We start from the raw sequence: 51,444 nt of genomic DNA, 5'->3' as shown, positions 1-51,444 counted from the left end.
TTGCCCCGAGGAGGCTCGCCGCTCGCCCGCGGAAAGCGAAGCCAATTCCACTTTAATATAGATAGCTATATACAAAATATTAATATAAATATTCATCTATTTTGCCTTTTTCAGTGCCATCTTGTAAAAGTAAGGTTATTTTTCTATATGAAATAAAGTTGCATACAGGAAACACTCTGCATACAATGAACAAAACGTCTAAATAAGAGAGGTATGCGGATGGATGGAAGTGTTTTATATGCACTGGGGTTAACTTTATTTGCTGGATTAGCAACAGGTGTTGGAAGCCTTATCGCATTCTTTACTTCGAGGACAAACACAAAGTTTTTATCATTTGCACTAGGGTTTTCAGCAGGTGTCATGATTTATGTGTCACTTGTGGAGATTTTCGTAAAGGCTAAGCTTGCACTTGTAAATGAATTAGGGACGAGGCAAGGTTACTTATTAACAGTAATAGGATTCTTCGGTGGGATGCTGCTAATTGCATTGATTGATAAACTTATTCCGAAGCAAGGAAATCCTCATGAAGTGAAGATGGTAGAAGATTTGCAAAAGGGTCCATCAAATGACGATTATGCAAAACTGATGAAAATGGGAATCTTCACAGCATTAGCAATTGGTATTCACAATTTTCCAGAGGGGATTGCAACATTTGTTTCAGCTTTAAATGATCCAAATCTTGGTTTAGCTATTGCTATTGCTGTAGCTATTCATAATATTCCAGAAGGGATTGCTGTATCTGTACCGATTTTCTTTGCAACAGGTAACCGCAAGAAAGCATTTAAACTATCATTCTTATCTGGTTTGGCAGAACCAGTTGGAGCTTTTGTAGCATATCTACTTTTAATGCCATTTTTGAATGATGTAATGTTTGGGATGATTTTCGCTGGAGTTGCTGGGATTATGGTCTTTATTTCATTGGATGAATTATTACCAGCTGCACGAAAATATGATGAAGCACATTCATCTATTTATGGTGTTGTTTTAGGCATGATTGTGATGGCCATAAGTTTAGTATTATTGACATAAAGAAAAAATGAAAATAAGAAAGGGAACTACATCAGTTATTTATTTCACCAATGTAGTTCCCTTTTTGTTTAACATATAATTATTTGTTTGATGCCACTGTAAAGCGTTCGTTTACGTGTTTTGGGTTTTCGATTTCATCTAGTACTGCGATTGCGAAGTCAGCATATGATACGTAGCTTTCACCTTGTTCATTTACTAATAAGTGATCTTTTCCTTCGATATACTTACCTGTGCGTGGGCCTTCAGGATCGAAGAATGCTGATGGGCTTAAGAATGTCCAAGTAATAGTAGAAGCTTGTAAATCTGCTAAGTTTTGAGCTTGGTTAGATGCAGTTGCTTTAAACATATCAGGGAAATCAGGTGTTTCGATCACACGTACCGTTTTTTCAGGATCTACAAATAGGCTACCTGCGCCACCAACCACAAATAATTTAGTGTTTTTGGCATCTTTGAAGATTTCAATTAAATGACGGCCTGCTTCTACGTGAAGAGTTTCTTGACCGATTGGTGCTCCAAAAGCATTTACCACAACATCGAATCCATTAATATCTGCTGTTGTTAAGTCAAATACATCTTTTTCTAATGTTACTACTGATTGATCTTGTATTTTTGAAGCGTTACGAACGATTGCTGTCACTTCATGACCACGTGATACTGCTTCTGATATAATTCTGCTACCTGTTTTACCTGTTGCGCCGATAATTCCAATTTTCATTATAAATTCCTCCTAAAATGGGTGTTTGTCAAATGTAACAAATCTAGTTACAGGTTGGGCGAGAAAATAGACCGTCCCTTATGGAAAGAGATGATCTAAAACGTCTTGTAATGTCTCTTCTTCTAATTTACTTTCCATTGCTTGCTGTACGGAACAGAATACATCATCTAATGTTGATTGTATTTGTTTACCAACTGCACAATTAGGATTTGGTTTGTCATGAATGGCAAATAAATCTTCGGGTGCTTGTACAGCACGATAGATATCTAATAATGTAATGTCCTTTGGAGATACCATAAGATCATAACCTGATATTCCCGCATGTGAAGCGATTAAACCCGCTTTTTTCAACTGACTACAAATACGTCGAATCACAACTGGATTTGTATTGACACTACTAGCGATAAAATCTGATGTTAATGTATGTGTATCTTTTGTCGAAGCAATCAATGAAAGTATGTGAATAGCGACAGAGAACCGACTGTTTACCATGGGCTCACCACCTGTTTGTAACTATCATAGTTACAACTGGACGGAATGTCAAATAAAATGTTCGTGAGTTTCCATCTAGACAGAAAAAAACGAGCACCATTTTATGATGGCACTCGGTAAATAAATTATTCAACAAGTTCTGAGATTGTTACTTGTACACCCTTTGTATCGACGTGTACAGCTTTAATATCATAGCTTGGGAATAATGGCTTCATTCTCGCAACAAAGCTTTCTACACGGTCTTTAGAAATAAGTGAGATGAGAGTAGGGCCAGCACCACTAATAGCAGTACCATAAGCTCCCGCGTCTTTAGCTATTTGTCGGATTTCATGATAGTTTGGAATTAAATTTGCGCGGAAAGGCTCGTGGAACAAATCATGTTCCATAAATTCACCTGCACGTTTGTAATCTTTTAATATTAACGCAGCAGTTAGCATATTAGCGTTTGCACTTGCATGAACTGCATAAGCTTTATCATAATTTGCAGGTAACACTTTACGAGCTTCTTCCGTTTTCAATTTTACATTTGGAATAAAAACAGCAAATGCTGCGTCAATATCTTGTACGTTAATTAATTCAAGTTGTCCATTTGGTAATGTTGCGCCAATTGTTAGACCACCACATACAGAAGCAGATGCATTATCTGGGTGTCCTTCCATTTTAGAAGCTAAACGACAACGTTCATCAATCGTTAGGTTTAAGTCGCATATTTGATTTGTAATTTCAATACCAGCTACAATTGCAGAAGCACTACTACCAAGTCCACGAGCTAAAGGCAATTCACTCCACATATCAACTTTACAAGGAGGTAAACTAACGTTATAGCGTTCTGCAGTTTCATTTGCTACTTTATAAATTAAATGATCTTCTACTGTGAATTTTTCTGGAAGGTGAACTGAATGATGAACAAATTCCCATCGGTCATGGATTGTAACATCTAAATTAAGATATAGACCTAAAGCTAATCCTATTGAATCGAATCCTGGTCCGAGGTTAGCTGTACTACCAGGGACAGAAATTGACCATTTTCTACTCATACTAATCCCTCAATATATTTGCGAATTTCTTCTTCGTCATTTGGTAATGAAACCATGTCAACAACGGAAGCTTTCACAGCTGTATCTGGATCTTTTAATCCATTACCTGTTAATACGGCAACTACACGACTACCTTTTGGAATAGAACCATTTGCAACTGATTGGAAGACTCCTGCAACTGAAGCAGCAGATCCTGGTTCAGCAAAAACGCCTTCTTTAGAAGCAATTTGGCGATATGCATTTAAAATCTCTTCATCTGTAACTGATCCAATTTTACCTTCAGATTCATCACGCGCAGCTTCCGCTAACTTCCAACTTGCTGGATTACCGATACGAATAGCAGTTGCAATTGTTTCAGGATGTGCTATTGGTTCACCTTTTACGATTGCAGCAGCACCTTCAGCTTCGAAGCCAAACATCTTTGGTAATTTTGTTCCTTTTTTCTCATGGTATTCTTTGAAACCTTTCCAGTAAGCACTAATGTTACCGGCATTACCAACGGGAATAGCTAGAATATCAGGTGCATCACCTAACTGATCGCAAACTTCAAATGCAGCCGTTTTTTGTCCTTCTAATCGATATGGGTTTACAGAGTTAACCAATGTAACGGCCGTTGTTTCACTAATATCTCGCACAACTTGTAATGCTTCGTCAAAGTTACCGTCGATTTCAATGATTTTCGCACCGTACATGTAAGCTTGAGCAAGTTTACCAGCTGCAACTTTTCCTTTTGGAATTACAATAATTGCTTGGATACCTGCGCGAGCAGCATATGCAGCAGCAGCGGCAGAAGTGTTACCAGTTGAAGCGCAAATGACACATTTACTACCTTCCTCGATTGCCTTTGCTACAGCCATTACCATTCCACGGTCTTTAAAGGAGCCAGTTGGATTTAATCCTTCAAATTTCACATGCAAATCAATTCCTAGCTCTTTTGATAATGTATCTAAATGAATAAGAGGTGTATTACCTTCATGTAATGTTAAAGCAGGTGTTTTGTCTGTTACAGGTAAAAATTCTTTATAGTGATCTAAAAGGCCCTTCCACATATGTAACATTCTCCTTTTTATAAATCTTTTTATGTTCATTCTAAAAATACAATTGTTTTTCTATAAGAGACATTTTAACGCATTTTAGGTCTTGTTTTCAATAGCTTCTATATAAATTTTCGAAACTATTTGAATTTATTTTACATCTTGTCACAAAATATATTTCTGTGTATAGTTATATTTACAAGTTAGTTTACAAGTGTAAAGACACATGGAGGCGTGTATAGTTATGAGACAAGTAGTAAATGTACAGTCGGTTTCACGCAATAAATTACTAGGTGTAGCAGGTATCGGTTGGCTATTTGATGCACTTGATGTTGGGATTCTATCATTTATTATTGCAGCACTTGCAAAAGATTGGAATTTAACAACTGAACAGATGGGGTGGATCGGGAGTGTAAACTCAATTGGTATGGCAGTAGGTGCCTTAGTATTTGGTATTTTTGCTGACCGGATTGGTCGAAAGTCTGTATTTATTTGGACATTAGTTATTTTTTCAGTAGCAAGTGGATTGTCCGCTTTTTCATCTACTTTAACTATTTTTATGGTATTACGCTTTTTCGTCGGAATGGGTCTTGGTGGGGAATTACCAGTTGCCTCGACATTAGTTTCTGAAAATGTAGAAGCCCATGAAAGAGGAAGAGTTGTCGTATTATTAGAAAGCTTCTGGGCTGTAGGATGGTTATTAGCAGCACTTATTTCGTACTTTGTAATTCCACAATATGGTTGGCGCGTAGCACTTATCTTAACAGCAATTCCAGCGATTTATGCAGTATACTTACGGTTACATTTACCTGACTCACAACAATTTACAGCGAATAAGAATCCATCAAGAAGTGTATTACAGAATCTAAAAGATGTTTGGTCAAAACCTTATGTGAAACCAACGCTTATGTTATGGATTGTTTGGTTCACAGTTGTATTTTCTTATTATGGAATGTTTTTATGGTTACCAAGCGTCATGGTTTTGAAAGGTTTTAGTCTAATTAAAAGTTTCGAATATGTTCTAGTCATGACGTTAGCACAGTTACCAGGGTATTTCACTGCTGCATGGCTGATTGAAAAGGTAGGGAGAAAATTCGTATTAGCTACCTATTTATTTGGTACAGCTATTAGTGCTCTTATATTCGGTTTAACAGATGTAACATGGATTCTAATAGTTTCCGGAATGTTATTATCATTCTTTAACTTAGGAGCATGGGGCGCACTCTATGCCTATACTCCTGAACAATATCCAACTGTTATAAGAGGCACTGGGGTAGGGATGGCAGCTTCGGTTGGCCGATTAGGCGGAATTTTTGGGCCATTACTTGTTGGATCATTAATGGCAAAAGAAGTTTCTATTGGGTGGATTTTCTCTATTTTTTGTGTAGCAATTATAATTGGAATCGTAGCAATACTATCCTTAGGAAAAGAAACAAAACAAGAAATCTTACAATGATGTTCGGATCGATGTTATTAATCTTAGGACAGAAAATCAAATAATAACTAAATATAGAATTCAAAAGACCGGCAAATACAAAATGCCAGTCTCCAGATTATCGGCGAAAGGTATCGAGATGACGTTCTCTCGATACCTTTTGTTATTTTTAATATATAAACAGACATATTCAGTTAGAATCGGTTCAATCCACGAAACTCAGCTCTCAATCCACAGAAAATCATGTTTTATCCACGAAATAAGAATTCCTATCCACAAAAATATGGAATGTATCCACGAAACAGACAATTTAAGTCATCAATCTGGCTTTAAAATTCGAAATTCTACGAGTTTGTACAGTCTCTTTTTGTCTAATACACAGGGTAATTCTTGTACTAGATATTTGTACTTTGTGAATTCAATAACTTAAAATGTGATGTTTTTTATAACTTTTATGAATAGACAAGATTAGAACACTAGCAAATCGGGAAATACTTAGGCTTAAGAGTAAGTGTTTTCAAAGTAACTCGAGTAGAAATGATTATTTCTACTATTTAAGAGGGAGGGTTCTTAAAATGAGCAACAAAGACAATAAAGATATTTCAAGACGTGACTTCCTGAAAACAACCGGTATTGCTACAGGAACATTAATCGGTGGAGGTTTAATCGGTGGATTGATTGGCTATAACACGAACAAAACAGCTGTGCCAACCAAACCTTCAAACATCGGCCCACACAATACCACGAACAAAACAGCTGAAACGAGCGAAGGTAAAATGTTCTTTACTACAGATAAAGATTTTAACATTGTAGCTACTGCAACTGAACGTATCTTCCCTAAAGACGATTTGGGACCAGGTGCTATCGATTTAGGTGTGCCTTATTTTATCGACCGTCAATTAGCAGGACAATATGGTAGTAACTCAAAAGAATATATGCAAGGACCTTTCAGTGTAGGTTTACCTACACAAGGTTATCAAACTCGTTTAACCCGTGCAGATATCTTCAGACAAGGTATTGAAAAATTGGATACTGAGGCTCAAAAACGTTACAACAAAAGCTTCACAGATATTTCAGATAAAGAACGCGATGTGATTTTAACCGCTTTCCAAAAAGATGAAGTTAAAATGCAAGGTGTTACTGCAAGCTTCTTCTTTAACTTACTTCGTTCAGCAACGTTAGAAGGTGCATATTCTGATCCACTGTATGGTGGTAATAGAAACATGGAAGGCTGGAAAATGAAAGGTTTTCCTGGTCACCAAATGTCTTATATTAACGTGATTGAAAAGCCAGGATTCCAAAAAATTGAACCTAGATCACTAGGGATGCATTAATTTAGGAGGTTGTAACAATGGCTAAAACTATGCCAAAAGTTGATGTTGTAACTGTCGGTGTTGGTTGGACAGGCGGTATTGTTGCTGCTGAATGTACAAAAGCTGGCATGAAAGTTGTAGGACTTGAAAGAGGTAAATCACGTGGGACTGTAAATTTTGCCAACGTGCATGATGAATACCGTTATGCAATTCGTTATGATTTAATGCAAGATTTATCAAAAGAAACGGTTACTTTCCGTAACAATCGTAAACAACAAGCATTACCTATGCGCCAATTAGGTTCATTCTTACTGGGCGAAGGTCTTGGTGGTGCTGGCACTCACTGGAATGGACAAACATTCCGTTTCATGCCATATGACTTTGAGGTCAAGACCATGACGGATAAAAAATATGGCAAGAATTTCTTAGGAGCAGGTTACCAATACCAAGACTGGGGGCTGAACTATGATCAGATGGAGCCATACTTCGATAAATTCGAAAAAACTGCAGGAATTAGTGGTGAAGAGAACCCTCTAGGACCAAAACGTTCAGATAAATATCCAAACGGACCTATGAAAAAAACACCATTGCTTCAAAAGTTCGAAAAAGCATCAAAAAAATTAGGCTACCATCCATACATGATACCTTCAGCAAACTTGTCTGCACCATACAAAAACCCATACGGTGAAACAATTAATGCTTGCCAATACTGTGGCTTCTGTGAACGTTTCGGTTGTGAATATGGTGCAAAATCTTCTCCAGAAGTAGCAGTTATTCCAGCTGCTTTGAAAACCGGAAAATTTGAAGTGCGTTTTGACTCGAATGTTGTTGAGGTTCTAACGAAAGGTGGTAAAGCAACAGGTGTTAGATATATAGATACAGTTACAGGCGAAGAATTTATCCAACCTGCAGATGTTGTTGTACTAACTTCATACATGATGAACAATGCAAAGTTATTAATGCTATCCAAAATTGGTACAATGTATGATCCTGCCACCGGTAGAGGTACACTTGGACGTAACTATTGCTATCAAATTATGCCGGGAGCAACAGGATTCTTTGATGAACAATTCAATGTATTTATGGGAGCAGGATCACTAGGTGAATGTTTAGATGACTTTAATGGTGATAACTTCGATCACTCTAAACTAGGATTTATCCACGGTGCTAATATTGCGTTAACGCAATTAGGTCTCCGTCCTATTGGGAATAACCCAACACATATCGATACACCAACATGGGGAGCGGCATTCAAAAAAGATTCTATTACGAACTATACACGTTCATTAAGTGTTGCAGGTCAAGGTGCTTCGATTCCTTACAAAGAAAACTTCTTGACTTTAGACAATAGATACAAGGATGTCTACGGTGTTCCATTATTACAAGTAAACTATGATTTCACTGATCAAGATAAAAAACTACACAAATTCATTTCTGCAAAATGTGGAGATATCCTAAAAGAAATGGGTTCTAAAAAAGTTGAAGTTCGTGGAGAACTTACAAACTACAACATTGTACCTTACCAATCTACTCACAATACGGGTGGTACTGTCATGAGTAAAACACCAGATGAAGGCGTTGTTAATAACTATCTACAACATTGGGATTGCGAAAATCTATTTGCAGTTGGTGCTGGTGCATTTGCTCATAACTCTGGTTTTAACCCAACTGATACAGTAGGTGCTTTAGCATTTCGTTGTGCTGAAGGTATTATTAAATACTCTAAAAAAGGTGGTTCATTAGTTTAATAACAGTATAGTTATTAAACCAATGAACCGAAAAAGGAGGATTGAGCCATGGGGTTTAATGCAATTGGCGTTCCAGGGTTAATCGTTATCTTAATAATTGTATTAATCGTTTTTGGTCCAAGGAAATTGCCTGAAATTGGAGCTGCAGTAGGTAAAACTTTTTCAGAATTTAAAAAGTCAACTCGGGGTTTGATAGAAGATGATGATGATACGAAAAAGGAAAAATCAACTTCTGATAAAAAGGAAATTTAACTAGAGGGTGTTCGTATGGATCCGTATGAAGAAAATGCAAAAAAAGTACTCAGCCCTTTGGATAAAATTAGTGATGATAATATAGAAGAAATAGAGAAAGAACAAACAGTGGATGAGACTTCTCATGAAACAGAAGTCTCTGAGGCTGAATCTACTTTTCTTGCAAATATTGAACAAGAGGAAGAAGTAATCGATGATCATCCTTTAGCTAATGTAAGTAAGGCATTTGTTGAACATTTAGCTGACCTAAGAAAACAATTAATTAAAGGTATAGCTATTTTTATTGTATTTTTCATCATTGTACTGTCTACTGTGAATAAATGGCTTCCATATGTAACAAGAGGACATAAATTGGTCATTTTAGGCCCACTTGAAGTGATTAAATTCTATATGTCAATCTCTACTACATTAGCACTGGGTCTATCCTTACCCTTCTTAATGCATTTTGTATGGACTTTTATTAAACCAGGATTGAAGGAAAATGAAAAAGGATTTCTAGGATTATATTCTCCAGTAATGCTTGTTTTATTTATAATGGGTATAGCATTTGGTTATTTTGTTCTACACCCGCTAAGTTACGATTTTCTTGTTGGAATAGGTGAATCAAACTTTAACGTAATGATTTCAGCTAGTCAGTATATGAGTTTTCTTATTTTGACTACTGTACCTGTAGGTTTGATGTTTGAATTACCGATTATAGCGATGTTTTTATCGACAATAGGAATTCTGACTTCGGAGACGATCAAAAAGACCAGAAGATGGGCGTATGTTATTATGGGTGTTCTTTCTGCATTAATTACACCTTCTCCAGACTTTTTCAGCCAAATCATTCTACTTATTCCAATGATATTATTATATGAAATCAGTATTTTATTAGTAAAAAAAATCGAACATAAACAAGTTGCGAAAATGGAAGAGGGGAGTTCTAACTCATAGTTTTAGTCATTTCACTTCTATCCGGCTTGTCCAATGATGAACCTTCGATAAATGGTTTGAGTTTAGGCTCATTCATTTGAAATTAGCAGTTGGATGAGCCTTTTACATTGGTTAAATTTTAGAGACCACATATAAAGAATTTGCATAATTGCAATTCTCGAATATGTGGTCTTTTTATAGTTGCAATAAATTATAAAACGAGAAATTTTGGTACGATGATTGTTTATTTTGTATACTTACCTCATTGGTGAAATAATTATATAAATGAATCAATTTCGTAACTCCATTTTCACTGTGATGTGGAATTAGCTTCGCTTTCCGCGGGCGAACTGACAAGCCTCCTCGCTTGTGCTCCTGCATCGCTTCGCTAGCTTCGTCGCAGAGAAAATCTCGCTGTGGGGTCTCGTCTGGCTCGCATTCCCGCAGGAGTCTTCGCTAATTCCACATCAACAGAGATAGCAATACCAGATTTTTATTATAAATTTTCATCTTTTTTACTAGGAATTTGAATGAATTTCAAGGAGTCGCCGTCTTTCGCTCCACACTGAATAAAACTGGATATCAATAAATGTTATATTTTTTATGGATTTTGTATTATGAAATTGATTTAAACAGGGGGAATATCATGTCTGAAAAGTATATTATGGCTTTAGATCAAGGTACGACTAGTTCTCGTGCAATTTTATTTGATGAGTTAGGTAACATCTTCCATACTGCACAAAAAGAATTTCCACAATATTTCCCACAAGCAGGTTGGGTAGAACATAATCCGGAAGAAATTTGGAGTTCTATTCTATCGGTTATTGCTAGTGTACTGTCTGAAAAGAATGTAAGCGCTGACCAAGTTAAAGGTATTGGTATTACAAATCAAAGAGAAACAACCGTTGTATGGGATAAAAATACTGGAGTACCCGTATACAATGCAATTGTATGGCAATCACGCCAAACTGCAGAAATATGTGAAGAATTAAAAGGGAAAGGATATAGCGATTTATTTCGTAAAAAAACGGGTCTTTTAATCGACGCATACTTCTCGGGTACAAAAGTAAAATGGATATTAGATCATGTTGAAGGAGCCCGTGCTAAGGCTGAAAACGGCGATCTATTATTTGGTACTATTGATACTTGGCTAATTTGGAAGTTAACAGGTGGTAAAGTACATGTTACGGATTATTCCAATGCGTCACGAACATTAATGTATAATATCCATGAATTAAAGTGGGATGAGGAATTATTAAATATTCTAGGAGTACCTTCTTCTATGCTACCAGAAGTTCGTCCTTCATCTGAAATCTATGGAACAACAAGTACCACTCATTTCTTCGGACAAGAGGCTCCAATCGCTGGTGTAGCAGGGGATCAACAAGCAGCACTATTTGGCCAAGCATGCTTTGAAAAAGGGATGGTTAAGAACACTTATGGGACTGGTTGCTTCATGTTGATGAACACTGGCGAGCAAGCGGTTATATCTGAAAATGGTTTATTAACTACTATTGCTTGGGGTATTGATGGTAAAGTAAATTACGCATTAGAAGGTAGTATTTTCGTAGCAGGTTCAGCTATTCAATGGTTACGAGACGGTTTACGCATGTTCCGAACGGCTGCAGAAAGTGAACGTTATGCAGAAAAGGTCGATTCTACTGAAGGAGTGTATGTAGTCCCTGCATTTGTTGGTTTAGGCACTCCATACTGGGATAGTGATGTTAGAGGAGCAGTATTTGGCTTAACTCGTGGAACTCAAAAAGAACATTTTATCCGTGCAACCGTAGAATCTCTTGCATATCAAACAAAAGATGTATTAGATGCAATGGAAGTAGACTCGGGTCTCTCTTTAAAAACTTTGCGTGTAGATGGTGGAGTTGTTGCGAATAACTTCTTAATGCAGTTCCAATCTGATTTATTGAATGTTCCTGTAGAGCGTCCATCTATTAGCGAAACAACAGCTCTAGGGGCTGCATATCTCGCAGGAATTGCAGTTGGATTCTGGGAAAACACAGAAACTATTAAAAAACACTGGAATTTAAACAAACAATTTAATCCAAAAATGAATGAACAAAGACGCCAAGAATTATACACTGGTTGGCAAAAAGCCATTCGTGCTGCACAAGCGTTTAAATAGTAAAATTTTGAGAACTTAGTTGAATAGAAAAGCTTGCTACTACTATAAAGTGGCAAGCTTTTTTTGATATTATTTATGGAAATATTTTGCTAGTATGTTTTATACGGATATATTGAACCTAACGTTAAATAAAGTTTATCAAGAGATAGGCTAACACCAAAAGGCTTTAGTTTTATATATCGGGTTTAGAAGTGCTGATATGTATAGAAGTTGCCCAAATGAACTTTACTTTGTAACTTCTTTGCTAGTATGTCTTTTTTTCGGGTAGCGGATATTTGATTGCATTTTTTACTAATTTATCTTTGACTGCTTTTTCTAAATCCACGTGCATACAATCAGCCATCTGAATAAGATATATTAAGACATCTGCCATTTCATCGACAATCGCTTGTTTATCTTTCGCAATGGATTCTTCAGCGTTTGTCCATTGAAAACATTCCAGCAGTTCATTTGCTTCAAGTGAGATGGAAATGGCTAAATTTTTTACATCATGGTTGTCGGCCCAGCCACGATCATTACGGAACTTTAAAACTTCTTTCGTTATTTCTTGCATATTGTAACCCACTTTCGATAAAGAATATAATAAGTTCATTATATAGAAATTTGTCGAAATAGAAAGTTGCTACTAAATGTTTAAAAGGACGGGATTATAGATGAAAACACAATTGAAGGATATAGAGCCGAGGCTAAAAGAGATATTCGACTATTTACATGCTAATCCGGAGATTGCTTGGCAAGAATATAATACGACAACTTATATCACCAATCTTTTAAAGCAAGAAGGCTATGAGGTGCGTACCTTTTCAAATAGCACAGGATTATATGTGGAAATTGGTCACGGTAAGCCAGTTATTGGTTTACGTACAGATATGGATGCATTATTGCAAGAAGTGGATGGGGAAATGCGGGCGCACCATTCTTGTGGACATGATGGGCACATGACGATGATTATAGGTGTGCTCTTATTGATTAAAAAACTTAAAACACAATTTAAAGGTACTTTACGAGTATTATTCCAACCTGCTGAAGAAAAAGGTGAGGGTGCCCTATCTTTTGTAGAAAAAGGTCTTATAGATGATATCGACTATTTGTTTGGTGTTCATTTAAGACCGATTCAAGAGTTAGAAGATGGAACTTTTTCACCAGCGATACACCATGGTGCATCGATGATGATTGCTGCAGAAATTTATGGAGTAGAGGCTCATGCTGCTAGACCACATTTAGGGAAAAATGCGATTGAAATTGGAAGCAGCTTAGTTGAAGCGTTAAAATCAATTCATATTGATACGATGATTCCTTATTCTGTAAAGGTTACAAGATTTCATTCTGGTGGAGAATCAGGGAATATTATTCCGGGGAAAGCTTTTATTAATTTAGATGTAAGAGCACAAACGAACGAAGGTATGAAAGAACTTGTTGATGATATTCATCGGATAGTAGCAGCAATTAGTAAATTGTATGATGCAAGTATTGTATTGAAGGTTTTGACGGATATTGTAGCAGCAAAAGTGAATGAGGAAGCACAGGAAATTTTAGAACATGCAATTATTCAATCTGTTGGGCATGAAAAAATAAGACCACCTCTTTTCTCACCAGGTGGAGAGGACTTCCACTTTTATACTTTAGAACGCCCCAATGTTAAAGCCACGATGTTAGGTGTTGGTTGTAACTTAAAACCTGGGTTGCATCATCCTAAAATGACATTTAATAGACAACAATTAATTACAGGAGTAGAGATTTTAACACGAACTGTTTTATGTGCATTTGAATATGCCAAATTGAAGGAACCCAAATAACACAATGAAGATTAGGAGAGTGGTGACGTTGAAGATTGATCATGTGACCATTCGACAACTAAAAATGCGTATGAAATCGCCATTTGTAACAAGCTTTGGTTCGGTGCAGGATAAACAATTTTTAATTGTAGAAGTAAAAGATGAAAACGGATTAACAGGCTATGGAGAAGGAGTAGCTTTTGAAGTACCTTGGTATACAGAAGAAACGATGAAAACAAGCTGGCATATTTTAGAAGATTTTCTCGTGCCAATGGTACTGCATAAGGAAATAGGACATCCGTCTGAAATAAGCCAACTGTTCCGTTCGATTCGTCGAAATAATATGGCTAAGGCTGCAATTGAGACGGCAATATGGGATTTATATGCAAAACAAAATAATCTATCTTTAGCTAAAGCTTTAGGAGGAAGTCGAAATGCCATAGAAGTAGGAATCAGTATTGGTATTCAACCGACAATTTCAGACCTTTACGAGAAAATTGATTTTGCATTAAAAGAAGGCTATAAACGTATTAAGGTAAAAATAAAACCAGGATTAGATATTTCACTTATTCGTGCGATACGTAATCGATATCCTGATATTCCCTTAATGGCTGATGCTAATTCATCTTATACATTAGAGGATTATCCATTATTAAAAGAATTAGACCAATATAATTTATTGATGATAGAACAACCACTTGCAGCAGATGATATTCTAGAACATGCAAAATTACAACAGCAGATTCAAACACCCATTTGTTTGGATGAGAGTATTTGTTCATATGATGATGCTAAAACAGCTATCGAATTAGGGAGTTGCGGGGTCATTAATATAAAATATGCTCGTGTTGGGGGTTTAACCGAAGCCAAGAGAATACATGATTTGTGCAAGGAAAACAATATAAAAGTTTGGTGTGGAGGAATGCTTGAAGCTGGTGTAGGCCGAGCACATGCAATAGCATTAACAACCTTATCGAATTTTGCATTACCAGGTGATACAGCTGGCTCTAAACACTATTGGGATGAAGATATTATAGAACCCGAAGTCGAAGTAAATGATGGCTATATTCAAATTCCAAATGAACCTGGAATAGGGTATCGAATCAATTATCCTGTATTAGAACGTTATACAGTTAAGCAAAACGAATATAAGTGAATCAATTTCATAATTCAAAGATTTGATAAAAAACACGAACATTAAATGGTCCATTGTTATATGCAATATCTATTAGAGCATTGTCTATGAAGCGGAAGATGGCGACTCCTGCGGGAAAGTGAGGCAGGTGAGGCCCCGCAGTGAAGCACGGTACGGGCTTCCGAGGAGGCTCAACGCTCGCCCGCGGAAAGCGCCATCTGGAGTGGCATACTATCCGAATTATTGAGTCTTTTATTCGAAAAGCATTTATGAAATTGACTCAAGTGAATATAAAAAAGCTGATTATTCATCATGTATCAATGAATAATCAGCTTTTCTATATCTATTAAGTTAGATAAATATTTTACTCATATAAAGTTGGTCTACATAATCTGAATCGATTTTGATCGATTTATTTCTTTGTCCATCTACTGTAAAACCAAACTTTTCGTATAGAGAAATAGCATTTTTGTTTGTTTTGATAACCGATAATTCTAAACGGGTAATGTTTTTTGCGTGTGCCCATTTTTCTGCTTCATTCATTAGTGCTGTGCCAATACCTTGGTTAGCAAATTTCTTAAGTACTCCATTCATGATGGAAGCGCAATGTTTTGTTCGTGGTATTGTATTTCCTACAATCGAAATGGCACCACCAATTTCACCATTAATAATTGCAACCAAAATGATACCAGAATTTGTAGTCTTCCATTTAGTAATGAGTTTACGGAATCCTTGTACGGAAAGAGTACTATCGTCTTTTCCATGTAACATAAAATCTGATTCTGCAAATATTTGATGATATAAGTTAATTACTTCACGTGCATCGTCTAACTCAATTGGACGAATAATATATGTAGGGTGGTCGTTGGAATTTGTGTCAAACTTAGAGCTTATAAAATTTGTCGTTGGTTTTTCAAAAGTAACATTATAGCCCAATTGCACCTCTGATACATTATATCCATAATCAGTCCAAGCGACAAAATGCTTTAATGGTGGCTTTGTTTTCTTCCACCAGCTTTTGTTTAGGTAAGAGGCGTTAGGTAACGGTTGCCCCATAATAGTTTCAATTTCAGAGAAGGTCAAAGTAATCTTATCTTCTGTGCATGCTTCAAAATAAGCAGCTAGTGGTATGTATTTTTTTTCAATCTTTTTTTCCATTTGAACCCCTCTTTATTTTTGATAAATAATATATAAAAATATTAACATAGGATGAAAATGAATTGCACTGTTTTTTCATGAGATATTCACTTGACAGAAAAATCATTTCACGTCTAATTCTAAGTGTTACACAGTAACTATTCTTTTCAAATATCGCGATGATCAAATTTTACAGTCCAAGCAATAAAGTTTACTTTTCACCTATGCTTTACACTGTAAACTTCATATTGTTATCTAGACTTTTGATTATTGCGAGATACAAGGAACTATCATTCTTTTTCGTTACTAGATGTGATAAAATAAAATCGAAAATTGTAGATAAATTTTAGGAGGAATTATTATGAGTAAAGTCCTTGTTTTCGGACATAAAAACCCTGATACAGATACCATTACATCTGCATTAGTATATGCATATTTAAAACAACAAACTGGAGTAGAAGCTGAAGCTGTTCGCCTAGGTGAACCGAACAATGAAACAGCTTATGCTTTAGAAAAATTCGGCTTTGAGGCACCACGTCTTGTCGACAAAGTAGCTCCTGAAGCTGCTCAAGTAATCTTAGTTGACCACAACGAACGTCAACAATCTGCAGATGATATTACAGAAGTTCAAGTTACAGAAGTAATCGACCACCACCGCATCGCTAATTTTGAAACGGCTGATCCATTGTACTATCGTGCAGAACCAGTTGGTTGTACAGCAACAATTTTAAATAAAATGTTCAAAGAAAATGAAGTTGAAATCCCTGCAAATTATGCTGGTTTAATGCTTTCAGCTATTATTTCGGATACATTATTATTCAAATCTCCAACTTGCACAGAACAAGATGTAAAAGCTGCAAAAGAACTTGCTGAAAAAGCTAGTGTCAATGCAGAAGAATATGGACTTGCTATGTTAAAAGCAGGTGCTGATTTAAGTGATAAATCTTTAGAAGATTTACTTTCTATTGACGCAAAAGAATTTTCTATGGGCGATAATAAAGTAGTTATTGCACAAGTAAACGCTGTTGATGTAAATGATGTTCTTGATCGTCAAGCAGAACTTGAAACATTGCTAAATAAAGAAGTTGAAGAAAAAGGTTTAGATTTATTCTTCTTCGTTGTAACAGATATTCTAAATAATGACTCAGTAGCTGTACCAGTAGGTAAAGTAGCTGAAAAAGCCGCTCCAGCATTTGGTGCAACATTAGAAAATAACCGCGTTGTATTAAAAGGTGTTGTATCACGTAAAAAACAAATCGTACCAGCATTAACTGATGCATTAAAATAATTTTTGAAATACGAAAAGGCTGTCCAATTCAGATTGAGTTGGACAGCTTTTTTCATTTTTTTAAATTTAATGGTTTTACAGCTGGGCCTTCTAGTACAGATCCGTCTTTTGCAAACCGAGATCCATGACATGAACAATCCCATGTCTCATCTGCTTCATTCCATCTTGTTTTACAACCTAAGTGTGTGCATCTAGGCATTGAACTCCTTGTTACATATCCTCCAACCAAATCGATTACCGTTTGTCCACCAACTTTTAATGCTTGCAAAAGCGCATCGCCAATTTTTGTATGCTTTGGAGAATATAATTCTATACCAGAGTTAGGGCGACCTAATATCCCGTCGCTAACAATTTGCCCTGCAACTAGCGAATTGGATATACCCCATTTTCTAAAGCCTGTAGCAAGCCATATATTTGGATGACCTGAACTGATTTGTCCTACATATGGAAGTAAATCTGGCGTTTCGGGATCTTGTGCAGACCATTTGTACCGAATATCAGTAGCAGCGAAATTTCCGTATGCCTCTTTTTCAATGGCTTCGTAAAAAATATTCGTATTTGAAGACGAACCAGCGCGTTGTGATGAACCAACAAGTAGTGTGTAATAATCATCACCTATTTGAACCGTACGGACAGAACGGTTTGGTTGATCAATAGAGAGGTATTGCCCGGAATATGGTTCAGAACATTTAAAGGCAATTATATACGAGCGGTTCACTTGGAGCTTTACTAATTGCAAACCGATAATAGCCTCTAGTGGGTAATGGGAGCAAATGACTAAATCCTTACAGTAAACGGTTTGTTTGTTCTCTAATTCAACATAAGGTTTTGATAAATTAATATGTGCTACACGAGAGTTCTCATAAAACTTTGCTCCAGCCTTAGTGGCCATATCCATAATACTTTGTCCAAAAAGTACGGGATGAATTTGAGCTTGGTCTAGCATTGCTACAGAAGCCTTCATCTCATATGGTATTTCTCCTTTTTCCCCAAAAGTACCTGGTATATGCAATTGTTTATAGGCAGCCCATTCATCTTCTAGCTTTTTAATATTTTGTCCTTCTTGTGTATACAAAAAAGATGTTGCAGGTTGAATAATAGAAGAGTCTACAAGATCCAAAGCAGTAGAAATTGCCTTTTGATTAAGTTCGTAATAAAGTAAAGCAGATTCTCGTCCAAATTTTTCAATAATCGTTTGGTAAACAGGACCATGTTGTGCAGTCAATTTTCCAGTTGAATGCCCTGTTGCACCGTGTAGTAAAGAATTCCCTTCTAGTAAGACTACTTCTTTACCTGCTTTTGCTAAATGATAAGCAGTCATGATTCCACTAAGGCCACCACCGATAATACAAACATCAGTCTGTATAGATTCCTCAAGTGGCGGTTTAATATTCGTTCGTTTATTTTGCAACCAAATTGATGAAGTCATAGATAAATCTCCTACTTTTTTTTAATAGCATGTGTAATATAAAAGAAAACATACAAAGCAGAAAAATTGCAGAAAGATTAAAGTGACAGATACAATGGTTTCAAGAGGTGAATAATAATGAAAATTGAAGTATGGTCAGATTATGTTTGTCCGTTTTGCTATATTGGTAAAAGAGAATTAGAAAATGCATTAGAAAAAACAGGTTTTAAAGATCAAGTAGAGGTAGAATTTAAAAGTTATCAGCTTAATCCAGATGCACCAGCTACTTCTGAACAAAGTATTTATGAAGAGCTAGCAGAAAAATATGGTATATCACTTGAACAAGCGAAAGCACAAACGGAAGGTGTTAAAGCTCGTGCGCAAGAAGTAGGATTAGCGTATGATTTTGAACATATGAATCCAGCAAATACGTTTAAAGCACATCGCCTTGCAAAATATGCTGAATCTGTAGGTAAAGGTGCTGAAATGAGCGAACGATTAATGCGTGCATACTTTGTCGAAACGGAAGAAATCGGATTAACAAATATTTTAGTAGATTTAGCAGTAGAAGTTGGTTTAGATCGACAAGCTGTAGAAGATGTTCTAAATGATGATACATTTGCTACAGATGTAATTACTGATATCCAACAAGCATCACAATTAGGTGTTCGAGGAGTACCATTCTTTGTCATCAATAACAAATATGCTATTTCAGGAGCACAACCTGGTGAAGTGTTTGAAAATGCAGTTCGCCAAGTTGCTGAAGAAGATGGCTTACAACCTAGCTTGAAAATGATGGGGCAAGAAGGTACTGGAATTTGCTCAGATGGCAAGTGTGAGCTATAAAGTTTAGTGGAGAACATCATCATCCGTTAAATAAAGATAAAATTCAGTCGAAAGTATGAAAGCACATTCGTTGACTTAGAATGTGTTTTCTTTTAAAATTAAATTATCTCGAATTAGAGATTAATTAAATTAGACTAAAAATCCGAATGAAAAGTGAGAGATATATTTTGACAAACGTTTTAGTAGTAAAAGCAAATAACCGTCCAGCTGACCAAGCAATTTCAAGCAAAATGTACGAAACATTTATGGAAGAAATCAAAGGTTCTGACCTTAATGTTTCTGTATATGATGTGTACGAAGAAGATACTCCATACTTTGGACAAGACCTTCTTGAAGCATTTGGTAAATTACAAAGTGGTGAAGAATTATCAGATCTACAAAAACGCACACTTGCTGCGAAACAAAAAGCAATGGATGCTATTACAGCAGCTGATGTAGTTGTATTTGCATTCCCACTTTGGAACTTAACAATCCCAGCTAAATTACATACATTTATCGATTATGTATTTGCTGCAGGATTCGCATTCAAATATGATGAAAATGGTAACTTAGTAAGCTTAATGCCAGAGAAAAAAGCAATCTTTTTAAACGCTCGCGGTGGAATTTACTCAATTCCAGAAGCAGCACCAATGGAAATGGCTGTGAATTACATGCGTAACGTATTTGGTGGCATTTTCGGTATGCAAATCATCGATGAAGTAATTATCGAAGGTCACAATGCAATGTCTGATAAAGCACAAGAAATCATTGCAAATGGTCTAGAAGAAGTTAAAGCAGCAGCAAAACGCTTAAAAGAACTTACTGTTACAGCTTAATAATTAAGAAATAATTTAAATCCCGTCGCAAATTAGTGCGTCGGGATTTTTTGTCCATGTTAACTATCAGTTATCACAGTTTAATGTAAGAAGCAGATTTTATAACGTAAATTGTTGTAAGAGCGAATACAATTTAAAAAAGAGCGAATAACCCGGTCTAGAGAGCGAATACAATTAGAAAAAGAGCGAATAAATCGGCCCAGAGAGCGAATAACCTAAGCCAGAGAGCGAATTAAATCCTGTCGCAAATTAGTGTGTCGGGATTTTTTGTCCACGTTAACTATCAGTTAACACAATTTAACGGAAGAAGCGGATTTTATAACGTAAATTGTTGTAAGGGCGAATACAATTTAAAAAAGAGCGAATAAATCGGCCCAAAGAGCGAATAAATCGTTCCAAAGAGCGAATAACTCGGCCCAGAGAGCGAATAACCCAACCCAAAGAGCCAATAAAAAGCTAGATTGCAATTTAATGCAAAGAAGAAAAAAGCCCACTCCCAATAGGGAGTGGGCTAATCAGTTAGAATTATTTACGCTGGGTTAGCTTCTAATTCGATTTTGATTTTGATGTCTTCGCCAACTAGTACGCCACCAGTTTCAAGTGCTGCGTTCCATGTTAGACCGAAGTCTTTACGGTTGATTTTACCTGTTGCTTCGAAAGCTACAACTTCTACGCCCCATGGGTTTGTACCTTTACCTCCGTATTCAACATCGAAAGTAACTGGTTTAGTAACGTCTTTAACAGTGAAGTCACCTGTTAATTTGTATTCGCCAGCACCTTCAGATTTGATATCAGTTGCTACGAAAGTCATTTTAGGGAATTGTTCTACATCAAAGAAATCAGCTGATTTTAAGTGGTTATCGCGATCAGCATTGTTTGAATTGACGCTGTTTACATCGATTTCAAATTTAATAGAAGCAGTTGTTAAATCTTCTGGATTCATATCGACATCAGCTGTAAATGAATCGAAACCACCTTTTACTTTTGAAATCATCATATGTTTTACTTCGAAACCTATGTTAGAGTGTGCTGCATCAATATTAAATTTTGTCATTTTAAATTCCTCCTAAACAATGTTTGTTTTGTTGTATTTATCATAATACATTATTATCTCGAAATCAAGAGTTTTTAATTAAAGATAAAAATTTATGTGAATCAAGCATTTTTAACGGTAAAGATCATACCGTTATGATTTGGATCTTTAACAATTACTTTTCCATTAACTTCTTCAAATGAAACATGGTATTCAATTAAGTTTTGTTTCAGTTTGTTTAATTCTTCTGTTGAAGAAAGGTTTAATGAATAGTTGATTAAACCATTAGCAATACTTGGCGCTAACGGTGCACCAACACCATTCCAAACATTTGTAGCAATATGATGGTGATAGCCACCTGCTGACATGAAGAAAGCAGAATTCATAAAGTTTGTTTTTAAATCTAAACCAAGTGCTTCTAAGTAGAAGTGTGCTAAATCATCATTTAATTCAGATACGGTTAAGTGCATATGTCCTAAAATTGTACCTTGTGGAAAACCTACCCATTCACGTTCTGGATCATATAATGACATGATGCCATCAACATCAACAGGTACAGTATCCGTATCTATTCCACCGTCATCATTAATTGTCCATTCACTTCGTGGTCTGTCGCGGTAAATTTCAATACCATTTCCTTCAGGATCTGTTAAATAGAAAGCTTCTGAGTATAAGTGATCACCTGCACCACTGAATGGGGCTTTCATTTTCATTAGATTACCTACCATATAAGCAAGATCTTCACGGCTAGGTACCAAAATAGCGAAATGGTAAAGGCCAGTTGTACGTGGTGGTTTGGGTACCACGTCTTCATCAGCCGTTAATATAAGAATTGGTTCAGAGCTTCCTGCACCAAAGATGACTTCTGTTGAGGTTTCATTTAATAAATTGAAACCTAATGCTTGATAAAAACTTTTTTGAGTATCAAGTGATTGAACACGCAATTGAACATATCCTAATTGCATTTTTGGATCTAATTTAAATGTCAAATTAGTTCCTCCTTTCGAAAATTAATATTAGCAACTTACTTTTCGTAACTTACTATAAAACAGTAAATTGATTACGTCAAGTAATTAAGTTACTGAAAGTTTACTTTTTTTTAGATTGTCGGTACAATGTAGTTATCAGAGGTGAAAAATATGAAGGAAACAGAGCTATGTCCACGATTGTCAAAAGCAATGGATTTAATCGGTAAACGTTGGGTTGGACTAATATTATATGAATTATTAGAAGGACCTAAGCGTTTTAATGAAATTGAGTCAGCGCTTCCTATTAGTGGCCGTTTACTGTCAGAACGTTTGAAAGAATTAGAAAAAGAAGGACTTGTGGAACGTCAAGTTTATACAGAAGTACCAGTCCGAGTTGAATATAGCCTTACTGATATGGGGTTAAACTTAAAAGATGCAATAGATGCTATTGAAATCTGGTCTAAAAGATGGCTTTAAGTGATTTTTGCTTGTAAAAATGGCATTGTGTATTCATACTTAATAGGGGAAAAGAAAGTATGAAAGGAATGGACTTTCCATTATGAAAGAACAATGGGTCAAAGATTTATCTACATTTGTAAATCCTCAAGATGTTAAAATAGATGAACCACTAAAAAACTACACGATGACAAAACTCGGAGGCAATGCAGATGTTTTTGTCATGGCTTCTACAGAAGAAGAAGCTGCTGAAGTTGTAAAATATGCACATCTTCATAATGTGCCAATCTTTTTATTAGGAAATGGTTCGAATATGGTCATTAGAGATGGCGGTATTCGCGGGATTGTATTGAATCTTTCTAAACTAGATCAAATTAATATTGATGGCACAACAGTTTATGCACAATCAGGAGCATTAATCATTGACGTTTCAAAGGCAGCTGCAGCTAAATCACTAACTGGCCTTGAATTTTCTTGTGGTATTCCTGGATCTATCGGTGGCGCAATGGCAATGAATGCAGGAGCATATGGCGGCGAGATTAATGATGTCATTGTAAGCTGCAAAGTACTAACGCAAAGTGGCGATGTACTAGAACTTTCAAAAGAACAATTGGAACTAGGCTATCGCAAAAGTATTATTGCCCAAAATGGTTATTATGTTTTATCTTCCATTTTTGAATTGCAAAAGGGTGATCAAGCTATAATTGATGCAACTATTGCTGATTTAACTTTCAAACGCCAATCAAAACAACCTCTTGAATATCCTTCAGCAGGGAGTGTATTCAAGCGTCCACCAGGAAATTTTGCTGGTAAGCTGATTCAAGATAGTGGATTGCAAGGAAAGGGTATAGGAGACGCAGAAGTTTCTAAAAAGCACGCAGGTTTTATCATTAATAAGGGAAATGCAACTGCAACCGAATATATTAATACAATCCATATGGTACAAAAAGCTGTAAAAGAGAAATTTAATATAAATCTTGAAACAGAAGTTAAAATTGTCGGGGAAGATTTATCATCTGACAATAAATAAGAACTTAAATAGCGGATTGAATTAGCGCCTTTCGTAAGTCATATACGGAAGGCGTATTTTTACATAGGGAGTTTTTGAAGATGAAATTTATATCATGGAATGTTAACGGTATTCGTGCTTGTTTAAAAAAAGGGTTTATGGATTATTTCAATGACATGGATGCAGATTTCTTTAGTATTCAAGAAACAAAATGCCAAGCAGGACAAGTAGAACTGGATCTGCCTGGCTATTACCAGTTTTGGAATCATGCAGAGAGAAAAGGTTATTCGGGAACAGCTATTTTTACCAAACATGAACCGCTATCTGTCAAATATGGTGTTGGAGAAAATGATACGCAAGAAGAAGGACGTATTATTACATTAGAATATGCAGATTTTTATTTAGTAAACGTTTATACACCAAACTCAAAACGGGATTTAACGCGTTTAGAATACCGCGTGGTTTGGGAAGATGAGTTACGTGCATATTTAAAATTTTTAGATGGCATAAAACCGGTGATTTACTGTGGTGATTTAAACGTAGCGCATGAAGAAATCGATTTGAAAAACCCAAAATCCAATATTGGTAATTCAGGTTTTACAGCTGAAGAAAGGGGACGAATGACAAGATTATTAAATTCAGGTTTTACAGACTCTTTCCGCTATTTATATCCAGATTTAACGGATCACTACACATGGTGGTCTTATATGAACAAAGTTCGTGAACGCAATATTGGATGGCGTATCGATTATTTTATCCTTTCTAATCGTTTACAAGAAAAAATTGCAAAAGCTGAGATTCATGACAGTATTTTAGGTAGTGACCATTGCCCGATTATGCTAGAAATTCAATAAAACATAGAATAAATAAGGAACACTCGTTTAATTGAAAAGCGAGTGTTTTTATTTTGCTTTGCTTTTGGGATAAAGCGTATGTCTTCTGAATATAGAGAGATAGGAGGGATACGTATGGAGAAAAAAAGGAAGCGATTGTGGAAATGGTTTTTGAGCTCACTTGGAATTCTGGTTTTAATAGTCATTGCAGCAGCGTGGTATGTCAATTCCTATATTGATAAATCTAAACCTCAAATTGAAGGGGAAATCGTTGTAAAAGGATTAGATAATGACGTCAAAGTGACAAGAGATGAAAATGGCGTACCTCATATAGATGCAAAATCTGATGCAGATTTGTATCGTGCACAGGGCTATGTACAAGCTCAAGATCGCTTATTCCAAATGGATTTATCTAGAAGACAAGCGAGTGGTAGGTTATCAGAAGTAGTGGGGAAATCCACTCTTAAAACAGATAAATTTTTTAGAACATTCAGCCTTAGAGATGCAGCGAAAAAATCATATGATGGTTATTCAAAGGAAGCAAAACAAGTGCTTGCTTGGTATGCAGAAGGAGTGAACGATTTTATCAAACAAGCAAAAAAAGAAGGTAAATTACCTTATGAGTTTAAATTATTAGGTTATGAACCGGAGCCTTGGACAGAAATTGATTCTTTAACAATTGGAAAATATATGGCATATGATTTAGGTGGGAATTGGGATATGCTTGCCTTTAGACATTGGGCTTTAACAAACTTATCTCCTGACGAGGTTCAAGAGTTAATGATTCATTATCCTGATAATGCAAAGTCTATTATTGAGGAGAATCTTGAACATACTGTAAAGGTATCTGGACAATTTGATGCATCACTTATTCCAAATGAATTTAATGGTAGTAATAACTGGGTTGTATCTGGTGATAAAACAAAAAGTGGAAAGCCATTACTAGCTGATGATCCACATTTAGGGTTAAGTACACCTTCCATATGGTATCAAATGCATCTTACCTCTCCAACTCATAATGTAAGTGGAGTTATCTTTGCCGGTATTCCTGGAATTATATTAGGACATAATGAAGATATTGCGTGGGGTGTTACAAATGTAGGGCCGGATGTGCAAGATTTATATATAGAAATGCCAAACCCTGATAATCCAACCCAGTTTAAATATGAAAACAAATGGGAACAAGCGGAAGTAAGGAAAGAAAAGATTAAAGTAAAAGGTGAAAAAGCTGTAGATTATGAAGTACTTGTGACTAGACATGGACCGATTATTTCAAATCTAGCATTCAAAAAAGAAAAGTCAAAAGCCGTTTTTTCAATGCAGTGGACAGCTTTACAATCTACTCAAGAATTACAAGCAATTTTGAATATGGACAAAGCTACCAATTGGACTGAATTTGAAAGAGCATTAAAAGATTTTAAGGCGCCTGCACAAAATTTTGTCTTTGCATCTGCCAAAGATGGCACAATTGCTTATAAAGCAAATGGACTTATCCCGATTCGTAAAAGAGGAGAGGGACAATTCCCTGTACCAGGATATTCGGCCGATTATGGCTGGAAGGGGTACGTGGATTTTGATCGATTACCAAAAGTCGTAAATCCAGATAGTGGATATATCGCGACAGCTAATAATAAGGTAGTCGGTAGTGGATATCCCTATCATATTACGGATTTTTGGGCACAGCCATATCGATACGAGCGAATTGTCAAAATGTTAGAGGAGAAAGACGACTTCACAGTAGAAGATATGGAGAAAATGCAGTTAGATACGGAAAACTTATATGCAGAAGAATTCTTGCCTAATATGATAAACTCTGTTAAAAAGCAAGGGAAGTTAAAGGATGTTGTGAAGTTAATGGAAGATTGGGATTACCAAGATTCTATTTCTGAAGGGGCACCACTTGTGTATCACTTATGGATGATTCAAATTCAAGAGCAGCTCTTTAAAAAATCGATACCTGCAGATGTGTATCAAATGATGCCAGGTAAATATAACTTAACAGATGAAATGCTTCGCCAAGCCTATAAAGGAAAGCCGGGGGAATTTGTTGATAAGGCTGGTGGTATTGATGAGCTTGTCACAAAAGCTTTGCAAGAAACCGTGAAGAAGCTAAAAGAATCCTATGGTGAAGATATTACAAAATGGCGATGGGGAAATTATCATCAAGTTATATTCAAGCATCCACTATCCTCAGCATCTCCAATTTTAGCTTATCTACTAGATTCGAAGAAAACGCCAGTAGCAGGTTCCAAGGTAACGGTGCGGGCTGCTGCTCCTGATAAATCAGGCATTGTTAATCATGGTGCATCGTGGCGATTTGTTGCAGATTTAAGTGACTTATCGAAGGCGTATCATATCGTTGGACCGGGGCAAAGTGGGCATATAAGATCACAGTGGTATCATGATCAAGTTGCCGATTGGGTAAATGGAACATATCATGAAACCGTGATCAATGGTAAAATATCAAACGGATATGTATTAATATTGAAAGCAAAATAAATTAAAACCTGACACAATACGGTGTTTCCTCTGTTCTTGTGTTAGTTGAACAAACGGTCTTTGATGTGTAGTTGATCCACTATAGCTTCTGAAAAGAGAAGTTGAAAATAAAGAGAGGATTTCTACTACCCGTTAAAGCGGCAAAAATTGAAGGTGCGTTAAGTGTTAAAAAATATGTTAGTGGTTTTACTAGGTGGAATATTAGGCACGTTGATGCGTTATGGTGTCATTCTTAATGCAACAACCGAATGGATGCTGTGGATAGAAAATGGTTTAGGTAGTTTTGTAATGGGGATATTTAATGGTTTATTCACACGTTTTCCACAATATGCAGGTTGGAAGCTGTTTTTGACGACTGGAATGCTCGGTGGATTCACAACGTTCTCCACATTTTCAGCTAGTTGGCTTAAATTAATGCAAGAGAATGTAGTGATGGCGATTATTTATGCAATCATGATGACTGTATTATGTATTGTATTAGCTTCATTTGGTTTTTTACTAGCTGCACCTAAAAAGAAAGTAGGTGAGCAGTGATGATTTGGTTTGCACTTGCAATAGGTGGCGGATTAGGAGCTGCCGCACGTTATGGCGTTGTTTTATGGATGGAAAATAAAGAACAGCCGTATTACGTAGCAACATTTATAGTGAATAGTGTGGGCTCATTACTAATGGGGATAGCACTTCATATTGCACAAGACCAACAATTATCCACAGCTTTCTTTTCTACTGGATTTTTAGGAGCATTTACGACGTTTTCCACATTTGCATTTGATACGGTTAAGCTATTACAAGAAAAGGATTTTAGAGGGGGGTTCTTGTATCCTGTTTTAACATTGTTTGCAGGAATCATCCTTGTTACGCTAGGGTATCAAATAATATGAAAAAAGATTGGCTTAAGGCCAATCTTTTTTAATGGTCAAATTTTGCCTTTTCTACAACCCGATTTTTACGTCCTACTGTTGTTTCAGCATGTAATAGAGATTGATAAACAGATTCCTCTGTTGCTTCAATTGTAGCTTGGAAGAGATCGTTCATTAGTTTTGAGTCGTCTCTCACAAATGCTACAGCTTCACCAATCGGGGAAGTTGATTGGTGTGGAATCGTATAAGCATTTGAAAAAGCGATAATGATATCGCCACTCCCATTATGAATATGAGTACCAGTGCGTCCAAGTCCAATAGAAGCTCTTTTGGCAAGACGTCTTAACTGGCGATCGCTAAGAGGTGCATCTGTTGCAACGATAATGATAACGGAACCATCTGGTTTTTCGATAGGTGGATCTTGCTGCCAGCTTCCAAAGCGACATTCCCCTGCATTGCCGAAATTCGTAAGTGACAACACGCCTACAGTAAATTGTTCTCCATCTCGTTCAGCAATTCTTGATGATGATCCAATGCCTCCTTTTTGTTCGTAGCAAATCATTCCTTTTCCGGCCCCAACAGCTCCTTGTTCAAAAGGTGCGTTTTTCGCAGTATGTATAGCAGAAACTGCATGTTCAGGTTTTACAGCACGAAGTCTCATACTATTTAGATGACTATCATTGCACTCACCAACAACAATATTAAGTGAACTAGTTGAATCACCAATACTCGGATTTTGCTCAAGCATGTATTCTAAAGTACCCTCTAAAACTGCGGCTACACTAAAAGTATTCGTAAGCATAATAGGAGACTCCATCACACCTAATTCTTCAACTTGTACAAGTCCCACCGTTTTTCCAAAACCATTTAGCACAAAGTTTGCGGCAGGAACCTTATGTTCAAACAGATTGCCTCCGTGGGGCAAAATAGCTGTTACCCCTGTACAAATCGTATTCTCTTGGTTCAATTTCTCATATAGCGTCATATGTCCAACATGAACATTCGGAACATCTGTAATCGTATTCCACTTGCCTTTTTTCATAGAACCACCTCTTTAGCTATTTTTTCCAATATACATAATTGGTGAAGCTTTCTCAATCATTTATTATAATTAGATATACTCTACATAAATACTTATTCAAAAAACGTTGCGAATTATGAGGGGAAATATTATGTTTGCATTAGAAACGAAAATATTAGCATTCTTACTCGGGAGTTGGAAAATGTGAAACTATTAGAATGGACAATGGAAGAACAAGAGCAACTGATAGAATTTATGACAACGAACGTATGGCCATACCATGTCAATTCCCATCCTGCTAGAGATATTGTAGAAAAGGCAATTGATGAAGGTGGCTATGAATCAGATCAATCTAAAACATTTTGGCTTGTTAACGATAATGACCTACAAGTAGGAATGGTGAAAATATATGATTTGCAGGATGATATTCCATTATTTGATTTACGTATAGCCGAAAAATGGCGAGGACTAGGATTTGGTTCGACAGCTTTAAAATTAGTAAGTGAATATGTTTTTTCCTTACCAGACAATAAAATACGCTTAGAAGGTCATACTAGACAAGATAATATAGCAATGCGTAAAAGTTTTGAAAATGCTGGATTTGTCAAAGAGGCACATTTACGACAAGCTTGGTATGTTCCTAAGGAAAATGCATATTATGATGCTGTTACGTATGGAATTACACGTCAGGATTATTTTGAAGGAAAGACAACACCCGTTAGTTGGGATGATGAAGTCAAAATCGAAACTATCGATTATAAAGAAAATTGGGACTTTCCAAGTAACTTCGAGTCAGAAAGATTAATCATTCGAATGCCTTTTATGGAAGATGTAGATAGTGTTTGGGAAGCCATTGTACATTCTGCTAAAACTTTAAAGCCTTTTATGAGATGGGCACAGACTTTACCTGCAAAAGAACAAACGAAAGAAAATGTCCGTCAAGCAATTGGTGATTTTGTCACCAGAAAAGATCTAAGATTACATGTATTTCTGAAGAGTAGTGGCGAATTTGTCGGTTCTACAGGATTACATAATATCGATTGGACCATTCCAAAGTTTGAAATTGGTTATTGGTTAGACGCACGCCATGAAGGAAAAGGTTATATGACAGAAGCAGTTCAAAGAATTTCTCAATTTGCTTTTGAAGAATTAGGAGCTAAACGTCTGGAAATTCGTTGTGATAGTGATAACATTAGAAGTCGGGCAGTAGCAAGTCGGGTACAATTTGAATTAGAAGGTATATTAAAACAAGATAGTAGATCAGCTGATGGCAAAACATTACGTGATACGTGTATTTACGCAAAGATACAATAACACACCATTAATTAGTAAAATAAGGAAATTATTTTTGCTTACGTAATGAGTCCAGTGGGTAAATTTATGAATAATATATAACTGTTTTTTGCTTACTGTTACGTTTTGTAGTTTATTGTAGTAAACTAGAGAGATAGGAATTCGAAAGAGAGGGAATTGAGATGCCGACACCGAGTATGGAAGATCACATCGAACAAATTTATTTACTAATTGACCAGAAAGGTTATGCACGTGTATCGGACATCGCAGAAGCATTGTCAGTTCTTCCTTCCTCTGTTACCAAAATGGTTCAGAAACTTGATAAAGATGGTTATTTAGTATACGAACGCTATAGAGGCTTAACTTTAACGCCAAAAGGCTTAAAGTTAGGAAAACGATTAGTAGAAAGACATAGCTTATTGGAGCAGTTTTTAAAACTTATTGGTGTGGATGAAGAACGAATTTACAATGATGTAGAAGGAATCGAGCATCATTTGAGCTGGAATTCCATTGAATGCATTGCTGATCTCATACAAGTTTTAGAAGAGAATCCCGATATTATTCACAAATTGGAAGAGTTAAAAACTCATACAGGTGAATAATATATGTCATATGAAAGGAGCAGAAATATGGCAGAATTACAATCAGGTGACGTAGTAAATTTAGTAGTAAAAGAACAACAAGAATCCAAATATATTTTGACAAATGATGAAATAGATATTCCATTAAATGCTTCTGAAGTAACAGAACCGTTAAAGGTTAATGAAAAAGTAGAAGTGTTTTTGTATGCAGATCGTAGAGGGAATTTAGCTGCTACTACTGCTATTCCACATATTCGTAAAAACGAGTATGGATGGGCACGTGTACTACATGTAAAAGATCGAGAAGGTGCTTATGTGGATATTGGTACTTCAAGAGAAGTACTAGTTCCTGCTGAGGACTTACCAAAATTAAAACCACTTTGGCCAGAGCCAGGGCAACACCTTTATATCACATTACGTACAGACCGTGAAGGTGGTCTTTTTGGTCGACTTATTACAGAAGAAAAAGTATTGGAAATGTATGAAGATGCAGAACCAGAACTATTTAATCAGAACATTTTGGCTCGTCCTTATCGTGTATTACCAGTTGGGACATTCCTGCTAGGTGTAGATAAACCATATCGTATTTTCGTCCATGAATCTGAACGCGAAGCAGAACCTCGTCTAGGCTCAGATGTTAATGTACGAGTGATTGAAGTAAAAGAAGATGGTACTATTAATGCTTCGATGCTTCCACGTAAATTCGAACGATTATCAGATGATGCTGAGCAAATCTTTAAGTATCTTCAAGAAGTTGGCGGTAAAATGCCATTTGGTGATAAGTCTTCACCTGAGGAAATTAAAGAAATGTTCCGTATGAGTAAAGGTGCATTTAAGCGTGCATTAGGTACTTTGATGAAAGCGGATCGCATCGAACAAGAAGACGGTTGGACTCTAATTAAATAAGTGAACTAAAGAGCAAAAGGAGAAAGTTTTAGACACTTTCAGAAACTTTTTGCTCTTTTTGACGTATTATTATTGAGGATGTTATATGTATATTTCAAATTAATTGCAAATAATCAGCATAAACTGTACACGAATAAGTAATGAAGGGTTTAAGGAGGAAATTAATAAATGAAAAAACAAATCTTTGCTGTGGTAGCAGCTATGTGCTTAACAACAGCTGTAGTTGCACCAACAACAAGTTATGCAAGTACTAATTCATCACAATCGTCAGGTGAAGTCGTTAATGAAAAATTAGGTGTTCCAATCGTAGTCTACGGTGGAAGTCTATCTGAAAGTGAAAAAGCAAGCGTAAAAAATAGTTTAGGAGTTACAAGTAATTCTGATATTCAAGAAATCACCATTACAGGTGCAGACATTGCCAAATATATTGAAAATGGGAATTCAAGCGCACGTCTTTACTCATCAGCTAAAATAACACCAAAAGATGCTGGTTCTGGTTTAGTCATTAATATCGTGACACCTGAAAATATTACGGAAGTAACAGCTGATATGTACTCTAATGCAATGCTAACAGCAGGGATTGAAGATGCAACTGTTGAAGTTGCAGCTCCGAAAAAAGTAACAGGGCATTCAGCATTAGCAGGAATATACAAAGCATACGAAGTAACAACTGGTAAAACCCTAGATAAAAATCGTACAGATGTAGCAAACCAAGAATTATCAGTTGCTACCGATATTGCTCAAAATTCTGGAGTCGATAACGAAAAAGTTAGTCAGCTATTAACAGATATTAAAAAGCAAATTGCAGAGCAAAACCCAGCTACAAAAGCAGACGTTGAAAAAATCGTCGATGAACAACTACAAAAATTAGAAATCAATTTAAGTGAAAAAGACCGCCAACTATTAATTGATCTTATGGATAAAATTAGTAAGCTTGATATTGATTTTAGTAAATGGTCAACACAATTAGACGATTTAAGTGGTAATATCAAAGATCAATTAAACAAAATCAATGAAGATATTAAAAGTGATTCAGGTTTTTGGGCAAGTGTGAAAGACTTCTTCCAAAAAATAATTGATGGTATTAGTAGCATTTTTAGTTAATACTATATTCAAAACATGAAAGTCCTTTTATAGCTTATGCTATAAAAGGACTTTTTCATTAAAGCAGTAATATTGCAATCCAAAATAACGCATGATAATATAATTATTATATATATCTCGAATTCAAGATAATTTGAGGAGGAAATATAATGTCTTTACAATTAGATGGATTGCACCATGTTTCGGCTATATCAGCACGTATTGTAAAGAAAAGTGTCAATCAAGATGATACTTCTTCTTATCATTTGTTTTATGTAGATGCAGTAGGTACATCGGGTTCTGATATGACTTATTTTGATATTCCAATGGCTGGAAGTACACACGAAGGAGTATCTAGTATTATTAACACAGCTTTTCGCATAAAATCAGAGGAAGCACTTCATTATGAATTAGCTTTACCACCATTTTTGGAACCAAAACGTAAAATAATTGAGGCAAAATTGCGTCCACTATCATTACAAGAATAAAATGTGCTACACTATTTTAAAATATGGGGGTGTTAGTAAATGGAATTTCAATTAAGCGATAGAGATCATGAAGAATATGCTTTCGAGTATAAACAAGATGGTCAAGTATTGGCAGAAATCATTTGGACTCAGCTAGGTAACGTTATGGTAATAGACCACACTTATGTTGATGGGTCATTACGTGGTCAAGGCATTGCAAAACAATTACTAGATCGGGCTGCAGAATATGCTCGAGAAAATGAATATAAAATTGGCGCCGTATGTTCATACGTTGTCAAAGCTTTTGAAACATCACACGATTATGATGACGTAAAAGCTTAAGAGGTTATATAGAGAATAATCTAAAAAGACGCTAGGGCTATCTAAATAAGTCTTAGAATAGTGGGGAAATTTATTTTGCATACAGAAAAAGAGGCTGTCCGAAAGAAAGTTATCATTCAGGACAGCCTCTGTCTTTTTGACTAAAATGAAAAACTTGAAACTTTTCAAGAGGAGTCACGTATAGTAATCTATAACAAAAAAATAGAGGTGATTTAGTGAAAAGAACAGTTGAAATAGTTTTTGGAATTATTGGTTCATTTTTCAATATCCTTGCAATTGGATTTATGGGACTTATGATGATTGGCATGACCGAATTAAAAAATAGTGCGCAAACTCAAGATGATTTGATTGCCGAATTTGAAAATCAATTTTCAACAGATCCACAATTACAGGATATCGATATGCAAAGTTTTACTAATAGCATGAATTCAATTATACATGGCTTTGGACCTTTTGGATGGTTTACTTTAATATGCTTTATCATTAGCTTGGTGCTAGGAATCATTGCAATGGTGCAAGTTTATAGAGCGAAAGATAAAAAGGCAAATTTTGCAGGTGCTATGTTTATCGTAGCTGCTGTCTTTGCAGGTATTATATCACCAACATCTATTGTCTATTACATTGCTGCAATTATTTGCTTTGTTCGTAAACCAATAGAAGAGATTTCTGACACAACATATATTGAGCAAGCAGAATAATAATACAAAAGGAGATCCCACTAAAGCCGGCTATCATGAGCTTTTAGGGAACTCTTTTTTTCTGAAATAAAGCGTAGATGCATGACCCGATGCTCATACCGAAAAGCTTGAGCTGAAAGCACACTGGAACGTAGTAAGGATACTAAAAAATGTTTAAATACAAATATTAATAGTCTGGTTTTAAATACAAACATTTCAACACATTAATTTTTCCATATTCAGATTTGGCTGTTCCGCTACAGACAGGCGCTTTCCGCGGGCAAGCAGGAGTCGCCTGTCTTTCGCTCAATTAGGAACTATTCATTCGTATATGGCATTAATCTTGGAATATCTAGACTTTCCAAGGGTTTGGCTTCAATCTCCTCGTTGAAGTCTGGCACGCTTGCCTAGTAGCTTCGACTTAGAGCTACGTTGAAGGCACTTAAAAAGTAAAAATAGATGAAAATTTATAATAAAAATCTTGTATAGCTATCTTTGTTGATGTGGAATTAGCGAAGACTCCTGCGGGAAAGCGAGACAGGTGAGACCCCGCAGTGAAGCGAGGAGGCTCGTCAGTTCGCCCGCGGAAAGCGAAGCTAATTCCACATCATGCAGAAACCAGGTTAATAAAATGGATTTACGATATTGATTCTATTACATAAACATGAGTATTAAATTTTTCAATATCATCAAGGTTATGAGGTGGCTCATCGATGTTTTATTCGATGTCAAATAGTATTTGTGGAATAATGGAGCTTGAGGAGTGATGCAAAGTGGTATGGAAAGAACAACGATTTGAAGAATTAACAACAGATGAATTATATAAAATTATTCAACTAAGAATTAATGTATTTGTAGTTGAACAAGAAGCTTATTATGAAGATTTAGACGATCATGATCAAAATAGCATTCACATTACATATGAGGAAGAGGGCAAACTAATTGCATACGCAAGAGCTGTACCTCCAAATGAAAAATATGAAAACATGGCATCATTTGGTCGAGTTATAATTTTGCCAGAAGCTCGTGGTACTGGACTAGCACAAGAATTATTAAAAAGAGTCATTGCTGTAACCAAAAGAGAATGGCCAGAATATGATTTATTTATTCAAGCACAAGCATATCTCCAAAACTTTTATGGTAAATTTGGATTTAAGGCAGTTTCTGAGCCGTATGAGTTTGAATGCTTGCCACATATCGATATGATATGTAAAAGTGACAAATTATTATAATATCTCACGAAAATGTGTATTTTCTAAAAAATGGGGTATAGTTATTTTAGAACGATAAATGGGAGGGAATGATGGATATGGCAAAAGGCAAATCTTTATTAATCGCAGGAATTGCTGCAGGAGCATATGCATATTTTCGTAAAAAAGAAAACCGTGATAAAGCAGTAGAGGCATTTAACTGTACGAAGAACAAACTAAATGAGTTTATAGACAATCTTTCAGATTCATCCGTTGAAGTAGCTGGAGATGCTATTAATACGACAAATGCTGATGGCTATACAAATGAGCATAAAACTTATGATGATGATGATACCAAAATGATTTATGAAGGCTCAGCAACAGCAATTCATTATGAAAACGAAGAACAACATGAACATTTGAATGGTGTAAAGCCTCCTCAATAAGGTAGTTGTAATTTATAAGAGTAATTAAAAGGCTCAGCTTAAGATGCTGAGCCTTTTTGTATATATTATTTTTAAACGAGACGTGTTTTACTCTTAGTTTTCCTCAGGAGCAAGCATTGTACCATATTTAGCTAAATTAGTATGGAATGATAATGCTTTTTCTAATACGTGAGGAGTATGTCCACCACGTTCTTTTGCTTCTTCTAAATATGCACTTAGAGCAGGTTTAAATTTTGGGTGTACACAGTTTTCAATAATAAGTTCTGCACGTTCACGAGGCGCTAAACCACGTAAGTCTGCAAGACCTTGTTCTGTTACAACGACGTCAACATCATGTTCTGAGTGATCAACGTGTGATACGAATGGAACTACTGATGAAATTTTACCATCTTTAGCTTCTGATTTTGTAATGAAAATGGAAATGCGTGCGGCACGAGCGAAGTCACCTGAACCACCAATACCATTCATCATTTTTGTACCTGATACGTGAGTAGAGTTTACGTTTCCGTAAATATCGAACTCAAGAGCTGTATTCATCGCGATTAAGCCCATACGACGAACTAATTCTGGGTGGTTCGAAATTTCTTGTGGACGTAATACAAGTTTGTCTTTGTATTTGTCTAAGTTACCGTATACAGATTCCATTTTTTCAGCTGTTAATGAAGTTGCACAGCCTGAAGCAAATTTAACTTTGCCAGCATCGATTAAGTCGAATACTGCATCTTGAAGTACTTCAGAATATACTTCTAAATCTTTGAATTCAGAGTTTGCCATACCACCTAGTACAGCATTAGCTACAGAACCAACACCTGATTGAAGTGGAGCTAATGTTTCAGTTAGTCGACCTTCTTTAATTTCATTACGGAAGAATTCAAGAATGTGGTCTGCGATTTGTTGAGTTTCTGGATCAATTGGTGTGATTGTAGTTGGTGAATCTGGTTGTTCTGTAATTACAACTGCAGCCACTTTATCTAAATCTAAAGGAATACCGATTGTACCGATACGGTCTGAAGCGTGGATTAATGGAATTGGACCACGTTCTCCTTGTGCTACTGGTACATAAATATCGTGAATACCTTCTAATTGTGGGTAAGAAGCTAAGTTTAATTCGATAATGACTTTATCAGCATTTTGAATATAAATAGGTGAGTTACCCACAGAAGTTGTAGGGATTAACATACCATCTTCTGTTATAGCTACTGCTTCAACAACAGCAACGTCAATTTTATTAATAGCTTTTTGACGAAGATATTCAGCAGTTACTGATAAATGTTGGTCAACAAATAGCATATCTGCTTTGTTAATATGACCACGCATTGTACGATCTAGTTGGAATGGTAAACGTTTGTTAACGATACCGGCATCAGACATTAAAGCATCAATATCTGAACCTAAAGAAGCACCTGTGAACACATTTACTTTAAAGTCTTCTGATTTTGCACGTTCTACTAATGCCATAGGAATAGCTTTCGCATCACCAGCACGAGTAAATCCACTTAGTCCTAGTGTCATTCCATCTTTAATGATTAGTGCAGCTTCATCGGCTGTCATTACTTTTTTCGCAAGTTCTGAATTACGAAGTCTTTCTTCTATTTTTACTGTCACGGAAATCTCTCCTTCTATTTAACGAAAAATTTCATATCAATTTTGTAAAAAGATTCTACTTGAAGTGAAAGTTATTTGAATAATTATATATCCATTTTTAATATTATCACCGAATTGTCACATTTTGTTTACAAGCGCATGAAAGGGTTTAAAAATCGAACCAGAGAGAAATTTGTCGAGTGAAAGAGAAAAGGAGTTGTCCCAAAATAGTTTTGGTCAACTCCTTTATTATATCTTTGTAAATTTCCTAGAAACCTAAAGAACGGCGGAAATAACTTGCATAGCGTTGGCTAACAGGAATTCGTGTACCGTCTTTCATTATTAGTAGGAATGTAGAATGAGAATCTGGTTGAATTTCTTCGATAAAGTCAATGTTCACGATATATGAACGGTGGCATCGAATAAATGTATCAGGTGATAAGAATAACTCAAGATCACTTAAATTCAATCGATGATATCCTTCTTTTTGCATTGTTTTGACAAATGTTTTACGTAATTGAGTTTCTAAATAGATGACTTCATTATGTTTTACAGGGTACCAACAGTCGTCAATTTTAATCGTGATGTAATTTGTTAAGAAAGGAGATGGTTTTTGTGGGAATATTGCTGTAATGGCACCCTTTGTTTCCCCTTCCTCCATTAATGGAATACTCATTCCATAATAAGGAACACCGAATACTTCAGGTTCAATAAATGAATTTATCTTTTGACCATAGTCAAGTGCCTTTTGAGTTGCAGAACCTTTTGGTATTTCGTCACCAGGTTTTATCTTCAAGTCAATTTTCTTACTTGGTTGATAATATAAATATTTTTCTGTATCTGAAATAACGATTGAAGTGTTATCAGGGAAGAATTCCTTTATAACTAGTATCAATTCCTCGATAGATCGTGGATCCATTAATTCTTACCTCGTTTCTTTCCATTCTTAAAAGCTCTTTCACAACATATTACTATAGATTAATTATTAAATTAAGTATAGCTAATAATTGTATAAGTTCATACAAAAATGTGACAGAATTTGTCCATATAAATAATATAGTTTGATACATTCCAAAAATAAAGATAAATATTTCAAAAGAGATTTTGGGATGTTTGGTTTTACTTGATAATGATTTTTACGTTTTAATAAAAGTTTTTTCCATTTGTATATTTAGTGAGAATAATGTCCCAGTGACCTTTTACGTAAAATTTCTTCTAAGTTGGGTAATAAAACTATTTTCATATTACCATTTTCGTTATATAGTAAGAATAATGTAATAAAAAATGTGTAAAATTATAGAAAGATGGGGAGTTTATGCTACAACAACATTATTCCATTTCAGAGGATATTTCTAAAAGGTATTTCCAAGAAATTGAGACGATGAATCGTTACGAGGGCATAGAAAGATTCTTCGATATTGAAGCTCAACTTTTGAGAGAGATATACCAATTGGAAGCAACTGCTGCGAAAAATTCATTAAGTGAACTACTTGATATTTTATCAGTGCGCTCTGGAAAACATTTTTTTAGAGCAATCAGACATTATTTTGTTATCTTATCATCAGTTGTCACAAGAAAATTGTTAGAGAATCAAGCACCATCTAAGAAAGTTTTTGCCTTTAATGTGGCATGTGTAGAGATGGTTGACGAGCGTTTGAATGATGCAGAGTATTTGCAATTTGCAGATGATTTAATTGAGTTTTTTATTTATGTCATCTCAGAAAGAAAACAACCTTCATATAAGCATCAAACAGTCAATAAAGTTATTATGTACATTGATGATGAAGTTGAAACGGATTTATCAGTAGAAGATATTGCAATGTACTTTTCTATTAGTACAAGTCACTTATCCCGTATATTTAAAGAACATGTAGGTATTACTCTAGTAGAGTACTTAAATGTTCGCAGAGTAGAGGAATCTCAATATTATTTACGACATACAAATAAAAGCATTTCTGATATTTCAGAGCAGTTTCATTTCTGTAACCAAAGCTACTATACTAGAATCTTTAAAAAATATGTTGGTATCACACCAAAGCACTTCAAAGATCGACCAGATTATGAATATTTCCGTTTCCAATTACCTGAAAGACTTTTATAATAAAAATAATTACATATAATTTATGCTTTCCATTACTTTGATTTGATTAGTATCCGCTAAATAATGTATACTTCCTATAGCTTGAAAAATTGTAGGTGAAAATATTGAAGAAGAAACTTTGGTTAATTTCAATGCTTGGTTTAGCACCATTTGTGCTAGCTGGCTGCGACTCAGTAAAGAGCCAACAAGGCTTTTTCTATAGTACTTTTGTAAAACCAATGGAGTTCCTGTTAGATTTCATCGGTAATAATGTTTTTAACGGTAATTATGGTTTAGCTATTATCACAATAACTGTACTTATTCGTTTAATATTAATGCCATTCATGCTTAAAAATTATAAAAATCAACAAGGCATGAAAGAAAAAATGGATAAATTGAAGCCAGAAATGGACGAAATCCAAAAGAAATTAAAAGAAGCAAAAACAAAAGAAGAACAAATGGCATTGCAATCAGAAATGATGGGTTTGTATAAAAAACATAATGTCAACCCTATGAATATGGGCTGTCTTCCTGTTATTATTCAAATGCCAATTATCATGGGCTTGTATTATTCAATTTTGTATTCTAGTGAAGTTCAAGCTCACCACTTCTTATGGTTTGAACTAGGTAAACCAGATATTGTCATGACTTTAGTTGCTGGTGTCGTTTACTTTGTCCAAGCGCAAGTATCATTATGGACAGTTCCTGAGCAACAAAAAGGTCAAATGAAGATGATGATGTACATTTCGCCAATCATGATTATGTTTATCTCGTACACTAGTATGGCAGCATTACCACTATACTGGTCAGTAAGTGGTGCTATTTTAATTTTCCAAACATATCTTGGCCGTAAATTCTATTCACAACACCCGGAAAAAGCAGTAAAAGAAACTGCAGATGCAACACAAGAGAATAGAAAACTAACGCCAGCAGAAAAACAAGCTGCAAAAACAGCAAAGAAATCAAAAAAATAAGTTAGACTAAATCGGGGCGAACTTTGTCTCGATTTTTTATTTTAAAACGAACCAAGTCCATAATAAGGAAAATAACATAAGTGAACCACGTTTTGTGGAGCTGAATAAGGAGGAATATTTTCATGAACCCTAAAGTAATATCAGGCATACTCGTAACGATTACGAGTATACTTGCCGTCTTTTTTATCATTAAACAAAACTTTAACCTAGCTGTTCTGTTCATTACACTAATGTTTACCATTACAAATTCATTCCGTGCAAAAGATATGGCAAGACAAGGTTATGAGAAAGAAGCAAAATGGATGAAAGGTATGGCGACTTTCTTCGGGATTGCAACTCTAGTCGTATTAGTCATGATTATTTTTTAGTATAAAACGGTATCAATGCATCTTGATGTATGATATCGTTTTTTTGTATAGTTAAGTGATCATTGTTTTGGTCATTCGATTTTTATTTTTCGGTTGTATACTATTTGTTGGGCGTCGGAAATTAGTTCATTAGATATTTCGTAGTATTACCCCAACATTTGATATAGAACCTGTTTTTTATGTTATAAAATGAATGTTTATGTTAAAAGTTTGATAGAGGTGTTTGAAAGTGAATAAAAAAAACCATTATAGATTTCCAATTGCACTCGCATCGATAGTTGCAATTTCAGGTAGTCTATTAGCAGGTTGTGGTGGTCAAAAAACGGATGATCAGCCTACTAAAAACGAGCAAAAAGCAGTGACACATGATACGACAGATAGTAAGAAAACGACAGCAACAACTACTGTAAAAGAGCAAAAGGTAGATGCGGGTGGCTATATAGAGGGGCAAAAGTTGCCGAAAAAAGCGAAATATATTCAAGGCATCTTGGTGGCCAGCAAACAATATCCATTACCAGCTGATTTTGCACCAGGAGAAAATGCCGAAGCTCGTGCTGCTTTTGAAGAGTTAAATGCAGCAGCTTTACTAGATGGCTATAAATTTAATGCCTTTAGTACATATCGTTCTTATGATAGACAAGTAGGGTTGTATAATGCATATGTAGATCGAGATGGTAAAGAAGCTGCCGATACTTATAGCGCGCGTCCAGGTTACTCTGAGCACCAAACAGGCTTAGCCTTTGATATCGGTGAAGTTGGAGACGAAGCAGCTTTTGCTGACAATAAATTTGGGGAAACTGAAGCGGGCAAATGGATTGCAAAAAATGCTCATAAATATGGTTTTATCATGCGTTACCCAGAAGGGAAAGAGGATGTAACAGGTTATATGCATGAATCATGGCATTTCCGTTATGTGGGTAAAAAAATCGCTACAGAGATTTATAATAAAAAAGAAACATTAGAAGAATATCTAGGCATTACTAAATAATGAAAAAGCTTATAGTACGTAGATTATTAGTACTATAAGCTTTTTTTATATTCAATTAAACGGGCTCCACAATGTGTTGTTTATAAAGTTTAATGAAAAACAATAGGAAAGTGGAGGTGCTTGCCCTGGAACGGATGTATTAGCAGCTTTTGATGTCTACTCCAACCTTTGGAGATAAAATCATAATTCGTTCCTCTTCGGCTTTTATAATATTGGTGCAAGTAAGCGAGAAATAGACTCTTTCATTTTAATAATGCGGGAACGGTTTGCATATAATTCTGGTGTAAGTTCAGTTGATAACAACATATCTTCTTCAAATAATTCTGCTAGTTGATGTGAAGTATCCTGGTGGTATATGAATGCGTTCACTTCAAAATTAAGTTTAAAGCTACGGTAATCAATATTTGCTGTACCGACAGTAGATGCTTCATCATCGATGACAATCATCTTTGTATGCAAGAAACCATTTTCATAGATATAGATTTTAGCTCCTGCTTTAATCAATTGGCCGACATAAGAATAGGTTGCCCAATAAACAAACATATGATCAGGTTTATTAGGGATCATGATTCGAACATCAATTCCTGATAAGCAAGCAATTCGAACGGCATCCATAAAACTATCGTCAGGGATAAAATACGGTGTTTGAATATAAATGTATTTTTTTGCCATGGCGATTAATTTTAAATAACCATTCTTTATTTGCTCCCATTCAGAATCTGGGCCGCTTGATACGATTTGTATACCGACTTCACCTTTACGAGCAATAGTAGGGAAGTAATGATCAGAGTACTGAATATCCTTCGTATCAGAAGCTTGATTCCAATCTAGTAAAAAGCGTGTTTGCAGTGGATGAACGGAACTACCTTCAATACGTAAATGTGTATCTCTCCAATAACCAAACTTTTTCTTTAATCCAAGATATTCATCTCCTACATTAAATCCACCAATATATCCGATCCGTCCATCAATAATGACAAGCTTACGGTGATTTCGATAATTCAAACGAGGATTAATAAGAGGCAGTATAGAAGGAAAGAATACTTCTACTTCTCCTCCAGCAGCTATTAGTTCTTTGAATTGTCTTTTATGTACGCCTCTAGAACCCATTTCATCGTATAAAAGTCGTACTTTCACACCTTGCTTTGCTTTTTTAATCAAAGATTGCAAAATACGTGTTCCTAGATTATCCAATTTAAAGATGTAGTACTGAATATGAATGTGGTGTTTTGCAGATTCAATATCTTTTATTAGTTTTTTGAATTTATCTTTACCATCATTATAAATTGTGACTTCATTATCTTGTGTTAGCACTGCATGATTTGTTGTTAAATTCATGTAAATTAAATCTTCGTAGTGTGCTGCATCATCTAAGCGATAGTCAAAAGTACCTTCACGGATGGCGTCCATTTGATAATCAATAAGCTTATCAATCCCTATTTTCTTTCGACCTTCCCAGCGGAAGAGATGTCTTTTACGAAGTTGGCGCCCTAATAGTAAGTACAATATAAATCCTACATAAGGTAAAAAGAATAGTACAAGAATCCAAGCCCATGTAGATGTTGGGTCTTTTCTTTCTAAGAAAATAATAATGGCAGCAAGTAAAATATTTAAAAACACACTAGAGGAAACAATTAAAGATGTTAAAGCGGCCGTATCCATTTATTCACCTTCTTCCATAATCTTCTCTTAAGTATAACGTAAATAACGGTTTTTACGAAATAATTACAAGCATCATTATATATTAATAGAAATTTAATTTTTTTATTGTAATCAAAAACCTACTTGACCAATAGGAATTATTAATATAATCTAATAATTGTATTTTTTATAGAAAATTAAATTTAGGAGGAATTATTTTGAATATATTTTTGATTGTTCTCAATGTAGTAGTTTTTGTATTGCTCATTGGTTTACTCATAATGATGCAAAAAAAACATGTTTCATTTTCTAAACGAGTATTCACAGGTTTAGGGCTGGGTATTGTTTTAGGCTTAATATTACATTTCACATACGGACCAACTTCAGAAATTGTGATGAAATCTGTAGATTGGTTTAGCATTGCAGGCTCCGGATATGTAAAACTTCTACAGATGGTAGCAATGCCATTAGTCTTTATTTCAATTATCTCAGCGTTTACAAAAGTAGTAGTCGGAAAAAGCTTCGGTAAAATGGCAACACTTATTTTGTTCATGCTAGTAGGGACTACTGCAATTGCTGCATCAGTTGGAATTGCTTCAGCATTAGGATTCCATTTAGATGCAACTCAACTTGTGCAAGGTGATGCAGAGCATGCACGAGCAGCTGAAATCGTCCAAAAAACAAAAGACATGGGCGATAAAACAATGCCTCAACAAATATTAGACTTATTACCAGCAAATCCATTTTTAGATTTAACTGGTGCTCGATCATCATCAACGATTGCTGTTGTTATATTCGCGGCATTTTTAGGCTTCGGATATTTAGCTGTAAGACGAAAAGATGAAAAAACTGCAGAATGGATTAAAAATGGTATTGATGCAATTTATGCGCTTGTGATGCAAGTTGTTAAAATTGTCTTGCGTTTGACTCCATTCGGTATTTTAGCAATTATGACATCAACGATTGCGACATCTGATTTCGGTGCGATTTATAATTTGGGCAAATTTGTTATAGCTTCATATGTGGCACTAGCAGTAATGTTTGTAGTTCATATGATTATCATTGCTTTAACAGGTATGAGCCCAATCACGTATATTAAGAAAGTAGCTCCTACATTATTATTTGCATTTACTTCTCGTTCAAGTGCAGGTACATTGCCACTTAATATTCAAACTCAAACAAAGCGTTTGGGTGTTTCTGAAGGTATCGCAAACTTTGCAGGATCTTTTGGTGTTTCAATTGGTCAAAATGGTTGTGCAGGGGTGTATCCCGCAATGCTAGCTATTATGATTGCTCCAAGTGTTGGCATTAATCCATTTGATCCAGGATTTATCGCAACGTTAATTCTTGTGGTGGCAATCAGTTCATTTGGTGTTGCAGGTGTTGGTGGCGGTGCAACTTTCGCAGCTATTATTGTACTTTCCTCTATGAATCTACCAGTAGCTTTAGCGGGTGTATTAATCTCAGTTGAACCACTGATTGATATGGGGCGTACAGCACTAAATGTTAGTGATGCTATGGTTGCAGGGGTTACAACAGCGCGTATTACAGGAGAATTAGACAAAGATGTTTATAACTCTAAAGAAGCACAAGATTTAGCTGAAGTATAAGTAACGAAAACCCCTGTTCCTAAAGGCGAAAAGGAACAGGGGTTTTTTATTATGATAATTGATCTGCTTTTTGACAAAGTAATTCATATGTTTGGTTAATAAATTTCTTGTATGGCGTTTCAACAAATGGTTCGATAAAATCAACGCCCTTTTTTGCTTCCTCCAATGCTTTAGAGAGATGTCCTTTTTGTTCATAGCAAAGAGCTTTATAAGAATAGACTTCTGCAAGCATTGATAAATCATAAGGATGATGCAAATAGGGTGGCATTTCTTTAAATTTTTCTAATTCGTTTAATGCCTCATCAAAATAGGATAAATAATATAAATTCTTTCCTTTTTCAACAAGGTAGAAAAAGGTATTTGCAAAATCTTCAACCTCGAGTTTGGCATACTGTTCAAGTAAATTAGATGCTCTTTCGTAATCGTGTGTAAAAGAATTATAGTAATGAATTTGTATTAGGAACATGTAAGAGTAGGATAGTTCGTCCTCAGCAAAAGTAGCATATTGTTCTAATTTATTGAAATAATGTGTTCGAGATTTATCATCGCCGTCCATGATTGCTTGATAACAGGCAACACGATAAATGTCATCTATTTTATAGAATAATCGATTTTTCTTCGATAATTGCAATCCCTTTTGTAAATAATCCAAACCTTTTTTTTGTTCATCTATTCCTAAATAAGTTATAGCAATATAGTAGAGCAGATCCAGTACTGTAATCGTATCAATCATATAGTGTTTGTTTTTTGCTTCATCCTCAGTAGCTAATCCAACTTTTAATGCCTGCTCATAATTATGCTCGTAAAAATAGAGGGAAAAATGAAGAATCTTCATTTTCATCCATTCATTCATCATGTTCATCTCTTTGAACATAGCTAAACCTCGCTCTAAGCTTTGTTCCCAATTGTCCATTTTCAAATCAGATTGAACTTTTGCATAGTAAGATAATAGCTTTCCAGACTCATAACATACAGGAAGCTCCTCTATAAATGGTTTTATTAAATTGGCAATTTCAAGACGTGGACCATTTTCAAAATGTGTATTTGCATTATAAATCTCTTCAACTTTCTCTAATAGGTCGCGTAATTCCACTATACTTACTTCTTCTAATAAAGAACTAACATCAACCTGTAATTGCTCAGCTATATATTGTAAGGTTTCCATAGAAGGATTTGCTTTATCATTTTCAATTAGACTTAACATACCTTTTGTAATGTGTTCGCCAGCAAGAGCAGCCAAGGTTAATTTTCGTTGTTTGCGTAATGTGCGAATTCTGTTGCCAAGAGTATCCATGGATGCACCTCGTTTCTTTCTTTTGTTTAATTATATTAAACTTTTGCTTGCAAAGGAAGCCTTATGCATGATATTATTTGTTTAATAAAATTAAACTTTTTAATCGGATTAAACAATTAGAGGGAGCGGAGAGAGAATGGAAGAGGCGGTAAGGTTAAAAAAAGCGACGTATCATTTATGGACATTTACAATTAGTAAGATTATTTCAATTTTAGGTTCCAATGTATTAGCATTTGGCATTAGTCTTTACATTTTGAAAATGACTGGTTCTGCGACAAGTTTTGCGGTTAATATGGTTTGTTCGATTTTGCCACGTGTTATTTTGTCTTCAATAGCAGGCTCATTAGCTGATCGATATTCAAAAAAGGCAATTATCTTAACATCACAAGCTGTAACTGTGTTGTTAATGGGTGGATTGTTACTATACGGTTATTTTTCTGGAATTACCGTGACATCAATTTACGTTGTCACAGCTCTGTATGCAATAACATCAACATTTAACAGTGTTACATTTTCATCTTCCATTGCTTGTTTAGTAAATGAAGAGCGAATTCAAAAAGCGATGTCATTTAACCAAATGTCCATGTCAATCGCAGCAATAGGGGGACCGGCAATTGGTGGTATGATGTATGGCTTTGTATCCCTTGAAGTCTTTTTAATGGTTCATATGATGGCTTATATTATAGCGTTTACATTGGAGGCTACAATGAATTTTAAGCTATACAGTAAAGAGGATAATGAAGTTCAAAAAGATATAGGAATAGTACAAAGTTTAAAAGAGGGATTTCAATATGCTAAAACAAAGAAAGCAGTTTCCACTATACTTTGGGTAGCATTATGGGTCAATTTATTTTTCTCAGCAATAAGTGTTGGTGGCACGTTTATATTAGTTGAAGTGTTGAAGATAAAATCACAGCATGTTGGAGTCATTGAATCAGCTGGTGCAGTAGGTATGTTAGTTACATCCATCTTCCTTTCTACCAGAAAACAGGCAAAATATCCATTATTACAATCTAAGCGATTTATCTTATTAATGGCTATAACATTAGGTATAACAACAGTACCTTTGTGGACTACATTTACGTATAATGTGAATTTTATCTTTTTTATCTTGATATTCTTTTGTTTTTCAACATTTGGGACATTTGTAAATACGCCGATTGGTGTCATGATCCAAACAGAAGTAGAAGAAATATACCGTGGGAGAATATTTGGGATTTTAGAAGCTGTAGCAATGGCGATGATGCCTTTGGGAACAATGGTCTTTGGTCTATTATATGATCGTGTCGAGCCTCAATGGGTTTTACTAGGATCGAGTATGGTCTTATTAGTGATTACTTCTTATATGATGCGTTCATCTGTTGTAAAACAAATTTATCCTGAATTAAAAGACGCTAATACTCACTTAAAAGAAAAAGAGGCTGTCTAATAAGCATAATTTAATAAGAAATATAGTTGAATCAATTTCATAAATCTGTTTTTGTTTTATAAAAACGAACATTTGAATTGAAATATATATAATATTCATATTTCGTAATTCCGCTACAGACGTGCTTTCCACGGGCTTGGCTTCAATCTCCTTTTGAAGTCTGCATCGCTAACGCTAGCTTCGACTTATTTGCACACTACGTTCCTGCGGGGCTTTCTGCTCAAGCTTATCCCGTAGGACATTGAATTAGCTTCCTCGAATTAGCAACGCACGAAGAAAATGCGAATGCATTTTCGAGGACTCATCGTCTTCCGCTTCATCATGAAGAAAGTAGGTAATTTAAAAAGTTCGTAATTTTAATGTGGATTTTTCATTATGGTTAAGTAAATGAAAAAATGCTCTTCTCTAATTTGCGAAGAAGAGCATTTTTCATTTAATTTTAAAAAATTAATCCAAATATTATTAGTAATAATGTCTTTCTGGACATCCCTAATTATAAGATATTCATTAGAACATTACGCGTCTTTTTGGGCGCGTAATGTTTTTTTACTTGATTGGAACATTAAAAGGATGAGGATGCTTAATAATGCTAATGTACCCGAAATTTCGTAAACTGTATTCGATTCTTTTGTTAAAATCCATGTGAAGAACAACGGTCCAAGGATACGTCCCATATTATCCATAGAATATGAAAGACCAGCAGCAGTTCCGTATTGTCCACCGGCTTCTTTTGAAGAAAGGGAAGTATTTAAAGTGCGTGCTAAAGCATTCCCTGCGGTGAATACACAAAGTGCAAAACCTGCAAACCATAGACTTTTTGTGAATGGAAACATAAATAAACCTAATGCAGTAACGACTTGAGCACCTATTAACCATTTTGTTTCTGTACCATCTTTAATATGGCGAACAAGACCACCCTGAATCATAAAGTCTACAAAACCACTAAATAAGAATAGAGAACCTAATTGTGTAGCTGTGATATTAATTTTTTCCATTTGGAATAATTGCAGTGTAGATTCTAAGCCCGCAAGTAAAAATGTCACCATAAAGGAGAACAAAAATAAGTAACGTACACGGTACTTTAATAATGTAGAAGCACCTTTTGGTACAATTGAACGCTTTGTAGTTTCTGCATGACGTTCTGGTTCCTTTAAAACAATACTTGCATAGATGAACAATAAGAAAATTAATACACTAGAAACTGTAAATGGAGTACTTAAACTTATATTTCCTAGTAAACCACCTAAAGCAGGACCGAAGATAAAACCGAGACCGATTGACATCCCCATAAAGCCCATATACTTATTACGATTTTCATCTGTAGACATATCACCTATAAATCCAGTAACTGCAGTATATAATGCACCTGAGAATAATCCTCCGATAATACGGGAAATATAAAGCATTGTTAATGATTTCATAAACAATGAAATCATTAAAAAGCTAGCGCAGAATCCGAGAAGCCCTATTAAGATTAGTTTTTTTCGTCCCATTTTATCACTTAGCATTCCCCAGAAAGGAGCTGTACAGAAACTTGCTAGAGAGTAAATTGTTAATAAACCACCAACATGCATTTTAGCAAAGCCTTGTTGAACAACTACTTCAGGTAAAATGGGGATGATTAAGCCAAATCCTAAGTACACAAAAAATTGTACTGACATCAACAAGATGATGGATTTTTTCATAATAACCCTGCTTTCTATTTACGATTGAAATCAAATCCAGTTTACCCTAAACGAGTGAAGAAACACACAGCAAAAAGAAAGGGTAACTAAAAATATGTTTTATACAAATAGTATAGAACGAAAGATAGTTTAATGCTAAAGTTTTATTTTTTGCAAATAGAAAGCGTGAAAAAATGTTCATTAAAACGGAAAATAAAATCTGTTCAAATACTTCTTATTATAATTAGGTCTGGACAATGATAGGATTTTGCTATTTTGTCTTTATAATTCACTCGTTATTGAGGCTTTTATTCGTTTGATTTGTATAGTGCTATAATAAAAGGGATTAAGATAAAGGAGGATTTCGTAACGATGGAAATTACAGCAATCGCTACTATTAAAACAAACGAAGGTACAAAATCCACTTTAGATTTAGATATTCCTCTACTAATTGATTTGGTACCTGCACGTAAATTTAAAGTAACTCAAACGTTAGAATCACTTGGACATACTGATGTTGAAGTAGAATCTGTAAATATGGATGTATATAAAGCAAAAAGTACAGTAAATGGTACAAAACAAGATACAACTATTGAAATTAGTTATGCTTTACGTCATGGTGATCGTTTGTTTGCATTAACTGAACTTCACGATATTCTTAAATAGGAATTAATAGAAAATAGGGCATATCCAAAAATGATATGCCCCATTTTTATAAACTCGTTAACTCATTTTAACAGCATTAAGGATGCAAAAACCTAGAGAAAAATCCAGTTATTTATAAATTATTTTACAGTATAGCCTTCTTCTTCAATTGCTTCTTTAATGTTATCAGTTGTTACTTTTGATTTGTCAAAAGCAACATCTACTAAACCTTGTTCTAGGTTTACATTGATAGTTTCCACACCGTTCAATTCACCAACGCCATTTTCTACTGCCTTGACACAATGTCCACAAGACATACCTTCTACTTTTAATTGAATCTTTTCAGTCAAACTGAAACACTCCCTATTTCCTCATCAGTTTTTGTATAGTTGTAACTAACTCATCTAGAACAGCATCGTCGCCTTCAGCTAATCGATCTTTCACGCAGCCTTTTAAATGACCATCAAGTAAAACTTTGGCTACGCTATTTAACGCAGATTGTGTTGCGGATAATTGAGTAATGATATCATCGCAATATACATCCTTCTCGACCATGCCTTTGATGCCACGAATCTGGCCTTCAATACGATTTAAGCGAGTAGTTAAATCTTTTTTTACATGTTCGGGGTGATGACTTTTACGACAAGTAGGATTGATACATTCTTCAGTCATAGAATTCGCCTCCTATTCGTAATAGAATAGCATACTATACGGGGGTATGTGAAGCGTTAAGATTAATTCATAAAAAATTTACACTCTATAAACGGATAATATGGTATGAATAATATAGGAAAAGTATTCGTAAAAAGTTTTATTAATCTTTTATTTGAATGATTTCATAATGCAAAATTCATATAAAATGTACGACCATTTTATGATATCCAATTTTGTTCATTGCTTCGTTTATTATAAAAATCTTGTATAGCTGTCTTTGTTGATGTGGAATTAGCGAAGACTCCTACGGGAAATCGAGACAGGTGAGACCCCGC

Annotated in this window: 50 protein-coding genes and 1 pseudogene; 34 read left to right on the top strand and 17 right to left on the bottom strand. The window is 35.3% G+C overall.

All coding sequences use genetic code 11. The features are described 5' to 3' along the window. The first annotated feature begins 219 nt into the window (after positions 1–219). Entirely contained in the window at positions 220–1,029 is an 810-nt protein-coding gene (gene zupT, locus ABE048_RS17030; protein ID WP_430312465.1) for a zinc transporter ZupT, read from the top strand. A 79-nt stretch (positions 1,030–1,108) separates the two neighbouring features. On the opposite strand, the gene ABE048_RS17025 is transcribed toward zupT, so the two are convergent. From ABE048_RS17025 to thrC, 4 genes are all read right to left on the bottom strand, one after another. Beyond that, the gene (locus tag ABE048_RS17025) at positions 1,109–1,744 is read right to left on the bottom strand and encodes an NAD(P)-dependent oxidoreductase (protein ID WP_430312464.1); all 636 of its coding nucleotides are present in this window, start codon (positions 1,742–1,744) and stop codon (positions 1,109–1,111) included. A gap of 78 nt (positions 1,745–1,822) precedes the next feature. Then, positions 1,823–2,236, bottom strand: a complete 414-nt coding sequence (locus ABE048_RS17020) for an Rrf2 family transcriptional regulator (RefSeq protein WP_430312463.1) — start codon at positions 2,234–2,236, stop codon at positions 1,823–1,825. Between the two features lie 125 nt (positions 2,237–2,361). Next, positions 2,362–3,273: a homoserine kinase gene (thrB, locus tag ABE048_RS17015; RefSeq protein ID WP_430312462.1), complete on the bottom strand. Its 912-nt coding sequence runs from the start codon at positions 3,271–3,273 to the stop codon at positions 2,362–2,364. Then, positions 3,270–4,322 (bottom strand): threonine synthase, encoded by a 1,053-nt coding sequence (gene thrC / locus ABE048_RS17010; protein WP_430312461.1) that lies wholly within the window; start codon positions 4,320–4,322, stop codon positions 3,270–3,272. The genes thrB and thrC overlap by 4 nt, the downstream gene beginning before the upstream one ends. A 229-nt stretch (positions 4,323–4,551) precedes the next feature. On the opposite strand from thrC, the gene ABE048_RS17005 reads away from it, so the two are divergent. The 6 genes from ABE048_RS17005 to glpK all read left to right on the top strand — a co-directional run bounded on the left by ABE048_RS17005 (position 4,552) and on the right by glpK (position 12,110). Further along, positions 4,552–5,763, top strand: a complete 1,212-nt coding sequence (locus ABE048_RS17005; RefSeq protein ID WP_430312460.1) for an MFS transporter — start codon at positions 4,552–4,554, stop codon at positions 5,761–5,763. Between the two features lie 554 nt (positions 5,764–6,317). Then, entirely contained in the window at positions 6,318–7,076 is a 759-nt protein-coding gene (locus ABE048_RS17000; protein WP_430312459.1) for a gluconate 2-dehydrogenase subunit 3 family protein, read from the top strand. A 17-nt stretch (positions 7,077–7,093) separates the two neighbouring features. Then, positions 7,094–8,803, top strand: coding sequence for a GMC family oxidoreductase (locus ABE048_RS16995; protein ID WP_430312458.1), 1,710 nt, complete (start codon positions 7,094–7,096; stop codon positions 8,801–8,803). 48 nt (positions 8,804–8,851) lie between these two features. After that, on the top strand, positions 8,852–9,055 hold the full coding sequence (gene tatA, locus ABE048_RS16990; RefSeq protein ID WP_430312457.1) for a twin-arginine translocase TatA/TatE family subunit: 204 nt from the start codon (positions 8,852–8,854) through the stop codon (positions 9,053–9,055). 15 nt (positions 9,056–9,070) lie between these two features. Next, complete coding sequence (tatC, locus tag ABE048_RS16985) at positions 9,071–9,991, top strand: twin-arginine translocase subunit TatC (RefSeq protein WP_430312456.1); 921 nt, start codon at positions 9,071–9,073, stop codon at positions 9,989–9,991. A 625-nt stretch (positions 9,992–10,616) separates the two neighbouring features. After that, positions 10,617–12,110: a glycerol kinase GlpK gene (gene glpK, locus ABE048_RS16980; RefSeq protein WP_430312455.1), complete on the top strand. Its 1,494-nt coding sequence runs from the start codon at positions 10,617–10,619 to the stop codon at positions 12,108–12,110. A 244-nt stretch (positions 12,111–12,354) separates the two neighbouring features. Here glpK and ABE048_RS16975 read toward each other — a convergent pair whose 3' ends face one another. Continuing rightward, on the bottom strand, positions 12,355–12,663 hold the full coding sequence (locus tag ABE048_RS16975) for a nucleotide pyrophosphohydrolase (protein WP_430312454.1): 309 nt from the start codon (positions 12,661–12,663) through the stop codon (positions 12,355–12,357). Positions 12,664–12,763: 100 nt separating this feature from the next. On the opposite strand from ABE048_RS16975, the gene ABE048_RS16970 reads away from it, so the two are divergent. Together ABE048_RS16970 and menC are read left to right on the top strand one after the other, a co-directional pair. Beyond that, positions 12,764–13,906 carry a M20 peptidase aminoacylase family protein gene (locus ABE048_RS16970; protein WP_430312453.1) on the top strand — a complete coding sequence of 381 codons (1,143 nt, stop codon included), beginning with the start codon at positions 12,764–12,766 and terminating at the stop codon, positions 13,904–13,906. A gap of 28 nt (positions 13,907–13,934) precedes the next feature. Continuing rightward, entirely contained in the window at positions 13,935–15,041 is a 1,107-nt protein-coding gene (gene menC / locus ABE048_RS16965) for an o-succinylbenzoate synthase (protein WP_430312452.1), read from the top strand. 330 nt (positions 15,042–15,371) lie between these two features. On the opposite strand, the gene ABE048_RS16960 is transcribed toward menC, so the two are convergent. Further along, a complete protein-coding gene (locus ABE048_RS16960; protein WP_430312451.1) occupies positions 15,372–16,178 on the bottom strand; it encodes an N-acetyltransferase family protein in 807 nt (268 codons plus the stop codon). Positions 16,179–16,518: 340 nt separating this feature from the next. Between ABE048_RS16960 and ABE048_RS16955 the strand changes: the two genes are divergently transcribed. Next, the gene (locus ABE048_RS16955) at positions 16,519–17,445 is read left to right on the top strand and encodes a manganese-dependent inorganic pyrophosphatase (protein ID WP_430312450.1); all 927 of its coding nucleotides are present in this window, start codon (positions 16,519–16,521) and stop codon (positions 17,443–17,445) included. A gap of 52 nt (positions 17,446–17,497) precedes the next feature. Here the strand turns inward: ABE048_RS16955 and ABE048_RS16950 are convergent, their stop codons facing one another. Then, positions 17,498–18,874, bottom strand: coding sequence for an FAD-dependent oxidoreductase (locus ABE048_RS16950; protein ID WP_430312449.1), 1,377 nt, complete (start codon positions 18,872–18,874; stop codon positions 17,498–17,500). 117 nt (positions 18,875–18,991) lie between these two features. On the opposite strand from ABE048_RS16950, the gene ABE048_RS16945 reads away from it, so the two are divergent. Both ABE048_RS16945 and ABE048_RS16940 read left to right on the top strand, forming a co-directional pair. Continuing rightward, positions 18,992–19,699: a DsbA family oxidoreductase gene (locus ABE048_RS16945; protein ID WP_430312448.1), complete on the top strand. Its 708-nt coding sequence runs from the start codon at positions 18,992–18,994 to the stop codon at positions 19,697–19,699. A 146-nt stretch (positions 19,700–19,845) separates the two neighbouring features. Further along, positions 19,846–20,514 carry an FMN-dependent NADH-azoreductase gene (locus tag ABE048_RS16940; RefSeq protein ID WP_430312447.1) on the top strand — a complete coding sequence of 223 codons (669 nt, stop codon included), beginning with the start codon at positions 19,846–19,848 and terminating at the stop codon, positions 20,512–20,514. Positions 20,515–21,043: 529 nt separating this feature from the next. Here the strand turns inward: ABE048_RS16940 and ABE048_RS16935 are convergent. Next, positions 21,044–21,568: a YceI family protein gene (locus tag ABE048_RS16935; RefSeq protein ID WP_430312446.1), complete on the bottom strand. Its 525-nt coding sequence runs from the start codon at positions 21,566–21,568 to the stop codon at positions 21,044–21,046. A gap of 101 nt (positions 21,569–21,669) precedes the next feature. Continuing rightward, complete coding sequence (locus ABE048_RS16930; RefSeq protein ID WP_430312445.1) at positions 21,670–22,536, bottom strand: VOC family protein; 867 nt, start codon at positions 22,534–22,536, stop codon at positions 21,670–21,672. 150 nt (positions 22,537–22,686) lie between these two features. On the opposite strand from ABE048_RS16930, the gene ABE048_RS16925 reads away from it, so the two are divergent. The 6 genes from ABE048_RS16925 (at position 22,687) to crcB (ending at position 28,193) form a co-directional block, all read left to right on the top strand. After that, positions 22,687–22,992, top strand: a complete 306-nt coding sequence (locus tag ABE048_RS16925; RefSeq protein WP_430312444.1) for a winged helix-turn-helix transcriptional regulator — start codon at positions 22,687–22,689, stop codon at positions 22,990–22,992. Between the two features lie 79 nt (positions 22,993–23,071). Further along, complete coding sequence (gene murB, locus ABE048_RS16920) at positions 23,072–24,001, top strand: UDP-N-acetylmuramate dehydrogenase (RefSeq protein WP_430312466.1); 930 nt, start codon at positions 23,072–23,074, stop codon at positions 23,999–24,001. An 80-nt stretch (positions 24,002–24,081) separates the two neighbouring features. Beyond that, positions 24,082–24,834, top strand: coding sequence for an exodeoxyribonuclease III (locus ABE048_RS16915; RefSeq protein ID WP_430312443.1), 753 nt, complete (start codon positions 24,082–24,084; stop codon positions 24,832–24,834). 114 nt (positions 24,835–24,948) lie between these two features. Continuing rightward, entirely contained in the window at positions 24,949–27,312 is a 2,364-nt protein-coding gene (locus ABE048_RS16910; RefSeq protein ID WP_430312442.1) for a penicillin acylase family protein, read from the top strand. Between the two features lie 162 nt (positions 27,313–27,474). Then, positions 27,475–27,846: a fluoride efflux transporter FluC gene (locus ABE048_RS16905; protein WP_430312441.1), complete on the top strand. Its 372-nt coding sequence runs from the start codon at positions 27,475–27,477 to the stop codon at positions 27,844–27,846. Beyond that, positions 27,846–28,193, top strand: coding sequence for a fluoride efflux transporter CrcB (gene crcB / locus ABE048_RS16900; RefSeq protein ID WP_430312440.1), 348 nt, complete (start codon positions 27,846–27,848; stop codon positions 28,191–28,193). Before ABE048_RS16905 ends, crcB begins: the two co-directional genes overlap by 1 nt. A 28-nt stretch (positions 28,194–28,221) precedes the next feature. Here crcB and ABE048_RS16895 read toward each other — a convergent pair whose 3' ends face one another. Beyond that, positions 28,222–29,214 (bottom strand): P1 family peptidase, encoded by a 993-nt coding sequence (locus ABE048_RS16895; RefSeq protein ID WP_430312439.1) that lies wholly within the window; start codon positions 29,212–29,214, stop codon positions 28,222–28,224. Between the two features lie 183 nt (positions 29,215–29,397). Between ABE048_RS16895 and ABE048_RS16890 the strand changes: the two genes are divergently transcribed. The 9 genes and pseudogenes from ABE048_RS16890 to ABE048_RS16850 all read left to right on the top strand — a co-directional run bounded on the left by ABE048_RS16890 (position 29,398) and on the right by ABE048_RS16850 (position 36,178). Continuing rightward, on the top strand, positions 29,398–30,507 hold the full coding sequence (locus ABE048_RS16890) for a GNAT family N-acetyltransferase (protein WP_430312437.1): 1,110 nt from the start codon (positions 29,398–29,400) through the stop codon (positions 30,505–30,507). Between the two features lie 161 nt (positions 30,508–30,668). Next, a complete protein-coding gene (gene mntR / locus ABE048_RS16885) occupies positions 30,669–31,088 on the top strand; it encodes a transcriptional regulator MntR (protein ID WP_430312436.1) in 420 nt (139 codons plus the stop codon). A 27-nt stretch (positions 31,089–31,115) separates the two neighbouring features. After that, the gene (locus ABE048_RS16880; RefSeq protein ID WP_430312435.1) at positions 31,116–31,973 is read left to right on the top strand and encodes a CvfB family protein; all 858 of its coding nucleotides are present in this window, start codon (positions 31,116–31,118) and stop codon (positions 31,971–31,973) included. Between the two features lie 168 nt (positions 31,974–32,141). Then, on the top strand, positions 32,142–33,077 hold the full coding sequence (locus ABE048_RS16875) for a DUF1002 domain-containing protein (RefSeq protein WP_430312434.1): 936 nt from the start codon (positions 32,142–32,144) through the stop codon (positions 33,075–33,077). A 149-nt stretch (positions 33,078–33,226) separates the two neighbouring features. Further along, positions 33,227–33,463, top strand: a pseudogene (locus ABE048_RS16870) (ring-cleaving dioxygenase); the annotation flags it as partial. 120 nt (positions 33,464–33,583) lie between these two features. Further along, on the top strand, positions 33,584–33,865 hold the full coding sequence (locus ABE048_RS16865) for a GNAT family N-acetyltransferase (protein WP_430312433.1): 282 nt from the start codon (positions 33,584–33,586) through the stop codon (positions 33,863–33,865). A 215-nt stretch (positions 33,866–34,080) separates the two neighbouring features. Next, complete coding sequence (locus ABE048_RS16860) at positions 34,081–34,563, top strand: DUF4064 domain-containing protein (protein ID WP_430312432.1); 483 nt, start codon at positions 34,081–34,083, stop codon at positions 34,561–34,563. Positions 34,564–35,315: 752 nt separating this feature from the next. Beyond that, the gene (locus ABE048_RS16855) at positions 35,316–35,774 is read left to right on the top strand and encodes a GNAT family N-acetyltransferase (RefSeq protein WP_430312431.1); all 459 of its coding nucleotides are present in this window, start codon (positions 35,316–35,318) and stop codon (positions 35,772–35,774) included. Between the two features lie 77 nt (positions 35,775–35,851). Further along, positions 35,852–36,178, top strand: coding sequence for a hypothetical protein (locus ABE048_RS16850; protein ID WP_430312430.1), 327 nt, complete (start codon positions 35,852–35,854; stop codon positions 36,176–36,178). A 93-nt stretch (positions 36,179–36,271) separates the two neighbouring features. Here the strand turns inward: ABE048_RS16850 and ABE048_RS16845 are convergent, their stop codons facing one another. After that, the gene (locus ABE048_RS16845) at positions 36,272–37,783 is read right to left on the bottom strand and encodes an acetyl-CoA hydrolase/transferase family protein (protein WP_430312429.1); all 1,512 of its coding nucleotides are present in this window, start codon (positions 37,781–37,783) and stop codon (positions 36,272–36,274) included. Between the two features lie 247 nt (positions 37,784–38,030). Further along, a complete protein-coding gene (locus tag ABE048_RS16840) occupies positions 38,031–38,681 on the bottom strand; it encodes a LytTR family DNA-binding domain-containing protein (RefSeq protein ID WP_430312428.1) in 651 nt (216 codons plus the stop codon). 396 nt (positions 38,682–39,077) lie between these two features. Between ABE048_RS16840 and ABE048_RS16835 the strand changes: the two genes are divergently transcribed. The 4 genes from ABE048_RS16835 (at position 39,078) to ABE048_RS16820 (ending at position 42,172) form a co-directional block, all read left to right on the top strand. Beyond that, the gene (locus tag ABE048_RS16835) at positions 39,078–39,863 is read left to right on the top strand and encodes a helix-turn-helix transcriptional regulator (protein ID WP_430312427.1); all 786 of its coding nucleotides are present in this window, start codon (positions 39,078–39,080) and stop codon (positions 39,861–39,863) included. A 104-nt stretch (positions 39,864–39,967) separates the two neighbouring features. Continuing rightward, entirely contained in the window at positions 39,968–40,816 is an 849-nt protein-coding gene (gene yidC, locus ABE048_RS16830) for a membrane protein insertase YidC (RefSeq protein ID WP_430312426.1), read from the top strand. Between the two features lie 122 nt (positions 40,817–40,938). Then, on the top strand, positions 40,939–41,184 hold the full coding sequence (locus ABE048_RS16825; protein ID WP_430312425.1) for a hypothetical protein: 246 nt from the start codon (positions 40,939–40,941) through the stop codon (positions 41,182–41,184). Positions 41,185–41,413: 229 nt separating this feature from the next. Then, positions 41,414–42,172, top strand: a complete 759-nt coding sequence (locus ABE048_RS16820) for a M15 family metallopeptidase (RefSeq protein WP_430312424.1) — start codon at positions 41,414–41,416, stop codon at positions 42,170–42,172. 204 nt (positions 42,173–42,376) lie between these two features. Here the strand turns inward: ABE048_RS16820 and cls are convergent, their stop codons facing one another. Further along, positions 42,377–43,834, bottom strand: a complete 1,458-nt coding sequence (gene cls, locus ABE048_RS16815; protein WP_430312423.1) for a cardiolipin synthase — start codon at positions 43,832–43,834, stop codon at positions 42,377–42,379. Positions 43,835–44,031: 197 nt separating this feature from the next. Here cls and ABE048_RS16810 point away from each other — a divergent pair, with 197 nt between their 5' ends. Next, positions 44,032–45,423: an L-cystine transporter gene (locus ABE048_RS16810; protein WP_430312422.1), complete on the top strand. Its 1,392-nt coding sequence runs from the start codon at positions 44,032–44,034 to the stop codon at positions 45,421–45,423. Between the two features lie 49 nt (positions 45,424–45,472). Here ABE048_RS16810 and ABE048_RS16805 read toward each other — a convergent pair whose 3' ends face one another. Beyond that, positions 45,473–46,717, bottom strand: coding sequence for a helix-turn-helix domain-containing protein (locus tag ABE048_RS16805; protein WP_430312421.1), 1,245 nt, complete (start codon positions 46,715–46,717; stop codon positions 45,473–45,475). 136 nt (positions 46,718–46,853) lie between these two features. On the opposite strand from ABE048_RS16805, the gene ABE048_RS16800 reads away from it, so the two are divergent. Beyond that, on the top strand, positions 46,854–48,146 hold the full coding sequence (locus ABE048_RS16800) for an MFS transporter (RefSeq protein ID WP_430312420.1): 1,293 nt from the start codon (positions 46,854–46,856) through the stop codon (positions 48,144–48,146). A gap of 515 nt (positions 48,147–48,661) precedes the next feature. Here the strand turns inward: ABE048_RS16800 and ABE048_RS16795 are convergent. Then, a complete protein-coding gene (locus tag ABE048_RS16795; protein WP_430312419.1) occupies positions 48,662–49,831 on the bottom strand; it encodes an MFS transporter in 1,170 nt (389 codons plus the stop codon). Between the two features lie 351 nt (positions 49,832–50,182). Between ABE048_RS16795 and ABE048_RS16790 the strand changes: the two genes are divergently transcribed. Further along, complete coding sequence (locus ABE048_RS16790; protein ID WP_430312418.1) at positions 50,183–50,476, top strand: hypothetical protein; 294 nt, start codon at positions 50,183–50,185, stop codon at positions 50,474–50,476. Positions 50,477–50,595: 119 nt separating this feature from the next. On the opposite strand, the gene copZ is transcribed toward ABE048_RS16790, so the two are convergent. After that, positions 50,596–50,805: a copper chaperone CopZ gene (gene copZ / locus ABE048_RS16785; protein WP_430312417.1), complete on the bottom strand. Its 210-nt coding sequence runs from the start codon at positions 50,803–50,805 to the stop codon at positions 50,596–50,598. Between the two features lie 13 nt (positions 50,806–50,818). Then, the gene (locus ABE048_RS16780; RefSeq protein ID WP_430312416.1) at positions 50,819–51,127 is read right to left on the bottom strand and encodes a metal-sensing transcriptional repressor; all 309 of its coding nucleotides are present in this window, start codon (positions 51,125–51,127) and stop codon (positions 50,819–50,821) included. Positions 51,128–51,444: the final 317 nt, after the last annotated feature.

This window comes from Rummeliibacillus pycnus, from assembly GCF_050459865.1.
GTDB lineage: Bacteria > Bacillota > Bacilli > Bacillales_A > Planococcaceae > Rummeliibacillus > Rummeliibacillus pycnus_B.
This window is presented reverse-complemented; position numbering and strand designations above follow the sequence as displayed.

Coding starts and splice junctions, on each gene's coding strand:
- tatC (WP_430312456.1), top strand. CDS start 9,071: ATGGATCCGTATGAAGAAAATGCAAAAAAAGTACTCAGCCCTTTGGAT.
- ABE048_RS16995 (WP_430312458.1), top strand. CDS start 7,094: ATGGCTAAAACTATGCCAAAAGTTGATGTTGTAACTGTCGGTGTTGGT.
- ABE048_RS16915 (WP_430312443.1), top strand. CDS start 24,082: ATGAAATTTATATCATGGAATGTTAACGGTATTCGTGCTTGTTTAAAA.
- ABE048_RS16865 (WP_430312433.1), top strand. CDS start 33,584: ATGGAATTTCAATTAAGCGATAGAGATCATGAAGAATATGCTTTCGAG.
- ABE048_RS16880 (WP_430312435.1), top strand. CDS start 31,116: ATGGCAGAATTACAATCAGGTGACGTAGTAAATTTAGTAGTAAAAGAA.
- ABE048_RS16935 (WP_430312446.1), bottom strand. CDS start 21,568: ATGACAAAATTTAATATTGATGCAGCACACTCTAACATAGGTTTCGAA.
- thrB (WP_430312462.1), bottom strand. CDS start 3,273: ATGAGTAGAAAATGGTCAATTTCTGTCCCTGGTAGTACAGCTAACCTC.
- ABE048_RS16975 (WP_430312454.1), bottom strand. CDS start 12,663: ATGCAAGAAATAACGAAAGAAGTTTTAAAGTTCCGTAATGATCGTGGC.
- cls (WP_430312423.1), bottom strand. CDS start 43,834: ATGGATACGGCCGCTTTAACATCTTTAATTGTTTCCTCTAGTGTGTTT.
- ABE048_RS16825 (WP_430312425.1), top strand. CDS start 40,939: ATGAACCCTAAAGTAATATCAGGCATACTCGTAACGATTACGAGTATA.
- ABE048_RS17000 (WP_430312459.1), top strand. CDS start 6,318: ATGAGCAACAAAGACAATAAAGATATTTCAAGACGTGACTTCCTGAAA.
- ABE048_RS16800 (WP_430312420.1), top strand. CDS start 46,854: ATGGAAGAGGCGGTAAGGTTAAAAAAAGCGACGTATCATTTATGGACA.
- ABE048_RS16945 (WP_430312448.1), top strand. CDS start 18,992: ATGAAAATTGAAGTATGGTCAGATTATGTTTGTCCGTTTTGCTATATT.
- ABE048_RS16940 (WP_430312447.1), top strand. CDS start 19,846: ATGAAAAGTGAGAGATATATTTTGACAAACGTTTTAGTAGTAAAAGCA.
- ABE048_RS16895 (WP_430312439.1), bottom strand. CDS start 29,214: ATGAAAAAAGGCAAGTGGAATACGATTACAGATGTTCCGAATGTTCAT.
- ABE048_RS16925 (WP_430312444.1), top strand. CDS start 22,687: ATGAAGGAAACAGAGCTATGTCCACGATTGTCAAAAGCAATGGATTTA.
- zupT (WP_430312465.1), top strand. CDS start 220: ATGGATGGAAGTGTTTTATATGCACTGGGGTTAACTTTATTTGCTGGA.
- ABE048_RS16950 (WP_430312449.1), bottom strand. CDS start 18,874: ATGACTTCATCAATTTGGTTGCAAAATAAACGAACGAATATTAAACCG.
- tatA (WP_430312457.1), top strand. CDS start 8,852: ATGGGGTTTAATGCAATTGGCGTTCCAGGGTTAATCGTTATCTTAATA.
- ABE048_RS17025 (WP_430312464.1), bottom strand. CDS start 1,744: ATGAAAATTGGAATTATCGGCGCAACAGGTAAAACAGGTAGCAGAATT.
- mntR (WP_430312436.1), top strand. CDS start 30,669: ATGCCGACACCGAGTATGGAAGATCACATCGAACAAATTTATTTACTA.
- ABE048_RS16910 (WP_430312442.1), top strand. CDS start 24,949: ATGGAGAAAAAAAGGAAGCGATTGTGGAAATGGTTTTTGAGCTCACTT.
- ABE048_RS16840 (WP_430312428.1), bottom strand. CDS start 38,681: ATGGATCCACGATCTATCGAGGAATTGATACTAGTTATAAAGGAATTC.
- ABE048_RS16850 (WP_430312430.1), top strand. CDS start 35,852: ATGGCAAAAGGCAAATCTTTATTAATCGCAGGAATTGCTGCAGGAGCA.
- ABE048_RS16955 (WP_430312450.1), top strand. CDS start 16,519: ATGAGTAAAGTCCTTGTTTTCGGACATAAAAACCCTGATACAGATACC.
- crcB (WP_430312440.1), top strand. CDS start 27,846: ATGATTTGGTTTGCACTTGCAATAGGTGGCGGATTAGGAGCTGCCGCA.
- ABE048_RS16780 (WP_430312416.1), bottom strand. CDS start 51,127: ATGACTGAAGAATGTATCAATCCTACTTGTCGTAAAAGTCATCACCCC.
- ABE048_RS16795 (WP_430312419.1), bottom strand. CDS start 49,831: ATGAAAAAATCCATCATCTTGTTGATGTCAGTACAATTTTTTGTGTAC.
- ABE048_RS16805 (WP_430312421.1), bottom strand. CDS start 46,717: ATGGATACTCTTGGCAACAGAATTCGCACATTACGCAAACAACGAAAA.
- thrC (WP_430312461.1), bottom strand. CDS start 4,322: ATGTGGAAGGGCCTTTTAGATCACTATAAAGAATTTTTACCTGTAACA.
- ABE048_RS16960 (WP_430312451.1), bottom strand. CDS start 16,178: ATGGAAAAAAAGATTGAAAAAAAATACATACCACTAGCTGCTTATTTT.
- ABE048_RS17020 (WP_430312463.1), bottom strand. CDS start 2,236: ATGGTAAACAGTCGGTTCTCTGTCGCTATTCACATACTTTCATTGATT.
- glpK (WP_430312455.1), top strand. CDS start 10,617: ATGTCTGAAAAGTATATTATGGCTTTAGATCAAGGTACGACTAGTTCT.
- ABE048_RS16875 (WP_430312434.1), top strand. CDS start 32,142: ATGAAAAAACAAATCTTTGCTGTGGTAGCAGCTATGTGCTTAACAACA.
- ABE048_RS16835 (WP_430312427.1), top strand. CDS start 39,078: ATGCTACAACAACATTATTCCATTTCAGAGGATATTTCTAAAAGGTAT.
- ABE048_RS16970 (WP_430312453.1), top strand. CDS start 12,764: ATGAAAACACAATTGAAGGATATAGAGCCGAGGCTAAAAGAGATATTC.
- ABE048_RS17005 (WP_430312460.1), top strand. CDS start 4,552: ATGAGACAAGTAGTAAATGTACAGTCGGTTTCACGCAATAAATTACTA.
- ABE048_RS16790 (WP_430312418.1), top strand. CDS start 50,183: ATGGAAATTACAGCAATCGCTACTATTAAAACAAACGAAGGTACAAAA.